This is a genomic window from Amycolatopsis sp. NPDC051071 (assembly GCF_040682875.1).
Classification (GTDB): Bacteria; Actinomycetota; Actinomycetes; order Mycobacteriales; family Pseudonocardiaceae; genus Amycolatopsis.
This window is the reverse complement of the sequence record NZ_JBFBBY010000060.1, coordinates 1-44,293: the sequence shown is the minus strand read 5'-3', so window position 1 is coordinate 44,293 and position 44,293 is coordinate 1. Positions and strand designations below refer to the sequence as shown.

Genomic DNA, 44,293 nt, shown 5'->3' with positions numbered 1-44,293 from the left:
CGCTCGGTACCGGCGCCCCGTTGCTCGCCTGAGGTACAGGAAGGCCCCCTTCCTTGCGCCTAGGTACAGGAAGGGGGCCTTCACGTACCTAGGCAGGGAGACATTCACGAACTTGACCCACGATCAGCCCCGCAGTCAAATCCAGTAGCTACTCAAGACAGTCTTGGCTCTAAGGACCCAAAACACTCACGACCCCGAGTGGCTCAGGCAGGCGGCGGAAGCGGCGAGACGGACGAAATGCAGTACTTGTCGCCGCTTTCCCGCCGGACCTCCATGGTCGCGGTGAACTCGGTTTCGTAGTTCAGCGTTCCGGACATGGTCAGGACGATCAGGTCCGGACCGGCCTGCCTCGGGTCCTTCGCGGTGAGCGACGCGTTCTGATCGCCGAAGGCCTTCGCGGCCGCCCTGACCTTCTCTTTGGAGTCCGCGCAGGCGGACTCGGCGGCCTTGTCGGCCTCATCGCCGAATACCGCGAGCATGAACTTGCCTGCCAGGACCGGGCCCCAGTCGAGGCTGAGCGGCGTCTGGGTGGCACTCGCCGACGACGAGGACTTGCTGTCGCTCACCAGGAATCCGGGCGCCACGAAGGCAAGGATCACGAAGATGACCAGCACCAGCCCGCCGCCACCGGCGATGAGACCGATCATCAGGCCGTTGCCCTTCTTCGGCGGCGGCTGCTGACCCGGGAACTGCGGGCCGCCGTAGCCGGGCGGCGGATAGCCCTGCTGCGGCGGGTACTGCTGCTGGGGATAGCTCTGCTGCGGATACGGCTGCTGCCCCGGATGCGGCTGACCCCACTGCGGACCCTGCGGCCCGTGGGGACCCTGCGGATAAGACATCGGTGTTCCCTTCCCCCGGACAACGGTCGAGCGTGCGGCGAATCTACCGTTTCGCCAGTTCACCGTCCTCATCGGACTCTAGACTCGCGGACATGAAACGGCTGGTCGTCGTGATCTTCGACGGGGCGTCGCTCGGCGCGATGTCCTTCGCGTTCGGCGTCTTCGACATGGCCTCGCAGTTCGGGGAACTCCCCGGCCTCGAGATCCGGGTCGTCGGCGGTGAACCGGACGCCGCCCTGCGTGGCGGCGGCCTGACCGTCCCGGTCCCGGAGGACCTCGACGCGATCAGGGACGCGGACCTCGTGCTGGTCCCGAACTGGCGATCGCCGTCGCAGGATCCGCCGGAAGAGGCGCTGGAGGCACTGCGCACAGCGCACGCCCGGGGTGCCCGCGTGGCCGGGTTGTGCAGTGGTGCTTTCGTGCTGGCCGCGGCGGGGCTGCTCGACGGCCGCCCGGCGACCACGCATTGGGCGATGGCGCCGCTGCTCGCGGCCCGCTTCCCGGCGGTCCGGCTGGACGCGTCGGTCCTCTACATCGACGACGGCGACATCCTGACCGCGGGTGGTGGCGCCTCCGGGATGGACCTCGGCCTGCATCTGATCCGGTCTTGGTGTGGTGCCGAGGTGGCGAACCGGCTGGCCAAGGGCATGGTCGTCCCACCGCACCGGCCTGGTGGGCAAGCGCAGTACATCGAATCGCCGATGCCCGAACCCGACGAAGACGACCCGGTCTCGGAGACGATGACCTGGGCGCTCACCCGGCTGGACACCGCGCTCCCGGTCGACGAACTGGCCAGACGGGCGCTCATGAGCAGACGCAACTACGACCGCCGGTTCCGCGAGATCACCGGCGCCGCTCCCGGCCTCTGGCTCACCCACCAGCGCGTCATCCGCGCGCGGCAACTGCTCGAATCCACCTGCCTCCCGGTCGACGAGATCGCCCGGCACTGCGGGTTCTCCTCCGCCGCCGCCCTCCGGCCGCACTTCCGGCGGCAGGTCGGCGTCACCCCGATGGCTTACCGCGAGACGTTCGGCGTCCTCGAACCCATGCTGTCCTGAAACCGACGCCGGTTGGCGAAATCACCGCTCACGGCCGCCCTCGTGAACGAGCCAGTATCAAGGCATGACCGAAGACAGCCGCTCCTTCCTCAACCGCCGGTCCATGCTCACCCTCGGCGCGGGTGCCGCGGCCGCGCTGGTCGCCTCGGGTGGCGTCGCCGAGGCCGGGCAGCCGTCCGCGCCCGGCGACGCGGAACTCGCCCGATCCCTGCCCGGTGGCTTCCGCAGCGCGTACGCCCAGGTCAACGGCGTCCAGCTGCATTACGTCGCGGGTGGCCGCGGTGAGCCGCTGATTCTGCTGCCCGGCTGGCCCGAGACCTGGTGGCAGTACCGCGCGATCATGCCCACGCTGGCGAAGCGGTACCGCGTGATCGCGGTCGACCTGCGCGGCATGGGTGGCTCCGGCAAGCCGCAGAGCGGGTACGACAAGAAGACGATGGCCCGCGACATCCTCGAACTGGTCCACTCACTGGGCTACCGGCAGGCGCATATCGCCGGGCACGACATCGGCGCGATGGTCGCGTTCAGCTTTGCCGCCAACCACCCGGAGGCGACGAAGACCGTCACGCTGATGGATGTCTCGCACCCCGACGAAAGCCTGTACCAGCTCCCGATGCTGGCCCCGCCCGGACAGCCGTTCAACGTCTGGTGGTTTGCCTTCAACCAGGTCGCCACGCTGCCAGAACAGTTGCTGGCAGGCCGGTCACGACTTCTCGTCGACTGGATGTTCGACCATCTGCTGGCCGACCCGGCCTCGATCGGTGGCCGCGACCGGGCGATCTACGCCGCCGCGTACGACCGTCCGGACGCGATCCGGGCGGGCAACGGCTGGTATCAGGCGTTCGGCAAGGACATCGAGGACCAGAAGGCCTACGGGAAGATCGCCGCGCCGATGCTGGGGCTGGCGTCGGAACTGAACTACGACTACTTCACCGCGGTCCTGCCGTCCAAGGCGGTGGACGTCCGGGTGCGGAAGGTCTCCGGTTCCGGCCACTTTGTCGCCGAAGAACAGCCACGGACGGTCATCGACGAACTTCAGGCCTTCCTCGGGTGAGGCACATACCCCGAATGGGTCAAAGGCGCCCGCCGAACCGCCCAGTTCACTCGGTCAGGTGAAAGACGCCGCCAGCCGTCATTGTCGCGGCGGCATCCCCTCTTCTCTGGTGTGTCGGTACCGGCCGGGTAGCCCCCCGAACGGCCGGTACCGACACGGAACCACCGAAGTACAAGCTCAACCGATCCACCAGCGGGCCTTGTAGATCCACGCGCCGTGCAGCGCCAGCTCGGCGCGTGGAAAGGCCAGCCGGACGGTGTCCGTGCACCACGTGCAGAGATGCCCCTCCTGGATCGAAGCCGTCAGGACCTGCCCGGTCCGGGGATTCGTCGTCACACTCTTCACGTCCGGCTGGTCGATCTGCCGCGCACCCGCGTAGTGCCTGCTGAACCCGCCACTCGTCTTCCCGAACTGGTACACGGCCGATTCCGTGGTCACCCACAGCAGGTCGGGCCGATACGGAACCGGCTGGAGGTCGTGGCCGCCCTTGCTCGGCAGCGGCACGGACCGCCGCTCGGTGACCACCGGTGCGGCGGGTGTCCCGCCGACGCTCAGCGCGACCAGCGCGTGGGTGCCCAGCGCCCACAGCACGTTCCGGCCGGCGTCCCACACCACGCCGTGCGCCCCAACAAGCGGGTACTCGGCGTAGTTCGTAGAGCGCTGCCCCTGCGAAGCGGTGTAGATCCGCACCCAGCCGCCGGTACTGGCCGCGACCGCGACGTTCCCGTCCGGCAGTAGTTCGATACTGTGCGGATTCGCGGGCCCGCCGACGTTCGCCGCCCAATAAGCCTTGTCCCCAGCCGGATACGGCACGACGGCCACGAAGCCGCCGGACGCCGACGTGAGCAAGTACTTCTCGCCGTTCCGCTCGGCGAGCTTCGCGTCACTCGGGTTGCTCCACGAGCCGGCGAGGTCCGCCAGCCCGTTGGCGGAATTCGGTGCCCACGCCCAGCTGATCTTCCGATTCTGCCAGGACGCGCGGTCGGCGGGCAGCACCAGGATTCGTTTCGACGCCTGCTCGGTGATGACGATCGAGCCGCGATCGCGAGCGTCCGCCACCGCGGGCGCGGACGCCGCGAGCGAGAGACCGGCGACGAGCATCGCCACCAAGGATTTCCGCATGATCTTCATACACAGACTGAATCCGTCCCGGATGACCGGCGGATGGCGGTGAGCCGAAACCCTGATGGCCACGAGATGGGGGATTGGCCCGACCTCGCCCGGGGTATCCGGCGGGACGCGCCGATGGGGAGTCTCGATGACCGGAACGGAGCCGACGATGACCGACAACACCGGCAAATGGACCATTGACGTTTCCTTGCAGCACAGCCAATACCGCGTTCGCGCGGAAGCGTTGCTCCGGCTGGAGGACGGAGGCGAGTTCGTCGGTGTCGGAATGGCACACATCGGGCTGAGAGAGAGCGCGATCTCCCAAGTCGGCTCCTATCTCGCGGTGGCGCGGGCGCTTTCGGACCTCACCGCGGAACTGCTGGAGACCGTCGCCTCCGACGTCGACGGGGTGCTCACCGCGCTGGCCACGAACTGACCCGAGATCAACGCAAGGGGGCGGACCACTCGACCCGGGTACCGCCCTCTTCTCTTGCCTCCAAACGGAAAATGCCGCCCGCCGTCGCCGCCCTCTCGCGGAGATTCCGCAGCCCGCCGAAAATCGTGGAAGCTCCGTCGATGCCGGTCCCGTCGTCGGCGACCACGATCCGCAGGACGTTGTCCTTCACCGCGACACTCACCGAAACACTGCTCGCCGCCGCGTGCCGGACGACGTTGCCGACCATCTCCCGCACCACCGCCTCCGCGTGTTCGGCGAACGGCAGCGGGATCGAGTCGAGTGGCCCGGACAGGCTGACCGTCGGATGCGTCGAGGTGTCGTCAGTGAGTTCGGTGATCGAGTCGTAAAGGCGATGCCGTAGCCGCACGCCCCGTTCGGCCGCTTCACCGCCGTGGAGATCGAAGATCGCCGTGCGGATCTCGTGGACGATCTCGTGCATCTGGTCGATGCTCTCGCCGAGCCGCTGTCGCAGTTCCGGCGACTCCGCCTGGCGGTGCGTGCCCTGCAGGGCGAGACCGACCGCGAACAGCCGCTGGATCACGTGATCGTGCAGATCCCTGGCGATCCGGTCGCGGTCGGCCAGCACGTCGAGTTCCCTGGCGGTGCGTTGCCGCGCGGCGAGCTGGAGCGCCAGCGCGGCCTGGTCGGCGAACGACGCCACCACCGGCAGCTGCGCGAGTTCGAACGGGACCGAGCCCGGGTTCCGCACCGCCATCAGAACCCCGGACGTGCGTTCGCGCGCCCGCAGCGGCACCACCAGTGTCGGACCGAGCCGAAACTCCCCTTCGTCGCCCAGCACCAGTTCCGGCACACTGCGTGGCGTCCGGTCGCGATAGACCGCTCCCGGCAGCGACGCGGCGACGCTGATCCGCGCGCCGGTCAGCTCCGCCGATCTGGCGCCGGCACAGACCGCGACGGTCAGTTCGCCGGACTCGTCCCCGCCGTCCGGGCTGACGTCGAGCCTGCCGGAACCGGGTAGGGCGAGCAGTGTGAGGTCGGAGCCGGTCAGTTCCAGTGCCCGGCTGGCGATCAGGTTGAGCGCGTCGACCGGATCGGTGCCACCCAGCAGTTCCGTGGTCACCTCGCTGGTGGCGGCCTGCCACTGCTGGCGGACGCGGGCCTTCTCGTAAAGGTGGGCGTTCTCGATCGCGATCCCGGCCGCCGCGGCGAGCGCCTGCACGACGACCTCGTCGTCGTCGGTGAAACTCTCGCCTTGTTTTTCGGTGAGGTAGAGGTTCCCGAACACCTCGTCGCGCACCCGGATCGGCACTCCGAGGAACGAGCGCATCGGCGGATGACACGGCGGGAACCCGACCGACGCGGGATGCCGGGAGATGTCGGCCAGCCGCACCGGTTTCGCCTCGTCGATGACGAAACCCAGCAGTCCGTGGCCCTTCGGCAGACGCCCGATCCGCTGTTCGGTCTCGCCGTCGATGCCGAGATAGACGAACTCGGCGAGCGAACCGTCGTCCGCGATCACCCCGAGCGCGCCGTAGCCCGCCTCGGCGAGGTCGATCGCGGCCCGCACGATGCGGCGCAGCGTCGCGTCCAGTTCCAGTCCGGACGCGACGGCGAGCACCGCTTCGAGCAGGCCGTCCATCTTGTCGCGGGTGCCGATGAGCCGTTCGATGCGGTCCTGGAGGTCCCGCAGCACTTCGCGAACCCTCACCTGGGACAGCGCGCCGGTGTTCCGGTCGTCACTTCCGCCGAACCGGCCCTGAGCCGACATCGTGCTCCGCCTCCGAAGATCGGGACGACTCGCGGCCGTGGGGACTTTCTCCTCTTCCGGCACCGCACCGCAGGCGGGACCGTCTCACCGAGACACCTACCTGCAACGCCCTTGGCGCGGCGGCGAGGGGAAACCATGACCATACAAGTCACCAAGGTCGGGCGCTTGAACTCCGATCAGGTGAATTGCGTCCTCCGGTCGGCCATGCTGGCCCCGTCGACGCACAACACCCAGCCATGGCTCTTCCGGTGCACCTCCACCGGGATCGAACTCCACGCCGATCCGCGCCGTATGTTACCGGTCACGGATCCGGACGGGCGGGAGCTCGTCATCTCGTGCGGCGCCGCCCTCTTCACTCTCCGGACAGCGATCCACGCGTTGGGGTTCCATCCCGCGACCACCCTGATGCCGAGCCGCGCCGACCCCGACCTGCTGGCCGTCGTCCGCCCGCTCGCCGAACGCACCCCCGATCCGAAGGTCGTCCGGCTCGCGCGGGCCATCCCCCGCCGCCGGACCAATCGAAGACCGTTCCTGCCCACGGCCATCCCGCGGTCCACCCTCACCAAGCTGCGCCACGCCACCGAACTCGAACACGCGTGGCTGCCGAGCCTCGACGCCGTCCAGTGCCGCCATTTGCGTGATCTCTCCGCCAGCGCACGGCTGGACCAGCTCGCCGATCCGGCCTTCGTCGCCGAACTCGGCCGTTGGACGCACCGGGGCGGCGAGGTCCGCGACGGTGTGCCGTCCTACGCGACCGACGGCTCCCCCACGGACGAAGGCTGGCTGCTGGAGGAGTTCGGGACCGACGGCGACGGCTCTCGGCCGGACCCACTGGTGGTGGTGATCGGCTCGTTCTCCGACGGACGCCTCGACCGGTTGCAGGTCGGCCAGGCCTTGCAGCGGGTTCTGCTCACGGCGACCGGCGCGGGGCTGGACACGTCGTTCATCTCGCCGCCGGTACTGGTCCCCTCGGCACGCGCCGAATTTCGCCGTCTCCTCGGCTGCGGGGTGTGGCCACAGGTCCTGCTCCGCGTCGGCCACGGCGCACCCCTGCCGTGGACGCCACGCCGCCCGCTCGAAGACGTCCTGCTCGAAACACTCGTCTCCGCCTGACCGCTTGAGGGCGACCTCAAGGACGCCGGAGCTCCGTGGCCAGTACGGCCGCCTGGGTACGCCGCTGCATCCCGAGTTTCGTCAGCAGCCGCGACACGTAGTTCTTGACCGTCTTCTCGGCCAGGAACATCCGCTCGGCGATCTGCCGGTTGGTCAGTCCCTCGCCGATCAACTCCAGCAAGGTGCGTTCCTGCTCCGAAAGCCCGGCGAGCGGGCCCTTCTTCGCCGCGTCGTCACGGAACTTCGCCATCAGCGTCGCGGCGGCGCGCGCGTCCAGCAACGACCGGCCGGCGCCGACCTCCTTGACCGCGGCCACCAGGTCCATCCCCCGGATGTCCTTGATGACGTAACCGCTCGCGCCTGCCATGATCGCGTCCAGCATCGCCTGCTCGTCGGTGTAGGACGTGAGCATCAGGCATTTCAGTTCGGGCATCTTCGAGCGCAGCTCGCGCGCGAGTTCGACGCCGTTGCCATCCGGGAGCCGCACGTCGAGCACCGCGACGTCCGGCCGCATAGCCGGAATCCGCGCCAGTGCCTGGGAAAACGTCGCCGCCTGGCCGACAACGCACAGACCGGCGTCCTCTTCGAGCATGTCCGCGACCCCACGGCGGACCACCTCGTGGTCGTCGACCAGAAACACCCGGAGCATTCGGACCTCCACGGTTTCCCTCCTCGGCACCGAGGGTACGGTGCACGACCGGTCACTGCGACCGGCCAAAGGGCCCTGTTTGCCGCCCGTTCGAGTGCCCGCCGTCGGGACCAGGTTCATTTGCATCATTCGAGTCAGGACGTTCTCTTCTTCCGGGGATCCACCGTCGCTGCCACGATCGCCCCATGTCCGAGAGCACGCTTTCGCCGGCTTCCTCGTCCGGCGCCCCAGACCCGGCCGACGAGCTTGTCACCCTGCGCGATCGCGTCCGTCTCTACCGGGCCAAGGCCGAACAACTCCAATACGCCTTGGATCATCGGCTCCCCATCGAACAGGCGAAGGGGGTTCTCGCCGAGCGATACCAGATCGACATCGATTCGGCGTTCGAACTACTGCGCTCGTTCTGCCGTAACAACAACATGAAGATCCATGACGTCGCGAGGACACTCGTCGAGCAGACAAGCGAGGGCGCCGGCCGGGTCTCTTGCTGAGTCACGCCATGCTCGGCGGGGGGCCCGCGACCACCACCGGCGCCGCAGACACCGCGGGCACGGACTTGGTCATGAACCGAACGCAGCCCCCCAGACTCCGGGTGCTAGTAGCGGACGACAACCCGGTCATCGGTGACGCCCTGCGCGCCCTACTGGAGACCGAGCCCGACATCGAGGTGGTCGCCATCGCGCTCAACGCGGGCGAAGCGGTCGCGCTCGCGGAGTCGCTGGTACCGGAGGTCGCCGTCCTGGACGTCCGGATCCCCGGCGGAGGCGGCGCCTGGATGGCAAGGGAGATCCGGCGGCGTGTACCCCACACCCGGCTGATGGCGTTCTCCGCGCACAGCGACACCCGGTCCATCGCCCAGATGGCGTCCGCCGGTGTCACCGAGTACCTCGTCAAGGGAAGCCCCAACACCGAGATCATCGCCGCCATCCGCCGTCTGTGCGCGAACAGCGCCAACGGGACGGCGTAGGCCGCTCAATCCGAAAGCCAGCGCTCCATGCAGGCCAGCAGTTCCGCCGTGTTCACGGGTTTCGTGACGTAGTCGCTCGCCCCGGCGGCGAGACTCTTCTCGCGGTCTCCTTCCATCGCCTTCGCCGTCACCGTGATGATCGGCAGCCCGGCGAACTTCGGCATCTCGCGGATCGCCGCCGTCGTCGCGTAGCCGTCCATCTCCGGCATCATCACGTCCATCAGGATGAGGTCGATGCCGTCGTCGGACAGCAGTTCGTCGATCCCTTTGCGCCCGTTGGGGGCGTGCACGACCGACAGCCCGTGCAGTTCGAGCATCCCGGCGATCGCGAACACGTTGCGGGCGTCGTCGTCGACGAGCAGGACCTTGCGCCCTTCCAGCCGCCTCGGTGTGACAGGCCGGTCGGCGACCTCCGCCGTCGCCTCGGGGGTCACCGGAGGCCCTTCGGGTTGGTGCATCAGCGGCAGGATGCCTTCGAGTTCGCTCGCCGAGATGTGCAGCATGATGCGTTCCCGCAGCATGTCCAGTGACGGCAGCAGTTCGACGGGGTGCACCCGCGCGTGCCCCTGCAGCAGCCGGTCCTGCGCCGCGCTGAGCTTGCGGCTCGCGTGCGCCAGCACCGGGACCTCGACCGGATCCGGCCCTTCGACCAGGCGTTTGAGGAACGTCAGCGCGCTCGTGCCGGGAATGCTGGTGTCGAGTACGACGCAGCGGTAGCTGTCGCGTTTCAGTTCCTCGAACGCCTCGGCCGGATTGGCGACGGCACGGACGTGGACCGAACCGTGGCTGTCGGCGACATCGGCGGCGACGCCGCGGGCGAGCAGGGTCAGCAGGCTGTTCTGTTCGCTTTCCACCACCAAAACCCGGCGTTCCGCCCCGTTCGCCCCGACATTGTCCAAAATGGACTCTCCCGCCGCCGCGGCCGCGGTGAACCGGGCCACCGGCAGGTAGAGGGTGAAGGTGCTGCCGGTGCCCAGCACGCTGTCCGCCCGGATCTCACCGCCGAGCAGGTAGGCGACCTCACGGCTGATCGAGAGGCCGAGGCCGGTCCCGCCGTATTTACGGCTGGTGGTGCCGTCGGCCTGCTGGAACGCGCCGAAGATCGACTCCAGGTTCTCCTCCGCGATCCCGATCCCGGTGTCGATCACGCTGAACGCGACCAGGGTCTCGTGGCCGTCCGCCGATGGCGAAACGATCGTGTCGACCAGTTTGACCCGCAGTTCGACGCTGCCGTCTTCGGTGAACTTGACCGCGTTCGACAGCAGGTTCCGCAGTACCTGCCGCAGCCGCTGCTCGTCGGTGAACAGCAGTTCCGGCACGTTCGGCTCCACCGTCACCTGGAAGTCCAGGCCCTTCTCGGCGGTCAGCGGGCGGAACGTCGTGCCGACGTAGTCGAGCAGCTGACGCAGCGGGAACGGCTCGTGGTGGATGTCCATCTTGCCCGCCTCGACCTTCGACAGGTCGAGGATGTCGTTGATCAGCTGCAGCAGATCCGTACCCGCCGACTGGATGACCTTGGCGAACTCGACTTGTTTCGGCGTCAGGTTCTGGGTCGAGTTCTGTGACAGGACACCGGCGAGGATCAGCAGGCTGGTCAGCGGCGTCCGCAGTTCGTGCGACATGTTGGCGAGGAACTCGGACTTGTACTTCGACGCCAGCGCCAGCTGCCGCGCGCGTTCTTCGATCTCCTGCCGCGCCTGCTCGATCTCGAAGTTCTTCACCTCGATGTCGCGGTTCTGCTGTGCCAGCAGTTCGGCCTTCTCCTCCAGTTCGGCGTTGGACACCTGAAGTTTCGCCTGCTGTGCCTGGAGTTCTTCGGAACGGGCCTGCAGTTCCTCGGCCAGCCGCTGGGATTCCTCGAGCAGGGAGTCGGTCCGCGCGTTGGCGATGATGGTGTTGACGTTGACGCCGATGGTCTCCATCAGCTGTTCGAGGAAATCCTTGCGGACGGCGGTGAATTCACCGAACGACGCCAGCTCGATCACGCCGAGCACCTGATCCTCGAAGATGATCGGCAGCACGATCAAGTTCACCGGCGGCGCGGAACCGAGGCTGGAGGAAATCCGCACGAAGCCCGGCGGTGTCCGGTCGACGACGATCGCCTTCTTCGTCTGGGCCGCCTGCCCGATGAGCGACTGACCCATCGCGAACTCCACCGGGATGTCCACGTCCTCGCTGTGCCCGTAGCTCGTGATCAGCCTCAGTTTGGTCCCGTTCTCGCTCGCCTCGGTGAGGAAGAACGTGCCGTGCTGCGCGCCGACCAGCGGGGTCAGGTAGTTCATGATGAGCGAAGCCACCACTCGCAGGTCCCGGTGTCCCTGCATCAGGCCGGAGATCCGCGCGAGGTTGCTGTTGAGCCAGTCCTGTTCCTCGTTCGCCCGCGTCGTCTCACGCAGCGACTGGACCATCGCGTTGATGTTGTCCTTCAGCTCGGCGACCTCGCCCTGCGCCTCGACGGAGATCGACCGGGTGAGGTCGCCGGTCGCGACCGCGCTGGTCACCTCGGCGATCGCCCGCACCTGGCGGGTGAGGTTCCCGGCGAGTTCGTTGACGTTCTCGGTGAGCCGTTTCCAGGTGCCCGAAACGCCTTCGACCTCCGCCTGGCCACCAAGACGTCCTTCGCTGCCGACCTCACGCGCGACGCGGGTGACCTCGGCGGCGAACGCGGACAGCTGATCCACCATCGTGTTGATGGTGGTCTTGAGTTCCAGGATCTCGCCCCGCGCGTCGACGTCGATCTTGCGGGACAGGTCGCCCTGCGCCACGGCGGTGGTCACCTGGGCGATGTTGCGGACCTGGCCGGTGAGGTTGTTCGCCATCGAGTTGACGTTGTCGGTGAGGTCCTTCCAGGTGCCGGCGACGTTCGGCACACGCGCCTGCCCGCCGAGGATGCCTTCGGTGCCGACCTCGCGCGCCACGCGGGTGACCTCGTCCGCGAACGCGGACAGCGTGTCGACCATCGTGTTGATCGTCTGTGCGAGCGCGGCGACCTCGCCCTTGGCCTCGACGGTGATCTTCTGCGACAGATCGCCGCGAGCCACCGCGGTCGCGACCTGGGCGATGGAGCGGACCTGATCGGTGAGGTTGTCGGCCATGACGTTCACCGACTCGGTCAGGCCCTTCCACGTGCCCGACACACCCTTCACATCCGCCTGACCACCCAGCCGCCCTTCCGTGCCGACCTCGCGTGCGACACGCGTGACCTCGTCCGCGAACGACGACAGCTGGCCGACCATCGTGTTGATCGTGTCCTTGAGTTCCAGGATCTCGCCCCGCGCGTCGACGCGGATCTTCTGTGAGAGATCGCCTTTCGCGACCGCTGTGGTGACTTCGGCGATCGAGCGGACCTGATCGGTCAGATTGTCGGCCATGACGTTCACCGACTCCGTCAGGCCCTTCCACGTGCCCGACACACCCTTCACATCCGCCTGACCACCCAGCCGCCCTTCCGTGCCGACCTCGCGTGCGACACGCGTGACCTCGTCCGCGAACGACGACAACTGATCGACCATCGTGTTGATCGTGTTCTTCAGTTCGAGGATCTCACCCCGCGCGTCCACCGTGATCTTCTGCGACAGATCGCCCTTCGCCACCGCCGTCGCCACCTGCGCGATGGAGCGCACCTGCGCGGTGAGGTTGCCCGCCATGAAGTTCACCGACGTCGTCAGATCCCGCCACGTCCCGGCCACCCCGGGAACCTGGGCCTGGCCGCCGAGCGCGCCTTCGGTACCGACCTCGCGCGCCACTCGGGTGACCTCGTCCGCGAACGACGACAGCTGATCGACCATCGTGTTAATCGTGTTTTTCAGTTCGAGGATCTCACCCCGCGCGTCCACCGTGATCTTCTGCGACAAGTCGCCTTTCGCCACCGCGGTGGTCACTTCGGCGATCGAACGAACCTGATCCGTGAGGTTGCCCGCCATGAAGTTCACCGACGTCGTCAGATCCCGCCACGTCCCGGCCACCCCGGGAACCTCCGCCTGCCCGCCAAGACGTCCCTCGCTGCCCACCTCACGCGCGACCCGGGTGACCTCATCGGCGAACGACGACAACTGATCCACCATCGTGTTGATCGTGTTCTTCAGTTCGAGCATCTCGCCTTTGACGTCGACGGTGATCTTCTGCGACAGATCACCTTTCGCCACCGCCGTCGCGACCTCGGCGATGTCGCGGACCTGGCCGGTCAGATTGCCCGCCATCGCGTTCACCGAGTCGGTGAGGTCCTTCCAGGTGCCCGAAACCGAAGGCACCGCGGCCTGGCCGCCGAGCTTGCCGTCCGTCCCGACCTCGCGCGCGACGCGGGTGACTTCGGAGGTGAACAGCGCCAGCTGGTCGACCATCCCGTTGAACACCACCGCCATTTCGCCCATCAGGACGTCGTCCACCTGGGGCAGCCTGGTGCTGAAATCGCCGTCACGGACGGCTTTCAGCCCTTCCAACAGCCTCTGGAGACCCTCGTCGTCGAGTGCCGGCATCGAGGTGTCTCCTTTGTTCGGGGTTCCCCGGGTCCGGGGGAACCGTCAGCGCCGGATGGGTCCGGTTCCGGCGAGCGGGATCCAGAAATCCACCGACGTGCCGGTACCCGGCTTACTGGAAACCCTGAACCAGCCTTGCGCCGCCTCGGCGCGTTCGCGCATCGATGCCATTCCGATGTGCTCACCCGACACCACGTCGTACGTGCTGGGGCCGCTTCCCTTCATTCCTTTCCCGTTGTCGGCCACCTTTCCCAGCAGCCCGCCGTCGGATCCGGTCAGTGAGACCGTGACCGTGGTGGCGTCGGCATGTTTGCGCACGTTCACCAGAGCTTCCTGAATGATCCGGAACGCGGTGAGGACGAGTTCCGGTGGTGGTTTCGCGGTGAAATCGTGGTCCAGCGCGCAGTCCAGTCCCCAGCCCGCGACGACCTCGTCGAGGTAGTCCCGGACGGACTCCACGAGGTCCTCGTCGTTCAACGCCGGCGGCCTCAACTGGGCGACCAGGATCCGTAACCGCCGGATGGCGCCTTGGATCGCTTCGTCGAGTTGCATCATCGCGGAATCGCGCCGTTGCGCGGCGAGCATCTGCATGCGCATGCTCACCGCGATCATCGATTGAATGGAATCGTCGTGAACATCCCACGCGATACGACGGCGTTCGGTTTCCTGTGCCCTGACCAAATGGGCGAAAGCCTGCCGCCGCCCGTTTCTTTCCTGTTCCGTTCTCCGGCGTTCGGTGAGGTCGCGGGTCACCTTGCCGAAACCGACGAGTTCCCCGCGCCGGTCGCGCAGCGCGGTGAGCACGGTGTTGGCCCAGAACCGTTCCCCGCCGCGCCGCACACGCCAGCCCTCGTCTTCGTGGCTGCCCACCTCGGCCGCGATGAGCAGTTCCGCGGCGGGCTTCCCGTCGGCGACGTCGTCCTCGGTGTAGAAGACGGCGAACGGACGGCCGAGGATCTCTTGTTCGGAATACCCCTTGATCCGTTCCGCGCCGGGGTTCCAGCTGATCACGTTGCCGTCGACGTCCAGCATGTAAATGGCGTAGTCGACGACGCTGTGCACGAACAACTCGAAGAGCACAGCATTGCGATGATCAGGCGCCGGGTCCGATGGCAGCTTGGCCATACTGCAGCTTGGCACCCCGTGGCGCCTCGGCGCTACGGCCGTTCGAGGAGGCCATTCCGGCGGGCGTGCGCCACCGCTTCGAGTTTCGAATGGGTGCCGGTCTTCACCAGTATCCGCTGCACGTGATTCCGCACGGTATTGCGCGAGAGCCGTAACTCCTCGGCGATCCGGTCGGTTCCCGCGCCGTCGGCGACCAGGTCGAGGACCTGCCGTTCCCGCAGCGTCAGCACCGGTCCGAGCGCACCGGAACTCCCGGCCAGCATGGCCAGCGCGCCGCTGAGCAACTCCGGGTCGATGACGACGTCACCGGCGGCGACGGTGCGGATCGCGGTGATCAGCTCGTCGAGGAGACCCGATTTCAGCAGCAGCCCGGCTCCACCGACCTCCAGGATCCTGGCGACGATGGCGCTGTTCGCGTCACCGGTCAGCACGAGCACCCGGCTCGACGGCGAAACACCACGCAGCCTGGCGATCGCCTCGATCCCGTCCCCGTCAGGCAGCCGCCGGTCGAGCAGGACGATGTCGGGCCGGTGCGCGGCGGCCGCGATCAACCCGTCCGTGAGGGACTCCACCGAAGCCACCAGGTCGATTTCGGGGAACTCCTCGAAGGCCGCGCCGAGAGCCTCGGCCACCATCTTGTGGTCCTCGACGAGCAGCACCCTGATCGGGGCCGCGGCCGGGGGCATGGGCTGCGGGTTCGGCATGCACCTTCTCCGTCGATCGTGGTCCCGCCACCGGAACCGGCGGCCGTCCGCGGACAGCCTGCGCCCTCGGCGCCACGCGGGCACAGGGCATGAAGTCCTTTTCCCAGAAGGAGAGACGGCCATTATCCCACCGCTTGCCGACGGCCCACCGTTTCGACGCCAACCCGTGACACGCCGTACACATCCGGGTACCGAGTGGGGTCTTTGTGCCCTCGATGCCACTACCTTCGGCGGTGACCGGGCCACCCCGCGATACCGCATCGTCGAAGAAGGCAAGCTCCGGACCGTCGCACGGGAAGGGTGACCGGGACGTGACCACGAGGATCTGCGAGATCGACCGCCGTTCCGGTAGGACCATCCGCCGTCACGGCGCCGCTCTCCGGACACTGCTCGCCGTCGAACTCGAAACGCTGCCACGAGTCGCGGTGAAACCCGAGGCGTCTGCTTCCCGTGGTTCCCTGCTCGACGACGTGCTGTCCGTCCTCCGCCACCGCGACGATGCCGCCACTCCGGCGGACGACGGCGCGCGAGCGAGCCGCCGGTACCGCTTCCCGCGGTGGACCGTGCGGGACAGGCGGATCCAGCGGCTGCGTGGCTGGCTCGGCGGCGCGCCCGGTTAAGCGGGGTCGGACGCCGGTCAGACCGGCCGCCACCGCCCGATGTCGGCCTCCATCGGCACGATCCGGGTCAGCGACGAGCGGATCTTCAGTTCCGTCGCCCGGTCACGGCCGCGGGTCCCGCGTGGCGCGTACGGGTAGAAGGTGCCGCGCTCCCGGCGGAAGACCATCATCAGCGTCGGATGACGCATGTCCCGCACTTCGGCGAAGCTGATCGTCGTATGCATCAGCCAGGACACGAACCCGGCCTGCGCCAGCCGGTCGTTGACGTCGACGAGGTCCTCGAGCAGCCAGCCGAGGTCACCGTTCTCCCGCCAGCAGCGCACGATCGTCCGCCCGAGCGCGTCGTGGATGACCACGTTGCGGCGGACGGAATCCCCGGCGAGTCCCGCGATGATCTCCGCGTCCGTGCCCTCACCTGGACGGCCCTCGGCGACGAAGCACACTGTCCCCACCCCGGTCGGTGCGAGCCCGTACCCCGACCGCAGTGTCAAGGCCGCCGACCTCAACTCCAGCAGCGGAAGCAGACTCGGCCGTACCGAACGGTTCCTCCCCCGCAGACTTCCCAGCAACGCCATGATTTCACGCATCCTCTCTGCGTGAAGCCTTTCCGAAATCGGAGACCCGTCGTAGGGCCGCACGGTCACGCGTTCACCGGGACAAGTCCCGGGTTCCGGTGACCAAGGACCCTACCGGCAACTGCCGCCTGAGGATCGGCAGTTGTCACCGCACCCGGCGGCGAAGGAATTCCTCGGTGTCCAGCGCCCCGTCGACGACCCCGTGTGCCACATCGGCGAGCTTTCGGTTGGTACTGCGGGCGAAGGCCCGCATGCGCTGGAAGGCCGCGCTCACGCTGACACCGGAGCGTTCGGCGAGGACGCCTTTCGCCTGTTCGATGATGATCCGGCTGTCGAGCGCGGTCTGCAACTGCTCCGAAAGCGTCCGGTAGTGCCGCAGTTCCCGTTGCTGGACAAGGCACAGGGACGCGACGTCGGCCAAGGCCTGACCCAGCCGCCGGTCTTCAGTGCTCAAGACCGCGGATCGAGTGCTCAGAAAGGTGATGGCACCGACGATTTCGTCTTCAGCACGCATCGGGAGCGCCGAAACCGCGGCATAGCCCAATCCCGCCATCCGGTCGACATAGCCGGGCCAGCGGGAGACGGCGGACGACAGATCGCCGACGGCGATGTCCCGCCCGGTTTCGAACGACTCCAGCGCGGGGCCTTCCTCCGTCACGGCCGGATACCGCTCCAGCTTCAAGCCGGGAAGGAAGACCTCCATCGAATCGATCGGCAGCAGGCGCACACATTCGCTGGACAGCGTGTCCACGACCCGGTCCGGCCCGAGATCCTCGGTGATACTGGCGGTCAGGCTCGCGAACGCCGCGTACACGGCGGATTCCCGGCCCACTCGGAGTTCTGCGCGTCGTTCTGTGCGCCGGCTGTTCACCAAGGCGATTCTGGTCCGCCCGCGGGCAGCGGGGCAACGACCAGATGGAGGATCCTCTACTTGTGACCTCGCAATACTGCGACCGGGTGATGTCGGCACGATCCCGAAACGTCGGACGTCAGTGCCGTCGCAAGGAAATCGGGGGCACCGTGTTCCCCCTCAGCGTCTCACCGTCCATAGTGGACTGGCCGAAGCCCGCCTTGCCGATCCTTTCCGCGACGAGCGCACCCGGATCGTCGAGAGTTTCGGCCCTGCCACTCAGGAAGGCCCATTCGTGCTCGTCCGAGCCGTAGTAGAGAACGGTTCCGAACGACTCGGTGAACCGGCGCCAGGACGAGATCAACGTCTGGTTGCGCCACAGCGTCGGGCAGCCTGCCTGACAACCGACCACTCCCCCGTCGGTGAGCAGCGCCGCGCACCGGGCCAGGAAATCAGGGCCGTAAAGCCGATTGTGCTGCGCCTGGGGATCCTCGTTCTCGTCCGGCAGGTCGATGACGACGACGTCGTACCGATCGCCGCGCTCCCGCGCTTCGGCGAGGAACTCCCAGCCGTCGCGGTAGTGGACGCGGATCTTCCCGTCCCGGCGCTCGGCGCGGGCCAGTTCGTCGAGTGTGTAGCCGTAGGGAAGGTGCTCGGCGCAGACCCGGACCGCCTCGGCGTCGATGTCGACGTGGTCGACCACCTCTGCCCCCGCCGCCACCGCGAGCTCGGACGCGACGCCTTCACTTGACCCGATGATCAGCACCCGCTCGACACGTTCGGCGAGCAGCAGCGAGGGAATCATCAGCGCCTCGTGGTAGACGAGCTGGCTCAGCTCGGTGCTCTGCCGTTCGTCGTCACAGAACAGGGAGATCCCCTGTTCGGTCCGTCCGATGAGGACGTTCTGGAAGGCGGTGCGGCCTTCGAACAGCACCTCCTCGACGTCCCAGACCCTGGTGAGCCCGGGTCCCATCGGCTCGACGATCCGCCGCTGCGCCATTTCAGCCTTCCCCTCGTTCCACAGTGGACATCCGGACGGTGACGGCGCCCAGCAGCTTCGCCAGCAGCGTGACCGCGCGTTCCGGATCGGCCCGGTCACCGCAGGTGAACACGTCCACGAACACCGAGCCGATCTCCGGATAGGTGTGCACGGACGCGTGCGACTCGGCCAGCAACGCGAGCACCGTGACCCCTTGCGGCGCGAAGGCATGCGAAACGACCTCGCAGACCGTCGCCCCCGCCTCGGTGACGGCGTTCGCGAGGGTCTTCTTCAGGAACACGGGATCGTCGAGCAGTGACGGCTCGATTCCCTCGAACTCCGCGAGCACGTGGCGGCCGGCGAACCGGCCGACGAGCGGTACTTCACCCTGCATCGGCGAACCTCCCCACACAATAGGTGCGCAACGGCTCGATCCCGTTGAAGGCGACGGACGAATAGCTGGCGGTGTAGGCACCGGTGCCCGGGATGTCCAGCCGATCGCCCGCCTTCAGCGACATCGGCAGCGCATACGGCGTCCGCTGGTACAGCACGTCGTCACCATCGCAGGTCGGCCCCGCGAGGACCACCGGTCCTTGCGGACCTTTAACGCCGACGGGTTCGAGCCGATATGCGACAGCTTCGTTCTCGCACTCCGCCATTCCGTTGTACCTGCCGACGTCGAGGTAGACCCAGCGGCGTTCGTCGGCGGCGGCACGCGTGGTCACCAGGACGACCTCCGTCCTGATCAGACCGGCGTCGGCGACGATCACGCGTCCCGGTTCGAGGAGCAGTTCCGGGCGCGGCGCCGGCAGGTGTTCTTCGAGCGCGGCGTGGATCACCGCCGCGTAGCCCGTCAAGGGCGGCACCGGCTCCCGATGCGTGGTGGCGAACCCACCGCCGATGTTGAGCCGCGCCAAGGCGACCCCGGCGTCGGCGGCCACCTTGGCGGCGGTCGCGATCCCGATCTCCCAGGCGGCCGGATCCGGTTGCTGCGAACCGACGTGGAAGGCGATCCCCGGCCGCAACCCGGCTTCCACGGCCTGGCGGAGCAGGGCGGCCGCCACCGACGGCTCACAGCCGAACTTGTGGCCGAACGGCGTGACCGAATCCGGGCCGCCGGGCAGCAACCGGACCGAAACCAGCGAACCGGGCGCGTGTTCGGCGATATTCGCCAAGTCATCGGCGGAGTCCGTGCTGAATTCACGGACTCCGCGCGTGTACGCGAAAGCGATGTCCGCCGGTTTCTTGATCGTGTTGCCGTAGGCCAGTTCCGCGGCTTCCACACCCCGGGACAGGCACAGCTCGATCTCGCCGGTACCCGCGACGTCGAACCCCGCACCCGTCGACAGGACCGCGTCGAGCACCTCGGGGACGGGATTCGCCTTGACCGCGTACCGGATCACCGCACCGGGGAACGCCGCCGAAACCGCGGCCGCCCGCTCCGCGACCAGGTCGGTGTCCACGACCAGGCACGGCGTCGGCGGCTCGCGGCCGTCCAGGAAGGCGCGGATCCGGTTCAGGCTTTCGGTCACGTGCCCCAGGGTGTCAAAGGGCGATCACCGGGGCGGCACCCGGGTCACGCCCTGGCGTCGTCCGAGGCCTGCTCAGGCAGCTCCACGCCGTGTTCGGCGGCCAGCCGCTCCAGGTTGGCCAGATCGGCGCCGACGGCATGGGCCCGATCCTCGTCCGACTCCTGCCTGGCGTTCCGGACGTCTTCCCTCGCCTGCCGTACCCGGTCCCGCAGATTCACCGCGAACTCGCTCATCGTGCACCCCCGATCTCCCGCACCTTGTCTGCCTTCACCCTAGGACCCTCCGAATTCGTCACCCACGTGATCTGCGTCATCACGCACTCGTCCGTGGTCTGCGTTCGTGGCGAAGTGAAGCAGTATGACGGCAAGAGCGGCGTTCCGCAGATCTGCGGAGGCCGACTTTTTCACCGGCGCCCGCGCACCCGCGGTGACGGTACCTGTCGAGACCATTGTGGACAGTGCTCTCCCCGCCTCCGGTTCACCAACTCCTCGCGCCGCTGCTTTGAGAAGGATCAGGAATCGAGAAGCGCGGACGGCCGGGATGCACCTAGCGTGCTCATCGTCGCGAGGGCATCGCACGTTCGAAGGGGACGAGCGGCTCGAAACTGGTTAGATCGAGCCCGGAGTGGCTGACGGACCGTACACGCGGCCCTTATCAGGGATGGAGACATGATGCGCAAGACCACGAGGCCGCAGCCGCCCGAGGAGCACCCCGCCGACAGCCACGACCTGATCCGGGTACTGGGCGCGAACGAGAACAACCTCAAGAACGTCGCCGTCGAGCTGCCGAAGCGACGTTTGACGGTGTTCACCGGCGTCTCCGGATCGGGTAAGAGCTCCCTGGTCTTCGACACGATCGCGGCCGAGTCGCAGCGGCTGATCAACGAGACCTACAGCACCTTCGTGCAGGGCTTCATGCCGACGCTGGCGCGGCCCGAGGTCGACGTCCTCGACGGCCTGACCACCGCGATCATCGTCGACCAGCAGCGGATGGGCGCCGACCCGCGTTCCACGGTCGGCACCGCCACCGACGCCCACGCCATGCTGCGCATCCTGTTCAGCCGGATCGGGAAGCCGCATATCGGCTCGCCGCAGGCGTTTTCGTTCAACGTCGCCTCGATCAGCGGCGCGGGTGCCGTGACCGTCGAAAAGGGCGGGCGGACCACGAAGGAACGCCGCGAATTCAGCGTCACCGGCGGGATGTGCACACGCTGCGAAGGCCGGGGCAAGGTCAACGACATCGACCTCACCGCCCTGTACGACGACACGAAATCCCTCAACGAGGGCGCGCTTTCGGTCCCCGGTTTCTCCATGGAGGGCTGGTTCGGCCGCATCCTCCGCGGCTGCGGGTTCTTCGACCCGGACAAGCCGATCAAGAAGTACACCAAGAAGCAGCTGGACGACCTGCTCTACAAGGAGCCGGTCAAGCTCAAGATCGACGGTATCAACCTGACCTATTCGGGTTTGCTGCCCACGATCCAGAAGTCGTTCCTCTCCAAGGACCGGGAGGCGATGCAGCCGCATATCCGCGCGTTCGTGGACCGGGCGGTCACCTTCACCACCTGTCCCGAATGCGACGGCACCCGGCTCAGCGAGCTCACGCGCTCGTCGAAGATCAAACGGGTCAACATCGCCGACGCGTGCTCGATGCAGATCAGCGACCTCGCCGACTGGGTCCGCGGCCTCAAGGAGCCGTCGGTGGCGCCGCTGCTGGAGAAGCTGCTGCACACCCTCGACTCCTTCGTCGACATCGGGCTCGGCTACCTCTCGCTGGACCGGCCGTCCGGCACGCTTTCGGGTGGGGAGGCGCAGCGCACCAAGATGATCCGGCACCTCGGCTCTTCCCTCACCGACGTCACCTACGTCTTCGACGAGCCCACCATCGGCCTGCACCCGCACGACATCCAGCGGATGAACAACCTGCTCCTGCAGTTGCGCGACAAGGGCAACACGGTGCTGGTCGTGGAGCACAAACCGGAGACCATCGCCATCGCAGACCACGTCGTCGACCTCGGTCCCGGCGCCGGGACCGAAGGCGGCACCATCTGCTTCGAGGGCACCGTCGAGGGCCTGCGCGAAAGCGACACCAGCACCGGCCGTCACCTCGACGACCGGGCGTCACTCAAGGACAGCGTCCGTAAACCGACCGGCAAACTGGAGATCCGCGGCGCGGACCGCCACAACCTCCGGAAGGTCAACGTCGACGTCCCGCTCGGCGTGCTCTGCGTCGTCACCGGCGTCGCGGGCTCCGGCAAGAGCTCGCTGATCCACGGGTCCATCCCCGCCGACGAGGGCGTGGTGTCGGTCGACCAGACGCCGATCCGCGGCTCCCGGCGCAGCAACCCGGCCACCTACACCAGCATGCTCGAACCGATCCGCAAGGCCTTCGCCAAGGCCAACGGCGTGAAACCGGCCCTGTTCAGCGCCAACTCCGAAGGCGCCTGCCCGAACTGCAACGGCGCCGGTGTCCTTTACACCGACCTCGGCATCATGGCCGGTACCGCCACCACGTGCGAGGAGTGCGAAGGCAAGCGGTTCCAGGCGTCGGTGCTGGAGTACACCTTCGGCGGCAAGAACATCAGCGAAGTGCTGGCAATGCCGGTGTCCGAAGCCGAAGAGTTCTTCGCCGAGGGCGAAGGCCGCATCCCGGCCGCGCACGCCATCCTCAGCAGGCTCAAGGACGTCGGGCTCGGCTACCTCAGCCTCGGCCAGCCGCTCACCACGCTTTCGGGTGGCGAGCGGCAGCGGCTGAAGCTCGCCACCCATATGGGCGACAACGGCGGCGTCTACGTCCTCGACGAACCCACCACCGGCCTGCACCTCGCCGACGTCGAGAACCTGCTGGGCCTGCTGGACCGGCTCGTCGACGCCGGCAAGTCCGTCATCGTGATCGAGCACCACCAGGCGGTCATGGCGCACGCCGACTGGATCATCGACCTCGGCCCCGGCGCCGGCCACGACGGCGGCAAGATCGTCTTCGAGGGCACGCCGTCCGACCTCGTCGCGACCGCTTCGACGCTCACCGGCGAGCACCTGAAGGCCTACATCGGCAAGTAGTCCTCTAGTTGCGGTCCCCAGGCCGCGTCTCCGCAAGTAGTCCTCTAGTTGCGGTCCCCAGGCCTGTGTCTCCGCAAGTAGTCCTCTAGTTGCGGGTTTAGCCCTCGGTTTCGAGGCCGTCCCGGTCGGCCCATTCCAGGAGGGTGTCCAGCGAGTAGGCCGTGTCGTCGATGCCCGCGTGCAGGTCGCCGAGGTCGGCGAAGCGCGCGGGCACGGTGGCGATGGTGAACTCGCGTGGTTCGACGTCGTCGATCTCGGCCCAGGTGATCGGGGTCGAGACGACGGCTTCGGGTACGCCGCGGACCGAGTAGGCGCTGGCGATGGTGTGGTCGCGGGAGTTCTGGTTGTAGTCGACGAACAGCTTCGAAGGATCGCGGTCCTTGCGCCACCAGGTGGTGGTGACCTGGTCCGGCATCCGCCGTTCGACCTCGTGTGCGAAGGCGAGCGCCGCCCGGCGTACCTCCTGGAAACCCCAGCGGGGCTCGATCCGGACGTACACGTGCAGCCCATGGCCGCCGGACGTCTTCGGCCATCCGGTGATGCCGAGTTCGCCGAGGATCTCGTGGACGGTGTGCGCGACCTCGCGCACGGTCGAAAAGGGACAGTCGGGCATCGGGTCGAGGTCGATCCGCCATTCGTCGGGCCGTTCGGTGTCGGCGCGGCGGGAGTTCCACGGGTGGAACTCGACCGTCGACATCTGCACCGCCCAGATCACGTCGGCGGGATGCGTGACGCACACTTCGTAGGCGTGCCTGCCCGAGGGGAAGTCGACGCGGACCGTCTGCAGCCAGTCCGGGGCACCGTTCGGGACACGCTTCTGGTGGACCTTCTCCCCCGCGACGCCGGACGGGAACCGGTGCAGCATGCACGGCCGTTCCCGCAGCGCGCGCACGATCCCGTCGCCGACCGCCAGGTAGTACTCCACCAGATCGAGTTTGGTCTCGCCCCGTGCCGGGAAATAGACGCGATCCGGGTTCGAGACGCGGACCGTCCGGTCCCCTACCTCGATCTCCACCGCCGAGCTTTTCGCCATGCAGCGAAAATAGCCCGAAAGCCGTCCGCGCGCGCCGGGGCGATCAGTTCTTCCGGCGCCTGGCCTTGTGGATCGCCGCGACCATGATGGCGAAGACCGCACCCAGGACGGTCACGTCCACCGCGGGCACCCAGCGCACGTCGCCGCCCTTGAGGACGTACGCGCCGACAGGCCGCGCGGCCAGCATGAAGCCGCCGCCCTCACCCTCCTTGCCCTGCTCGGTGCCGTGTCCGCCGCCTCCGCCGCCGATGACGCTCGCGGCGGGGATCACCACGACGCCGTCCCGTTCGACCGGTTCGCCGTAGACGCGCCGCACGGTCAGGTTGTCGCGCATCGTGCCGGCGACCTTCTCGAGTCCCATTCCCAGTCCCCCTAGCCGTCCAGTTCCAGGGCGATCGCGCCACGCAGGAGGTCTCGCGCCCTGTCCAGGCCCATCGAACCAGAAAGCCACCGCTCACTGAGTCCTTCGACGAGGCTGGTGAGCCGTTCGGCGGCGGCGTCGGCCTTGGAATCGACGCGCCGGATCACGTCGGCGACCTCGGCCACGGTCCTCCGCTCGCGGACCGTCCGCCGTCGCCGCGGCCTCTTGGGTGTACGTCGCGGCGTGATCGTTGACGCACGACCAGCCGGGTCAGCCTTCCTGAGGCAGCGCCGACATCACCTCGGACACCGGGCGCAAATGCTGCTCCAGCAACCGCGACGCCTCTTTCGCGTCGTGCTTGTCCAGAGCGGCGACCAGCTCCCGGTGTTCGTCGTTGATCACCGTCAGCCGCTCCGGCCGCGCCTCCAGCGCACGTACGGTGACGCGCTGCTGGCGTGAGCGCAGCGTGTCGTACAACTCGGTCAGGACGGAGTTGCCCGCGGCGTTCACGATGGCGCGGTGGAAGCGGCGGTCGAAGCCCGAGACACCGAACCAGTCACGTTCGGCACCGGCACGCACCATTCCGTCAATCAGTTCCGGCAGTTCAGTGGGGGCGCCCGCGTGGTTCGCGCAGAGCATCGCGATGGCGTGCCCTTCGATCAGCCGCCTGCTCTGGTAGACCTCTTCCAGTTCCCTGGCGGTGACGGTGCGCACCTGGGCACCCTTGCGCGGCAGCAGGCTGATGAACCGCTCGGCCGCCAGGCGGTGGAAGGCCTCGCGCACCGGTGTCCGTGACACGCCGACGACGCCGGAAACCCACATCTCGTCGAGGAAACGGCCGCCCTCCAGCTCACCTGAGATGATTCCGTCGCGCAGCCACGTGTAGACCCGCTCGCGCGCCGGGCCGCCCCCTTCGGCGGTCACACTCATCCCGATCCCCCTCTATGCCGTTACTTTCCGCGATCGAGCCTACACCTGGACCATTCAAGTATCCATCATGTATACAAGAGCTCCACGTATCGGAAGGGGTCCCATGGTGCACGTCGCGGTGGCGCAGTTCGCGCCAGGCAACGACAAACAGGCCAACCTCGCACGCGTCGCCTCCCTCGTCGGTGAAGCGGCCGACCGCGGTGCGCGGGTGGTCGTACTGCCCGAATACTCGCTGTTCACCGTACCGACGATGAGCCGGGAATTCGTGACCACGGCGGAAGAACTCGACGGCCCGTTCGTCACCGAACTACGCGGGCTCGCGAAGGACCGTCAGATCACCGTCGTCGCCGGCATCAACGAAGCACTCCCCGGTGGCGAACGGATCTCGAACACGCTCGTCGCGGCCGGTCCCGACGGCGCGATCGCCGCGTTGTACCGCAAGCTGCACCTCTACGACGCCTTCGGTTTCCGTGAATCGGAGCTGGTCCGCCCCGGCGACATCGAGGCACCGGAGACGTTCGAGGCCGACGGGATCGTCTTCGGCCTGCAGACCTGTTACGACCTCAGGTTCCCGGAGGTCACCCGCCGCCTGGTCGACGCGGGCGCGGACGCGGTGCTGCTGCCCGCCGAATGGATGCCCGGTCCGCTCAAGGAAGACCACTGGACGACCCTGGTCCGGGCGCGGGCGATCGAGAACACGATCTACCTGGTCGCCGCGGGACAGGCGGCGCCGGCGGGTTCGGGGCACAGCATGATCGTCGACCCGATGGGCGTCGTGCTCGCCTCACTCGGCGAGCGCACGGGAACCGCCACCGGCGAGCTTTCCGCCGAGCGGATCGCCGAGGTCCGCGCCAAGAACCCGGCGCTGGAACTGCGCCGGTTCGCCGTCACTCCGAAGTCCTGAGTATCTTCAGTGCCGGAGGTCCGTTCGTGAAGACACGCCCTCGGGCGTGGTGACGCGGCTTCCGTTCGCCTGGGTGCCGGGTGGCCGCCCGGCACCCAGGCTCATTTCACGGAACCAGCAGTCCCCAGTGGACGGCCCACGGGACGAACAGGGCCACTCCGGCGAGCATCAGCCCGACGCGTACTCCCCCACTCGTCTCGTTCCGCCGCCGCCACCACGAAACCGCGGTGAGCACACCGGCCACGACGACGCCGGCCGCGATGATCTGCAACGCCAGCCACGGCAACGTCCGTCCGAGAAGGACTGGACCCGGCGCCTGCGCCGCCCCCGCCGTCAAGGCGACGTAGTAGGCGAGGAAGCCCACGGTGGCGAGCAGACCGGTCGACGCCAGCCAGCGCGCGGGCCGGGCGAGTGGCACCACCGTCGGCTTCCCACGGCGGAACAACGCCGTCACCGGATAGGCCGCGAAAGCCAGCAACGCCAGCGCCCACCCACCGATCTGCAGCCAAGGTGCCTCATACCAAGCCAATGGCGCCAACGCGACGCTCGCACTCGCCTGCCGCGGTGGCGGATCGGCGGACGCCTGTACCTGCCCGTCCTTCAGACCGGTGACCCAGGTCCCGACCAGATCGAGATAGCCGGGCGCGAAACCGTCGAGTTTGTCGAAGCCGTCCGTCGTCTTCCGGAGCCCGTGCTGGGCCTGCGGGAACACTTTGAGCGTGTACTGCCGGTTTCCCGTTCGCTCCAGCGTTTCCCGGAAGATCCGGACGGCCTCGCCGGGTGGGGTGAGCCGGTCCAGTTCACCCCACAACCCGAGCACCGGTTGCCGCACCTTCTCCAGCACCGGCACCGGGTCGTACCCGGCCTCGGGGAACGCGCCGGCACCGGCGAGGGTCCGCATGTTCGTCGACGCGACCATGTCCACCATCGAGCCGGTGACCCCGCCTCGCCTGAGATAGGTCTCGAACGCCCATGCCTGCTGACGATCGGGTGAGACCCCGTTGGCACCGACGGTGACCACGAAAGCGACGTCCTTCGACTTCGACGCCGCCAACGGCGCCACCCAGCCCCCTTCGCTCAGCCCCCACACCCCGACTCGGGTGGGATCCACGCCAGGCTGGGCGCGCAGGGCCTGGACGGCGGCGACCGCGTCGTCGGCCAGGACCGAGTAGTCCCGCTCGAACAGCGAATAGCCTTCGGTCCGCTTGTCGTAGATCAGTGTCGCGATCCCAGCCTTGGCGAAGGCCTCGGCTTCCGCGCGGTAGTCGCTCCTCGGGTGCTCGCCCGAGCCGTGCACCATGACGATCCCGGGGGCGGGCCCGCCGCCTTCGGGGGCAACCACCGTCCCGTGCAAAGTCACGCCGTGACTGGCGAACGACACGTCACCCGCCGGAGCGGCCGAGGGTGCGGGCGACGAGACCGCCACGACGGCCGCGAGCAGCGCCGCGATCATCGCCTGCTCACCCGGATCACTTCGAGCGACGGCGACGCGAGGATGTCCTTCTCGCAATACCGTTCGGTGACCCATTGCTTGCGCGAGTACAGCTCCGTCTGGTCACTGTAGTGTGCGGACTTCGGGTTCCCGGACTGCGAGTAGGTCAGCAACGTCGTCGTGTCTGGGCAGCCGGTTCCGTTGAACGCCACGACGTGCAGGTACGTCCCGCCGTGCACGACCTCGGTGTAGCCCTTCGCCGGATCCCAAGGCCCACCGAGGGAATCGTAGACACCGCGACCGGCGGTTCCCCCACCGAGCAGGATCTTCTTGCCGTTGCGCACGACGTAGTGGTTGTCGCCGAAGGGCGCGTCGAACGGGATCTTCGCCGCCGTCAACTCCGCGACGGCGTCGGTGAACGCCTTCCGGATCGCCGCGTTGCCGGTGTCGAGAGTGTTCGGCGTATGGACGGGATCGTTGACGTCGAAGGGAACCTTCCACACGCCGGAGCCCTTCCGATCCACTCTGGCCCAGAAACGGTCGAACAGCAGGGCACCCCGGCTTTCGGCGTCCGAACGACCGTCCCAGCCCGCCAGCGCGGCGCACGCGGCGTCCATTCCCGGCATGGTGCGGCACATCCCGACGACGTCGGGCAAGACGAGTTCGGCCGCGTGGTCGCGGTGCGAGAACATCAGGTCCCGCATCGCTTGCCCGGTGAAACCACCCTTCGCCAGCTGGTCCGCGATCTCGAGGAAACCGCCGCGTGTCCGCAGGTTCTGCTCTTTACGAACGGGACCGACGATCCGGGGGAAGCCGGTCTGCGGCTTGGCCGGATTGAAGAGCCAGTAGCTGTCGTTCGAGTTCGCGAGGTAGTCGTCGCGGCTCAGGCTCGGCAGGCTGGACGGGCCGAAGACCCCCGGCCGCAGCGCGTCACGGTCACGCCCCCAGGCACACGACGTCTTCGAGCCGTCGAGTACCGCGACCCCGTTGGCGTCGAACAGTTCCTTGCCCAGCGGGGTGTTGCAGCGTGCCGCCTTCTCGTCGGTGACGTGCGGGACGCCGTGGATCTGACTGTACGCCGTCCGGCCAAGGTCGTCGGTGGCGAGGATGTTCATCCACGGCAGACCCTGGGTCCGGCGGACCGAGTCGATCATCTCCCCCGCCGTCCGGCCGCGGGCGATCTCGAACATGGAGTTCGTCATCCCGAGGTTCCCGGCGTTGGCGTCCGCGATCGCGAACGCGCTCGACGCCGTCCACGGCAGTTCCCGTTGCCCGAGCCGGGTCGTCACCGGACCGTACCTTGTCGTCCACTGTGGACGTACGACGCGCTCCAGCGTGCCGTCGGCCTTACGCGACAGGACACTCACGTCGTTGCGTCGCATCTGCTCGGGCTTCCCGTCGACGAGATAGGTCGTCGGCGAGCCGGGTACGAGCTTCAGTTCGAACAGCGTGTACGTCCGGGTCGCGTCGGTGGCCGTACCGCTCCAGGCGGCGGTGCCGTTATGCCCCAGCCACATCAGCGGAATACCGGGGATACCGGCGCCACTGACGTCGAGCTTGCCCGGCAGGCTCAGCTGCGACTGCCAGAGCCTCGTGCCACCCGAGAGCCACGGCAGGTGCGGGTTGGCCAGCGAGACACCGCGGCCGTTCGCCGAGGCCGCCGAGCCGATCGCGATGGCGTTGCTGCCGATCCCTGTCTCCCCGAGCAGCTGCTCCCGGCCGCTGCCCGCCGGCTGGGCTCCCGGCAGCGAGGCGGTGATCGAGTCCACGAGCCCGCCCTGCCCGAAGACCATTCCGACGGCGTGAGTGTGCCGGTAGACGTCGAGTTCGGTGATCGGTTTCAGCCAGCCGGCGCCGCGGCAGGCCGGGTCGGTGGTCTCGCCGGAGCGCAGGTACTTGTCGACCCCCTCGACGTAGCCGCGGATCAGTTCCCTGACCTCGCGATACGGCCCACGCGGCGCGGGCTCGGCCAGCATCCGTTCGACGGCGCCGCTTTCGTTGAGACCTTGGAAGTAGAGGTCACTGGCCAGGTTCGTACTCGCCTGGCTCACCCCGCTCGTCGGCGGCGCGTCCGGGCCGAGCCAGCGGGAACGCTCTGCTCGGGTGGTCATCGCGACGTCGGCGATGGCACAGAGGTTGTCCTTGGCCGCCGCGTACCCCTGGCCGAAGCCCAGGTCCACGTAGTCGTTCGCGACGATATGCGGGATGCCGTACTCGGTGTAGCGGATGGTGGCTCCCGCCCGGGATACTCCATCCGGCGGTTGCGCTGCCGTCGCGGTTCCCGCCGCGAGCAGGCTCATCGCGGTACCGATGGCCGCGACGCGTTTCCAGAGCAGCATGCTGCTCCCCCTTGTCTGTGGAGTCGTTCGTGAAGACACGCCGTCCGGCGTGGTGACGCGATCCGGTGGTCGAGTGGCCGCTCTCCCACCGGGTTTTCCGTTCAGTTCCCCCTTTCGCCCTCCCCATCCGGATCCGGGAACGCCGTCCAGCGCACGAAGACCTTCCGCGCGTCCGGGCCGGGTTCCGGCCGCCAATAGCGGCGCAGCAGGTCCAGGTACTCCTCCCAGAACTGCTTCAGCTCCGCCATGTTCACGTGCACCGCGCCACGCGAGAACACCAGCGCGTCACCCCATTCCCCCAGTTCACCGCGACGTTCGACGAAGCGCGCCATCTGTTCGAGGTCCTCGGTGAAAGCGGCGCGCTGCGCTTCGTCGAACACCGCGCGCATCTCGTCGCTCTGCTCGCTGTGCCGGGGCCACCGGATGTCCCGTGCCCTGGCACGCCACCAGCGCTCCTTGCCGTGCGCGAGTTCCGGCGCCTCCTCGACGAAGGAGTACTTCGCCAGTTCACGCAGGTGGTAGCTGGTCGCGCCCGAACTCTCCCCCAGTTCCTTGGCCAGCTTCGTCGCCGTGGCGGGCCCTCGGCCCAGTGCTTCCATGATCCGCCTGCGCAACGGATGCATCACCGCCTTCAACACGGCGGGATCGGCGATCTCTTCGGGTGGCGGCGGACCGGTCATGGCACCAAGATAGCCGTGCAAAGGAGATTGTGCAAAGACTTCTTTGCACGCAGTACAGGCCACGTCCTCGGCAGCGGCGGACGATTCTGCTGGCGCTTCGGTGAACTCAGTGTGAAATTGACAAGTTCACTACGAAGGTCTTGTGCCGGGTGGACGAAATCCCGGCGGCTTCGCAGGTTTTTCGTTGCGCCTTCCCCGAAATTCCGTTGTATCGGATAGTTTTGCCCGGAGTCGACCTAGCGGGAGAGAACATGCCGAAGCACCGCCCTCGACAGACGGACAGGCTGTCCGCCCGGCACCGGACGGCCTTCGCGCTCGCCGGTGGCGCGCTCGCCGTCCTGCCCGCGGTCACCGCGTCGGCGGGTCCCGACACCCCGATCGCCGCGGCGAAGGACACCACCGCGCCGCAGAACCAGGCCGCGCAGTGGCAGCCTCCCGCGGGCACGGTCCCGGAGATCGCCGTCGACGGCAGCCTCCCCGAACCGCCCAACCCGGACCCGCTGACCGTCCCCGGCGGCAACGTCGGCGGCTCGTTCGCGCCGTCGGGCGCGCTCGGCATCCCCGCCAGCATGATGAAGGCGTACCGCAACGCGGCCGACATCCTCGCGAAGGAACTACCGGGCTGCCACATCGACTGGGCACTGATCGCGAGCATCGGGCGGATCGAGTCGAACCACGCGCGTGGTGGTTACGTCGACGCCAAGGGCAACACGTTGGAGCCGATCCTCGGCCCGGTGCTCAACGGCGCCGGGCCATTCGCCGCGATCTCCGACACCGACGGCGGCAAATTCGACGGTGACACGGTATGGGATCGCGCCGTCGGGCCGACGCAGTTCATCCCGTCGACGTGGAAGGGCTACGCCTCCGACGGCAACGGCGACGGCGAGTCGAACCCCAACAACATCTACGACGCGACTCTGGGCTCGGGACGTTATCTGTGCTCCGGCGGCGTCGACCTCGGCTCCGAGCAGACCCAGCGCGTGGCCGTCTACCGCTACAACCACTCGCTGTCCTATGTGGACACCGTGATCCGGTGGGCGGTCTCCTACCGCGGCGGTGTCGCGACACTGCCCGACAGCCAGGTCCCGGTCGGCGCCCCCGACTCCCCGGACGTCGCCGCCGGCGCACCCGGCGGCAAGGTCCCGGTGCCGACCCTGCCCGACGGCACTCCCCCTCCGGTGACGACCACACCGCCGACCCCGTTGCCCGGCACGTCGTTCCCGTCGCCGAGCAGCATCGTCCCGCCTTCGTCGACGAAGCCGAGCAGCACGCCGCCTTCCTCGACGCCGCCGTCGTCGACACCGCCTTCGAGCACTCCGCCCTCCTCGACGCCGCCCCCTTCGAGCACCACGACTACTCCGCCGCCTTCGTCCACCCCGGCGGGGAACAGCGGCGAGGCGACTCCGACCAGCTCGACTTCGCCCACTCCGTAACCACCGCAACTATTGAGGGGTAAGTCAAAGGCGGCGTGACGCCCGGGCTCACTGTGACCGACCTGTTCGCGGGGTCGGCGGCCAGAGCGAAGGCGTAACTCGCGTGCTTGAACACGCAACTCGCGTGCTTGAGCGCGTAACTCGCGTGCTTGAACACGTAACTCGCGTGCTTGAACACGTAACTCGCGTGCTTAAAGACGGATCTCACGTGCTGGACGCCGAACTCAGGTGTGCGGGGTCTGAGCACGCGAGTTACGTCTTTAAGCACGCGAGTTCCCGCTTCAAGCACGCGAGTTACGGCTTCAAGCACGCGAGTGCCGTGCCGCCATGGTTGACTTCCCCTCAGTAGTCCTCTACTTGCGTCCGGCCCTAGTTCCGGGGCCGAGGTGTGCCGGGTGTTGCCTGCATACGACAGCCTGCCCGGAATGTCCTGAACACTCTCCGCGTTACCGCTTCTCGTAGTTCATTCAGCCGAGAGAAGCGAGGCACGGATGTCGTCTTTCGTCATGACCGCCGAGGAACGGGAAGCCTTCCTGAGCGAGGTCCACATCGGGGTCCTGGCCGTGGAGCGGGAAGGACGGGCCCCGCTGGCCGTACCGGTCTGGTACGACTACGAGCCCGGTGGCGAGCTCCTGATCTGGATGGACCGCGGTTCGGTCAAGGACAAGGCGATCAAGAAGGCCGGCAGGCTGAGCCTGGCCGCGCAGACGGAGACCATCCCGTACAAGTACGTGACGGCCGAGGGTCCGGTCGTCGCCAACGACAAGCCGCCGACGCGGGAGCAGGCGCTGAAGATCGCGCACCGCTATCTGCCGGAGGAGAAGGGCACGCAGTACGTCGACGGTTCCCTGAGCGACAACTCCGTGCTGGTGCGGGTGCGGCCGGAGAAGTGGCTCAGCAACGACCAGTCCAAGGCCTGATCGCATGACGACGGTGTCCCGGCAGCCGCAGGGGGGCCACCGGGACACCGTCGTTCAGCCCGCGACGGGCTCGAACTCGACGACGCTGTCGAGCGCCTTGCCCATCGCGGCGTTCGCCTCCCGTTCGATCATGATCTCCACGAGCACCGGCCGTGAGGTGCGCTCGGCCTCCTTGCGCGCCCATTCGAGCGACGTCCGGATCTCACCGGGCTCGGTCACGCGGGTGCCGGAGCAGCCGTAGGCCTCCATGACCTTGACGTTGTCCGTGCCGTTCTTGTCGTAGTGGATGTCGACCTCGAAGTTCATCTCGTAGCCGGTCTCGGCCTGGCGGATGAGCCCGAGGTACTCGTTGTTGAGCATGATGAGCACGAATCCGACGTCGTACTGCGCGGCCACCGCCAGTTCCTCCACCAGGAACTGGAAGGAGTAGTCCCCGACGACGCCGACGACTTCGGCCTCCGGTTTGGCCTTCTTGACGCCGATCGCGGCCGGGATCTCCCAGCCGAGCGGGCCTGCCTGGCCGCACACCTGGTAATGACGTGGCTTGTGTGCGCGCTGGAACTGCCCGGACCAGATCTGGTACAGCCCGATCGCGGTGACGAAGTAGGCGTCCTCGCCGTAGAACTCGTTGATCTCCTTGAACACCCGCGGTGCCTTGATCGGTGTGTCCTCGAAGTCCTCCCGCCGCGGCAGGCTCTCCTTCAGCTCGCCGATGCGGCGCGACCACCCGGGATCCGGCGTCACCGAACGCTTTGACGCCGCTTCGATCAGCGCGTCCAGGAAAGCACCCGTGTCGGACACGATGCCGAGATCCGGCCCGAACACCTTGCCCAGCTGCGTCGGTTCGATGTCGACGTGGATGAACTTCCGGCTGCCGCGGTAGACGTCCAGGTCACCGGTGTGCCGGTCGCCGAACCGCGCACCGAGCGCGAGCACCAGATCCGCTTCGAGGAAGGCCGCGTTCGCCCACCGCTGCGAGGTCTGGATCCCGGCCATCCCGGCGAACAGTTCGTGGTCTTCGGGGAAGGTCCCCTTGCCCATCAACGTCACGCCGACCGGGACGCCGAGCAGTTCGGCCGCTGTCCGCAGCCGGTCGCTCGCGCCGCCGAGCACGACGCCGCCGCCCGCGAGGATAAGCGGGCGTTCGGCGGCCAGCAGCAGGTCGAGCGCCCGCTCGACCCGCGCCGTCGACGGCGTCACCGTGGTGACCGGCAGCGGAGAGTCGATACTGGAGTCCCACTCGATGTCCTGCCGCTGGACGTCGATCGGCAGGTCGATCAGCACCGGACCGGGACGGCCGGACCGCGCGATGCGGAACGCCTCCCGGAACACCCATGGCAGCTGCGCGGCTTCCTTGACCTGCACCGCCCATTTCGTCACCGGCTTGGCGATCTCGACGATGTCGACGGCCTGGAACGCCTCGGTGTGCAGCTTCCGCGAGTCGGCCTGCCCGGTGATGCAGATGATCGGGATCGAATCGGCCTGCGCGGTGTAGAGCCCGGTGATCATATTCGTCCCGGCGGGCCCGGACGTGCCGATCGCGACACCGACGTTGCCGGTCGTCCTCGCCCAGCCGTCGGCCATATGGGTCGCGCCCTCTTCGTGGCGCACGATCAGATGCTCGATGCCGCTGCCCTGCATCGCGTGGTACAGCGGGAGGATCGCAGCGCCGGGACAGCCGAACGCGGTGTCGACGCCCTCACTGACCAGGACGTCGACGACGGCCCGCATGGCGGGGATTCTGGGCATTCCTCACTCCTTGCTTTCCGCGCCGGACAGCGCTTCGACGACTTTCAGCAGGGCGGAGTGATCGAGCGAGCCGTGTCCCATCGCCCGTCCGGCGGCGATGAGCTGGGCGACCAGCCCGGTGATCGGCAGCGCGACTTCGGCCTGCCTGGCGGCGGCGAGCGCGATGCCCATATCCTTGTGGTGCAGGTCGATCCGGAAGCCGGGTGCGAATTCCCGTGCCACCATGGACTTCCGCTTGAGTTCGAGGATCCGGCTGCCGGCGAGCCCGCCCGCGAGCACGTCCAGCCCGACCCCGGCGTCCACTCCGGACGCTTCCAGCAGCACGATGGCTTCGGCGATCAGCCCGTAGGTCCCGCCGACGACCAGCTGGTTCGCCGCCTTGACGACCTGGCCGGCACCGTGCGGTCCCACGTGGACGATCGTCTTGCCGACGGCTTCCAGGATCGGGAGCGCGGCGGCGAAATCCGCGTCCTCCCCACCGACCATAATGGACAGTGAGCCTTGTTGCGCGCCTGCCTGCCCGCCGGAGACGGGTGCGTCCAGCACCCGGATTCCCCGGTCGCCTGCCCGTTCGGCCACCTCGATGGACGTCTCCGGCCGGATCGTGCTCATGTCGATGAGCAAGGTTCCCGGCTTCGCCGATTCCAGCACCCCGCCCGGCGCCAGCACGACGGCCTCGACCTGCGGATGGTTCGGCAGCATGGTGATGACGACTGCCGCGCCGTCGACGGCGTCCGTCACCCCGGAGGCCGCCCGGCCACCCGCCGCTTCCAGCCGCTCGAGAGCGTCGGCGTTCGTGTCGAAGCCACTCACCTCGTGCCCCGCGGCGACGAGATGTCCCGCCATCGGCCCGCCCATGATCCCCAGGCCGACGAATCCCAGCTTTATCATGCCAGTCCCCTTCGTTCGAAAGGCAGCCACGACAGCGATTCCGCGCTCGGCCCGTCGGGTTTGTACTCCACCCCGATCTGCCCGCGGTAACCCGCCGTCTGCAGCTTTTCCAGATATCCCTCGATGTCCAGCGTTCCGGTCCCCGGCTGGTGCCGCCCTGGGGCGTCGGCGATCTGCACATGGCCGATCCGTCCGGTGTGGACAGTCGTGACCGTGTCGAGGTCGTCACCGTTGACCGCCAGGTGGTACAGGTCGGCCAGCAGCTTCACGTTGTCGCGCCCGAGTTCGTCAAGCACCTTGAGCACGTCGGCCGCGGTCTTGAGCGGGTACTTCTCCGCTCCGGACAACGGTTCCAAGACGATCTCCGCGCCGATTTGTGCCGCGGCGTCCGAGGCGAGCGCCAGATTCTCCAGCCCGAGCTTGTCCTGCCCGGCCGGGTCCACGCCGTCGATCCGGTTGCCGTAAAGCGCGTTGAACCGGCGGCAGCCGAGCCGCTCGCCGAGCTCGATCGCGGAGGCGATACCCGCGGCGAACTCGTGCTCGCGCCCTGGCCAGGTGACCAGGCCGCGATCGCCGGCCGCCATGTCGCCGGGGAAGAAGTTGAGGCCGGTCACCGCGACACCCGCCTTCTCGACCGACGCCACGAACGCGTCGACGTCGGCGGCGTCCGGTACCGCCGTCTCGAACGGCCACCAGTACTCGGCCGCGGTGAAACCTGCCGCCCGCGCCGCACTCGCGCGTTCGAGCAGCGGCGACTCGGCGAAGACCATCGACAGGTTCAGCACATACGGCAGCGCATGACGCGAACCGGGAAGATCAACCATCGAAACCTCAGCAATTTCGCTATGCGGAAATTTTCTTTCGTATATCGAGAATAGCCCGCTGACCTGCCATCGGTCAACGGGCGGTATACCAGCGAGGGGTCAGCGGTTTTGGACGTGCGGGGTCAGGTTGCAACCGACCCCGCGGAAAGTGCCGACGGTGGTCGTGGCCACCTGCCGGGATCTTCCCGCGCGAGAGCCCGCGCCCGTCCCGCCGCGGGGCCGAGCGCAGGTTCAGCGACATCCGCCACTGGAACGAACTGGACCGGGGCGGCCACTTCGCGGCCTTCGAACAGCCCGCGGTGTTCACCGATGAGGTGAGGTCGTTCTTCCGGCTCGTGCGCTGACCGTTTGACTGTGACACCGTGTCAGGCTGTCTGGTGGGAGGCGTCATGTTCAGCATCGGAGAATTCGCCAAACACGGCCGGGTGTCGATCCGGATGCTGCGTCACTACGACGCCATCGGGTTGCTGCGGCCCGCGCACGTCGACCCGCACAGCGGCTACCGGTCCTACACCGGCGACCAGCTGGCCCGGCTCAACCGGGTGATCGCACTCAAGGATCTCGGCTTCACGCTCACCAAGGTGCAGGAGATCCTGGACGCGGAGATCGGCGCGGACGAGTTGCGCGGGATGCTGCGACTGCGGCGGGCCGAGCTCGAAGCGGCCATCGCGGCCGATGAGACGCGGCTCAAGGCCATCGAGGCGAGGCTCCGCTCCATCGAAAGCGAGGGAAGCATGCCTTCCGAAGACGTCGTCGTCAAAAGCCTGCCCGCGGTACGCGTCGCCGAACTGACCGGAACAGCGAGCGGATACATCAACGAGGAGATCGGCCCGATCGTGCAGCGGCTGTACCAGGAGCTCTTCGGAGCACTCGGCTCGATCACACCGTCGGGGCCGATGATCGCGTACTACGAAGACACCGAAGACGGCGAAAGAGTGTCCATCCACGCCTCCGTCCCGATCGCCGCCGAGACGGACGGCATCGAAGGGTTCTCGACGGTCAGCCTCGCCGAAGTGCCGGCCGCGGCGACGATCCTGCACCACGGCTCGATGGAGACCGTGCTCTCCAGCTACCAGGCACTGGCGAAGTGGGTCGACGCGCACGGATACCGCGCGAGCGGCCCGGCGCGGGAGTTCTACCTCGACTGCGCGGCCGAGCCCGACACGTGGGTCACCGAACTACAGCAGCCGATCACCCAGGCCTGAGGAAGTCGAGCAAAGCCACGCGGAACTCGTCCGGCGCCTCCAGCCACGGCAGATGGGCGGCGCCGGGCAGCCGCACCCGGGTCACCACGGGAAGCGCCGCCTCCAGCGAATCGACCGCCCAGCGTGGCCGGTTGTCCGCCATCCCGTCCACGATCAACGTCGGGACCCGCAGCGCCCGGCAGGCCTCGACGAGCTCGGACTCCGGCACCGCCCGCATTTCCTCGCCGAGCGCGGCGTTCGCCTCGTAGCTGATCGGGAACCAGGGCGTCGCCATCGCCTCGGCATGGCGCTCGCCGTCCGCCACGAAGTCCGCGGTTCACTGCAGCACCGCGAGTTCACGATCGTCATCACGGTCCAGCTCGCGAAGTTCGGCCCACCGGGCGTGCCGGTCCCCCAGCGCCCGCTCAAAGTTCCGCTTGAACTCCGCGTGCCAGTCGTGTCCGAGCCCGACTCCCGAAACATAGACCAGCGCGCTCACCCGCTCCGGATACGCGAGGGCGTACAACAGCGCGAGATGCGCGCCCCACGAATGCCCGAGCACCGGGACGCGGTCGAGCCCGTGGTGCGCGCGGACGGCGTCGACGTCGGCCACCATCCGCTCCAGTGTGTACGGGCCACGCGGTTCCGACCGGCCGGCGCCCCGCTGGTCCCAGCGGATCAGCCGGAACCGCGGGCCGGGGTCGAGCGTGCCGAACATGTCCCACAGACCTGGACCGCCGTGACAGCACAGGATCGGGTCGCCTTCGCCGGTCGCCGAGGTCCACAGTTCGCAGCCGTCTTCGGTGATCATCACGCGATTATCCGGTATCCCCCGCCGCCGCCGTTGGCTATCTTCCGCGGTATGACGACGCCTATGCCGCCGCAACGGACGGCTACTCTCGCCGACGCGCCCGCGATCGCGGCGCTGATGCGGGCTTCGGTGCTGGAGTTGTTCCCCCGGTTCTACGACGAGCGGCAGACCGCCAGCGCGGCGGTGCACGTCGCGCGGATCGATCTCCAGCTGATCGAGGACGGCACCTACTTCGTGCACGAGGCGGACGGCGAGATCGTCGCGTGCGGGGGCTGGAGCAGGCGCAACAAGATGCACGCCGGCGGCAGCGAGGCGGCGGACGACGCACGTCCGCTCGACCCGGCCACCGAGCCCGCGCGGGTCCGCGCCATGTTCGTCCGCGGTGACTGGACGCGGCGCGGGCTTGGCCGCGCGATCCTGGAATCAAGCCGTCTCGCCGCGAAAGCCGAGGGATTCACGTCGCTGACGCTGACCGCGACCATGGCCGGTGTCCCGCTGTACCGGTCGTTCGGCTTCACTGAAGTCGGACGGGTGATGGTGACGACGCCCGACGGCGTCGACATCCTGAACGCCGTCATGGCCCGCGGGATCGACTAGGCATAGCATCGGCGGATGATTTCCGGTGCCACCGCACTTTCGTTCGTTCTGGTCTGCCTGCTCGGCGCGATCTCGCCCGGCCCCGATTTCCTGGTGGTGACCCGCAGCGCCATGCTCGGCGGGCGCAAAGCCGGGATCGCCGCCGGACTGGGCATCGCGCTGGGTGTCTTCGTCTGGGTGGTCGCGATCGCGCTCGGCGTCGCGGCGATCCTCACCGCGTCGGCCATCGCGTTCACCGTGGTGAAACTGATCGGTGCCGCGTACCTGATCTTCCTTGGTGTCAAGGCGTGGCTGGCGGTGCGCCGCGGTGACTACAGCGAACTCAAGGAGAAGGTGGCACCGGAGGTGGTGCCCTTGGCGGCGTTCCGGCACGGGCTGCTCACCAACCTGCTGAACCCGAAGGTCGCGGTGTTCTTCCTCGCGCTGCTTCCCCAGTTCCTTCCGCATTCGGCGTCGACGGCGCAGACCTTGCAACTGGCGGTGCTCGCCACCGCGGTGACCGTCGTGTGGTTCTTCGTCCTCGCGACGCTGGTCGGTTCGCTGCGGCGGTTCTTCAGCTCCGGCCGGGTGCGGCGCGTGATGGACGCGGTGATGGGCAGCCTGCTGGTCGGCCTGGGCATCCGCGTCGCCGTCCAGAGCTGAAGAAAGGGCCCTTCACCGCGTGACATGCGGCGAAGGGCTCCTCCTGCTACAGCAGCGAGTCGGCGGCGAGGCGTGTGCCCTCGACGCGGGCGGCGATCTTGGCGAACGCGGTGTCCCGAGACGTCGAGGTGTCGTCGGCGAACGGCGAGAACCCGCAGTCGTCACAGGTTCCCAGCCGGTCGGGCGAGATGTACCCCGCCGCCTGCAGTACCCGGTCCCGGACCTCCTCGGCCGTTTCGACGCGCGGGTCGATCGGGTCGGTCACCCCGACGAAGATCCGCTGCTCCGGCCGCGAATGCTCGGCGATCACCTTCAGCGCCCGCTCGGGATCCGGCTCGCTGGCCAGCTGGACGTAGACGTTGCCCACCTTCAGCTGGAACAGCGTCGGCAACAGTTCGGCGTAGTCCACGTCGAGGCTGTGCACCGAGTCCTGGTCACCACCGGGGCAGGTGTGCACCCCGATCTTCACGCGCTCCTCCTCGGAGAACCGGTCGAGCACCGCGTTGTTCAGGTCCACAAAGGACTGAAGCAGCCCGCCGGACGGGTCGAGCTTCAGCGACAACCTGCCTTCGGTGAAGTCGATTTGAACGCTGTCCGCACCCGCGTCGAGACTGCGGCGGATATCAGCTTCCGCCTCGTTGATCAAGTCGGCGATGAACCGTTCTTTCGAATAGCCCGGCAATTCTTCACCGGGATACACGAGCCCGATCGCCGATGCCGCGATCACCGCCTGCTTCACCGGTTTGGCCGTGTGCTTCTTGGCCTCGCGAAGATAGGAGTCGGCGTAGGTCTGATATTTGAAGGGTCCGGCGGTGAGCCTGGGAAGCTGCCGGGTGTGCCCGTCGGCGAACGGGATGACGACGCCGTCCGGCGCGAGCGAGGTGAGTCCCGCCAACGGGTAGGTGGCGAAGCTCGGCTTGCCCTGCTCGCCGTCGGTGATAACCGGTGATCCGGTCTCCTCCAGGCGTTTGATCGTATCCACGAGTGCTTTTTCCTGGAGCTCGCCGAGCCCGTCGGCGTCGAGCCGCCCGGCCGCGTGCTCGCCGAGCCCTTCGACGAGGTACGCCGGCCGGGGAATGCTGCCGATCGGTTCGGTGGGTATGGTCATCTTCCGAGTCCTCCCAGGTGGAGCAGCCTGCGGCCACCACGGCCGTGATCGCAGAAACTACCGACATTCCTCCTCTTTGACGATCTTTCGGCGTGCCGAATGCCCCAATGGTGCAATCAGGCGATCCATAAAGGACGCTCCACTAGCCGGGACGTATAGGTCGTTATACGAAATTTGGTGCGAGATTCGATGCTTATCCGCCCTCCTTCCTGGGTATTCCCCGGATGTCGACGGGCGGTGCGCACCGAAGGAGACCCCGATGCTGAGCCATCACGATCGGCAGGAGCTGGAGAAGATCGAGCGCTGGTTCGAGCTGACCGAACCCGAACTGGCCGCGCGGCTTCGCTCTGGCAAGCCCGCGAAACCGTCACTCCTCCGGCTGGCCGTCCTGCTGGGCCTCGACCTCATGGCAGGCCTGCTGATGCTGCTCGGCATGGTGACGAACAGTCCGGCCTTGCTGCTGATCGGTTTGATCACCGTGACCGCGGCCGTGATCGCACACCTGTCCCGGTTCGGGCGCGACTGACCTCCGGAGAACGAGCAGCGGAACTGCGACGGTCCTAAACTTTCCGGATGGCCGTCCGGGAGTGGGTGCTCCACGTCGACCTCGACCAGTTCATCGCGGCGGTCGAGGTCGCCAGGCACCCTGAGCTGCGCGGTAAACCCGTGGTCGTCGGCGGGACCGGCGATCCGGCCGAACGGGCCGTCGTGGCGACGGCGTCGTACGAGGCGCGGGAGTTCGGCATCCACTCCGGGATGCCGCTGCGGACCGCCGCGAAACGCTGTCCCGACGCGATCTTCCTGGCCACGGACGCACCCGCGTACCAAGAAGTCTCCGATCGGGTGATGGCGACGCTGCGGGAGTTCCCGGTGATCGTCGAAGTGCTCGGCTGGGACGAAGCGTTCCTCGGCGCCACCACGGGCGATCCCGAGGCGCTCGCCGCCGACGTCCGGCGAGCGGTGGCCGAAGAGACCGGCCTTTCGTGTTCGGTCGGCATCGGGGACAACAAGCTGCGTGCCAAACTCGCCACCGGATTCGCCAAACCGGCCGGGATCTTCCGGCTCGTGAAGGAGAACTGGTGGAACGTCATGGCCGAGAAGCCGACGGACGCGCTCTGGGGTATCGGTTCCAAGACCACGAAGAAACTCGCCGAGGCGGGCTATCCCACCGTGCTGGACCTGGCAGGCGCGGATCCGGCCGACCTCGCCGGGCGGTTCGGCCCGAAGCTCGGCCCGTGGTACCGGATCCTCGCCGGGGGAATCGGGGACGCCGAGGTCACCGCGACGCCGTACGTCGCGCGCTCACGCAGCCGCGAGACGACGTTCCAGCAGAACCTGACCGACCTCGAAGCCATGACCGCCGAAGTCGTCACACTGGCGAAACGCGTATCGCAGGACGTCGCCGAAGAAGGCAGGCCCGCCGCGCGGGTCGCGGTCAAGGTCCGGTTCGCGCCGTTCCTGACCCACACCCACAGCGTGACCCTGCCCGCACCGACCGCGGAACCGGCCGAGATCGAGAAGGCGGCGCTGGCCGTGCTGGCCATGTTCGACCTCGGCAGACCGGTCCGCCTGCTCGGTGTCCGCGCGGAATTCTCTTCGACGGCGGCGGAATCCGCGTCGCCTTGACAGCGCTCGCGGCGCTTTGCCATTCTGGTTTCCGGGCCGAGAGGCGCTGCGACGGAATTTTCCGCCACGCTCGGCCCGCCATGACAGACGTAAGGGCGCCTCCCACTGTGGAGGTGCCTTTTTTGCGTTACAACACTTTTCCGGCCTTCGTCTTCGAGGCCGCGCGCTGAACCCCCGCGCCGACCAAGTTCTTCCCGCCGCCGGTGAGAAGGACCGCTTCACCCTGTCTTCCTCGATGAATGGAGAACAAGTGAGCCCCACCCTGTCCAAGGTCAACGGGATCGAATTCGCCGTCGCCGACCTCTCCCTCGCCGAAGCGGGCCGCAAGCAGTTGCGCCTCGCCGAGGTCGAGATGCCCGGTTTGATGGCGCTGCGCCGCGAGTACGCCGATTCGCAGCCGCTGAAGGGCGCGCGGGTCGCCGGGTCACTGCATATGACCGTCCAGACCGCCGTGCTGATCGAGACGCTCGTCGCGCTCGGCGCCGAGGTGCGCTGGGTGTCCTGCAACATCTTCTCCACCCAGGACGAGGCGGCCGCGGCCGTCGTCGTCGGCCGGGACGGCACCGTCGACGCGCCCTCGGGTTCCGCGGTGTTCGCGTGGAAGGGCGAGACGCTCGCCGAGTACTGGTGGTGCACCGACCAGCTCTTCGACTTCGGCGACGGCCTGCTCCCGAACATGATCCTCGACGACGGTGGCGACGCCACCATGCTGATCCACAAGGGTGTCGAGTTCGAGGCCGCCGGCGCCGTCCCGCAGGCGACAGAAGAGGACCCCGAGGAGTACACCATCGTGCTCCGCACGCTGACCGACAGCATCGCGCGCGACGCCGGCCGGTTCACCCGTATCGCCAAGGAGATCCGCGGGGTCACCGAGGAGACCACCAACGGCGTCAAGCGGCTCTACAAGCTCGCCAAGGACGGCGAGCTGCTGTTCTCGGCGATGAACGTGAACGACTCGGTGACGAAGTCGAAGTTCGACAACAAGTACGGCATCCGTCACTCGCTCATCGACGGTCTCAACCGCGGCACCGACGTGATGATCGCGGGCAAGGTCGCGGTCATCTGTGGCTACGGCGACGTCGGCAAGGGCGCGGTGGAATCGCTGCGGGGCCAGGGTGCCCGCGTGGTCGTCACCGAGATCGACCCGATCTGCGCACTGCAGGCGGCGATGGAGGGCCTCGACGTCGTGGAGCTCGACGACGTCGTCGAGCGCGGCGACATCTTCATCACCACGACCGGCAACTTCGACATCATCATGGCCGACCAGATGGCCAAGATGAAGCACAACGCCATCGTCGCGAACGTCGGCCACTTCGACAACGAGATCGACATGGCCGGGCTCGCGAAGATCCCGGGCATCGAGAAGATCGAGATCAAGCCGCAGGTACACGAGTGGGTCTTCCCCGCGACGGCCGACCGCGAGCCGCACTCGATCCTCGTGCTGTCCGAGGGCAGGCTGATGAACCTCGGGAACGCCACCGGCCACCCGAGCTTCGTGATGTCGAACTCCTTCACCAACCAGACGATCGCGCAGATCGAACTGTTCACGAAGCAGGGCGAGTACTCGACCGACGTCCACGTGTTGCCGAAGCACCTCGACGAGAAGGTGGCGCGCCTGCACCTCGACGCGCTGGGCGTGCGGCTGACGAAGCTGACCAAGCGCCAGGCCGAGTACATCGGCGTGGACGTCGAAGGGCCGTACAAGCTGGACCACTACCGGTACTGACGGCACAGGGTCATCGTGAGTGATTTGGGTCGTTAGAGCCAAGAGTGTCTTAGGCGCCTACTGGATTTGGCTGCGGCTGATCGCCGCTGTGGTCTCAAGTGCACCAGCAGGCACAGCGGCGGTCGCGCGTGAAGGGCGATCTCCGCCCCGTCGATCACGAGGACCGCTTCGCCGGAGTAGCCGTCTTCGTCGTGCTCGCTCATTGTGCCTC

General features: G+C 67.7%; 43 protein-coding genes and 1 pseudogene. 18 read left to right on the top strand and 26 right to left on the bottom strand.

Annotation, left to right across the window (positions count from 1 at the left end):
* Positions 1-203: 203 nt before the first annotated feature.
* Entirely contained in the window at positions 204-839 is a 636-nt protein-coding gene (locus AB0M65_RS20555; protein WP_364029512.1) for a hypothetical protein, read from the bottom strand.
* Between the two features lie 92 nt (positions 840-931).
* Between AB0M65_RS20555 and AB0M65_RS20550 the strand changes: the two genes are divergently transcribed.
* Both AB0M65_RS20550 and AB0M65_RS20545 read left to right on the top strand, forming a co-directional pair.
* On the top strand, positions 932-1,897 hold the full coding sequence (locus AB0M65_RS20550; protein WP_364029510.1) for a helix-turn-helix domain-containing protein: 966 nt from the start codon (positions 932-934) through the stop codon (positions 1,895-1,897).
* 64 nt (positions 1,898-1,961) lie between these two features.
* The gene (locus tag AB0M65_RS20545; protein ID WP_364029508.1) at positions 1,962-2,951 is read left to right on the top strand and encodes an alpha/beta hydrolase; all 990 of its coding nucleotides are present in this window, start codon (positions 1,962-1,964) and stop codon (positions 2,949-2,951) included.
* Between the two features lie 177 nt (positions 2,952-3,128).
* On the opposite strand, the gene AB0M65_RS20540 is transcribed toward AB0M65_RS20545, so the two are convergent.
* Positions 3,129-4,082 carry a DUF6528 family protein gene (locus AB0M65_RS20540; protein WP_364029506.1) on the bottom strand — a complete coding sequence of 318 codons (954 nt, stop codon included), beginning with the start codon at positions 4,080-4,082 and terminating at the stop codon, positions 3,129-3,131.
* A gap of 127 nt (positions 4,083-4,209) precedes the next feature.
* On the opposite strand from AB0M65_RS20540, the gene AB0M65_RS20535 reads away from it, so the two are divergent.
* Entirely contained in the window at positions 4,210-4,497 is a 288-nt protein-coding gene (locus AB0M65_RS20535; protein ID WP_364029504.1) for a dsRBD fold-containing protein, read from the top strand.
* A gap of 7 nt (positions 4,498-4,504) precedes the next feature.
* Here AB0M65_RS20535 and AB0M65_RS20530 read toward each other — a convergent pair whose 3' ends face one another.
* Positions 4,505-6,247 (bottom strand): GAF domain-containing protein, encoded by a 1,743-nt coding sequence (locus AB0M65_RS20530; protein WP_364029502.1) that lies wholly within the window; start codon positions 6,245-6,247, stop codon positions 4,505-4,507.
* 135 nt (positions 6,248-6,382) lie between these two features.
* On the opposite strand from AB0M65_RS20530, the gene AB0M65_RS20525 reads away from it, so the two are divergent.
* The gene (locus tag AB0M65_RS20525) at positions 6,383-7,360 is read left to right on the top strand and encodes a hypothetical protein (RefSeq protein ID WP_364029500.1); all 978 of its coding nucleotides are present in this window, start codon (positions 6,383-6,385) and stop codon (positions 7,358-7,360) included.
* A gap of 16 nt (positions 7,361-7,376) precedes the next feature.
* On the opposite strand, the gene AB0M65_RS20520 is transcribed toward AB0M65_RS20525, so the two are convergent.
* Positions 7,377-8,009: a response regulator transcription factor gene (locus AB0M65_RS20520; protein ID WP_364029498.1), complete on the bottom strand. Its 633-nt coding sequence runs from the start codon at positions 8,007-8,009 to the stop codon at positions 7,377-7,379.
* 185 nt (positions 8,010-8,194) lie between these two features.
* Between AB0M65_RS20520 and AB0M65_RS20515 the strand changes: the two genes are divergently transcribed.
* On the top strand, positions 8,195-8,500 hold the full coding sequence (locus tag AB0M65_RS20515) for an ANTAR domain-containing protein (RefSeq protein ID WP_364029496.1): 306 nt from the start codon (positions 8,195-8,197) through the stop codon (positions 8,498-8,500).
* A gap of 101 nt (positions 8,501-8,601) precedes the next feature.
* Positions 8,602-8,976 carry a response regulator transcription factor gene (locus tag AB0M65_RS20510; RefSeq protein WP_364029516.1) on the top strand — a complete coding sequence of 125 codons (375 nt, stop codon included), beginning with the start codon at positions 8,602-8,604 and terminating at the stop codon, positions 8,974-8,976.
* 5 nt (positions 8,977-8,981) lie between these two features.
* On the opposite strand, the gene AB0M65_RS20505 is transcribed toward AB0M65_RS20510, so the two are convergent.
* From AB0M65_RS20505 to AB0M65_RS20495, 3 genes are read right to left on the bottom strand one after another with little or no spacing between them, the layout of a single operon-like run.
* Entirely contained in the window at positions 8,982-13,451 is a 4,470-nt protein-coding gene (locus AB0M65_RS20505) for a HAMP domain-containing protein (protein ID WP_364029494.1), read from the bottom strand.
* A gap of 45 nt (positions 13,452-13,496) precedes the next feature.
* Entirely contained in the window at positions 13,497-14,576 is a 1,080-nt protein-coding gene (locus AB0M65_RS20500; RefSeq protein WP_364029492.1) for a PAS domain-containing sensor histidine kinase, read from the bottom strand.
* 32 nt (positions 14,577-14,608) lie between these two features.
* Positions 14,609-15,280, bottom strand: a complete 672-nt coding sequence (locus tag AB0M65_RS20495; protein WP_364029490.1) for a response regulator transcription factor — start codon at positions 15,278-15,280, stop codon at positions 14,609-14,611.
* Positions 15,281-15,591: 311 nt separating this feature from the next.
* Here AB0M65_RS20495 and AB0M65_RS20490 point away from each other — a divergent pair, with 311 nt between their 5' ends.
* The gene (locus tag AB0M65_RS20490; RefSeq protein ID WP_364029488.1) at positions 15,592-15,900 is read left to right on the top strand and encodes a hypothetical protein; all 309 of its coding nucleotides are present in this window, start codon (positions 15,592-15,594) and stop codon (positions 15,898-15,900) included.
* Positions 15,901-15,917: 17 nt separating this feature from the next.
* Here the strand turns inward: AB0M65_RS20490 and AB0M65_RS20485 are convergent, their stop codons facing one another.
* The 6 genes from AB0M65_RS20485 to AB0M65_RS20460 all read right to left on the bottom strand — a co-directional run bounded on the left by AB0M65_RS20485 (position 15,918) and on the right by AB0M65_RS20460 (position 20,069).
* Positions 15,918-16,487, bottom strand: coding sequence for a hypothetical protein (locus tag AB0M65_RS20485; RefSeq protein WP_364029486.1), 570 nt, complete (start codon positions 16,485-16,487; stop codon positions 15,918-15,920).
* Between the two features lie 133 nt (positions 16,488-16,620).
* Positions 16,621-17,307 (bottom strand): GAF and ANTAR domain-containing protein, encoded by a 687-nt coding sequence (locus AB0M65_RS20480; RefSeq protein ID WP_364029484.1) that lies wholly within the window; start codon positions 17,305-17,307, stop codon positions 16,621-16,623.
* A 157-nt stretch (positions 17,308-17,464) separates the two neighbouring features.
* Complete coding sequence (locus AB0M65_RS20475) at positions 17,465-18,325, bottom strand: spermidine synthase (RefSeq protein ID WP_364029482.1); 861 nt, start codon at positions 18,323-18,325, stop codon at positions 17,465-17,467.
* A gap of 1 nt (position 18,326) precedes the next feature.
* A complete protein-coding gene (gene speD / locus AB0M65_RS20470; RefSeq protein WP_364029480.1) occupies positions 18,327-18,698 on the bottom strand; it encodes an adenosylmethionine decarboxylase in 372 nt (123 codons plus the stop codon).
* Positions 18,688-19,836 carry a type III PLP-dependent enzyme gene (locus AB0M65_RS20465; RefSeq protein WP_364029478.1) on the bottom strand — a complete coding sequence of 383 codons (1,149 nt, stop codon included), beginning with the start codon at positions 19,834-19,836 and terminating at the stop codon, positions 18,688-18,690. Before AB0M65_RS20465 ends, speD begins: the two co-directional genes overlap by 11 nt.
* Before the next feature lie 44 nt (positions 19,837-19,880).
* On the bottom strand, positions 19,881-20,069 hold the full coding sequence (locus tag AB0M65_RS20460; RefSeq protein WP_364029476.1) for a hypothetical protein: 189 nt from the start codon (positions 20,067-20,069) through the stop codon (positions 19,881-19,883).
* Positions 20,070-20,507: 438 nt separating this feature from the next.
* Here AB0M65_RS20460 and AB0M65_RS20455 point away from each other — a divergent pair, with 438 nt between their 5' ends.
* Positions 20,508-22,892: an excinuclease ABC subunit UvrA gene (locus AB0M65_RS20455; protein WP_364029514.1), complete on the top strand. Its 2,385-nt coding sequence runs from the start codon at positions 20,508-20,510 to the stop codon at positions 22,890-22,892.
* A 97-nt stretch (positions 22,893-22,989) separates the two neighbouring features.
* Here AB0M65_RS20455 and ligD read toward each other — a convergent pair whose 3' ends face one another.
* From ligD to AB0M65_RS20435, 4 genes are all read right to left on the bottom strand, one after another.
* Positions 22,990-23,925, bottom strand: a complete 936-nt coding sequence (gene ligD, locus AB0M65_RS20450; protein ID WP_364029474.1) for a non-homologous end-joining DNA ligase — start codon at positions 23,923-23,925, stop codon at positions 22,990-22,992.
* Between the two features lie 43 nt (positions 23,926-23,968).
* Entirely contained in the window at positions 23,969-24,286 is a 318-nt protein-coding gene (locus AB0M65_RS20445; RefSeq protein ID WP_364029472.1) for a sporulation protein, read from the bottom strand.
* An 11-nt stretch (positions 24,287-24,297) separates the two neighbouring features.
* Entirely contained in the window at positions 24,298-24,471 is a 174-nt protein-coding gene (locus AB0M65_RS20440) for a hypothetical protein (protein ID WP_364029470.1), read from the bottom strand.
* Between the two features lie 85 nt (positions 24,472-24,556).
* Positions 24,557-25,216: a GntR family transcriptional regulator gene (locus tag AB0M65_RS20435; protein ID WP_364029468.1), complete on the bottom strand. Its 660-nt coding sequence runs from the start codon at positions 25,214-25,216 to the stop codon at positions 24,557-24,559.
* A gap of 103 nt (positions 25,217-25,319) precedes the next feature.
* Between AB0M65_RS20435 and AB0M65_RS20430 the strand changes: the two genes are divergently transcribed.
* On the top strand, positions 25,320-26,120 hold the full coding sequence (locus tag AB0M65_RS20430) for a carbon-nitrogen hydrolase family protein (protein ID WP_364029466.1): 801 nt from the start codon (positions 25,320-25,322) through the stop codon (positions 26,118-26,120).
* Between the two features lie 106 nt (positions 26,121-26,226).
* Here the strand turns inward: AB0M65_RS20430 and AB0M65_RS20425 are convergent, their stop codons facing one another.
* The 3 genes from AB0M65_RS20425 to AB0M65_RS20415 form a co-directional block, all read right to left on the bottom strand.
* Entirely contained in the window at positions 26,227-27,573 is a 1,347-nt protein-coding gene (locus tag AB0M65_RS20425; RefSeq protein ID WP_364029464.1) for a prolyl oligopeptidase family serine peptidase, read from the bottom strand.
* Entirely contained in the window at positions 27,570-29,891 is a 2,322-nt protein-coding gene (locus AB0M65_RS20420) for a penicillin acylase family protein (RefSeq protein WP_364029462.1), read from the bottom strand. The genes AB0M65_RS20425 and AB0M65_RS20420 overlap by 4 nt, the downstream gene beginning before the upstream one ends.
* 101 nt (positions 29,892-29,992) lie before the next feature.
* A complete protein-coding gene (locus tag AB0M65_RS20415; protein WP_364029460.1) occupies positions 29,993-30,571 on the bottom strand; it encodes a helix-turn-helix domain-containing protein in 579 nt (192 codons plus the stop codon).
* Positions 30,572-30,822: 251 nt separating this feature from the next.
* Here AB0M65_RS20415 and AB0M65_RS20410 point away from each other — a divergent pair, with 251 nt between their 5' ends.
* Positions 30,823-32,004, top strand: a complete 1,182-nt coding sequence (locus tag AB0M65_RS20410) for a lytic murein transglycosylase (RefSeq protein WP_364029458.1) — start codon at positions 30,823-30,825, stop codon at positions 32,002-32,004.
* A gap of 491 nt (positions 32,005-32,495) precedes the next feature.
* The gene (locus tag AB0M65_RS20405) at positions 32,496-32,924 is read left to right on the top strand and encodes a pyridoxamine 5'-phosphate oxidase family protein (protein ID WP_364029456.1); all 429 of its coding nucleotides are present in this window, start codon (positions 32,496-32,498) and stop codon (positions 32,922-32,924) included.
* Between the two features lie 54 nt (positions 32,925-32,978).
* On the opposite strand, the gene gcl is transcribed toward AB0M65_RS20405, so the two are convergent.
* From gcl to AB0M65_RS20390, 3 genes are read right to left on the bottom strand one after another with little or no spacing between them, the layout of a single operon-like run.
* Entirely contained in the window at positions 32,979-34,673 is a 1,695-nt protein-coding gene (gene gcl, locus AB0M65_RS20400; RefSeq protein WP_364029454.1) for a glyoxylate carboligase, read from the bottom strand.
* A 3-nt stretch (positions 34,674-34,676) separates the two neighbouring features.
* Positions 34,677-35,564 carry a 2-hydroxy-3-oxopropionate reductase gene (locus AB0M65_RS20395; protein ID WP_364029452.1) on the bottom strand — a complete coding sequence of 296 codons (888 nt, stop codon included), beginning with the start codon at positions 35,562-35,564 and terminating at the stop codon, positions 34,677-34,679.
* On the bottom strand, positions 35,561-36,388 hold the full coding sequence (locus AB0M65_RS20390) for a TIM barrel protein (RefSeq protein ID WP_364029450.1): 828 nt from the start codon (positions 36,386-36,388) through the stop codon (positions 35,561-35,563). The genes AB0M65_RS20395 and AB0M65_RS20390 overlap by 4 nt, the downstream gene beginning before the upstream one ends.
* Before the next feature lie 179 nt (positions 36,389-36,567).
* On the opposite strand from AB0M65_RS20390, the pseudogene AB0M65_RS20385 reads away from it, so the two are divergent.
* Positions 36,568-36,732 (top strand): annotated as a pseudogene (locus tag AB0M65_RS20385) (epoxide hydrolase); the annotation flags it as partial.
* A 45-nt stretch (positions 36,733-36,777) separates the two neighbouring features.
* On the top strand, positions 36,778-37,593 hold the full coding sequence (locus AB0M65_RS20380; protein WP_364029448.1) for a MerR family transcriptional regulator: 816 nt from the start codon (positions 36,778-36,780) through the stop codon (positions 37,591-37,593).
* Here the strand turns inward: AB0M65_RS20380 and AB0M65_RS20375 are convergent.
* Positions 37,580-37,897 (bottom strand): alpha/beta hydrolase, encoded by a 318-nt coding sequence (locus tag AB0M65_RS20375; RefSeq protein ID WP_364029446.1) that lies wholly within the window; start codon positions 37,895-37,897, stop codon positions 37,580-37,582. The genes AB0M65_RS20380 and AB0M65_RS20375 overlap by 14 nt on opposite strands.
* Before the next feature lie 12 nt (positions 37,898-37,909).
* Complete coding sequence (locus tag AB0M65_RS20370) at positions 37,910-38,383, bottom strand: alpha/beta fold hydrolase (protein WP_364029444.1); 474 nt, start codon at positions 38,381-38,383, stop codon at positions 37,910-37,912.
* Between the two features lie 51 nt (positions 38,384-38,434).
* Between AB0M65_RS20370 and AB0M65_RS20365 the strand changes: the two genes are divergently transcribed.
* On the top strand, positions 38,435-38,980 hold the full coding sequence (locus AB0M65_RS20365) for a GNAT family N-acetyltransferase (RefSeq protein ID WP_364029442.1): 546 nt from the start codon (positions 38,435-38,437) through the stop codon (positions 38,978-38,980).
* Positions 38,981-38,995: 15 nt separating this feature from the next.
* Positions 38,996-39,622, top strand: coding sequence for a LysE family translocator (locus tag AB0M65_RS20360; RefSeq protein ID WP_364029440.1), 627 nt, complete (start codon positions 38,996-38,998; stop codon positions 39,620-39,622).
* Between the two features lie 46 nt (positions 39,623-39,668).
* Here the strand turns inward: AB0M65_RS20360 and AB0M65_RS20355 are convergent, their stop codons facing one another.
* Complete coding sequence (locus AB0M65_RS20355; RefSeq protein WP_364029438.1) at positions 39,669-40,730, bottom strand: cobalamin-independent methionine synthase II family protein; 1,062 nt, start codon at positions 40,728-40,730, stop codon at positions 39,669-39,671.
* 259 nt (positions 40,731-40,989) lie between these two features.
* On the opposite strand from AB0M65_RS20355, the gene AB0M65_RS20350 reads away from it, so the two are divergent.
* From AB0M65_RS20350 to ahcY, 3 genes are all read left to right on the top strand, one after another.
* Positions 40,990-41,256, top strand: coding sequence for a DUF3040 domain-containing protein (locus AB0M65_RS20350; RefSeq protein WP_364029436.1), 267 nt, complete (start codon positions 40,990-40,992; stop codon positions 41,254-41,256).
* A gap of 47 nt (positions 41,257-41,303) precedes the next feature.
* Positions 41,304-42,356, top strand: coding sequence for a DNA polymerase IV (locus AB0M65_RS20345; protein WP_364029434.1), 1,053 nt, complete (start codon positions 41,304-41,306; stop codon positions 42,354-42,356).
* A 250-nt stretch (positions 42,357-42,606) separates the two neighbouring features.
* Positions 42,607-44,082, top strand: coding sequence for an adenosylhomocysteinase (gene ahcY / locus AB0M65_RS20340; protein ID WP_364029432.1), 1,476 nt, complete (start codon positions 42,607-42,609; stop codon positions 44,080-44,082).
* Positions 44,083-44,293 lie beyond the last annotated feature (211 nt).

Coding starts and splice junctions, on each gene's coding strand:
- AB0M65_RS20475 (WP_364029482.1), bottom strand. CDS start 18,325: ATGGCGCAGCGGCGGATCGTCGAGCCGATGGGACCCGGGCTCACCAGG.
- AB0M65_RS20425 (WP_364029464.1), bottom strand. CDS start 27,573: ATGATCGCGGCGCTGCTCGCGGCCGTCGTGGCGGTCTCGTCGCCCGCA.
- AB0M65_RS20355 (WP_364029438.1), bottom strand. CDS start 40,730: ATGACCATACCCACCGAACCGATCGGCAGCATTCCCCGGCCGGCGTAC.
- AB0M65_RS20520 (WP_364029498.1), bottom strand. CDS start 8,009: ATGCTCCGGGTGTTTCTGGTCGACGACCACGAGGTGGTCCGCCGTGGG.
- AB0M65_RS20515 (WP_364029496.1), top strand. CDS start 8,195: ATGTCCGAGAGCACGCTTTCGCCGGCTTCCTCGTCCGGCGCCCCAGAC.
- AB0M65_RS20505 (WP_364029494.1), bottom strand. CDS start 13,451: ATGCCGGCACTCGACGACGAGGGTCTCCAGAGGCTGTTGGAAGGGCTG.
- AB0M65_RS20415 (WP_364029460.1), bottom strand. CDS start 30,571: ATGACCGGTCCGCCGCCACCCGAAGAGATCGCCGATCCCGCCGTGTTG.
- AB0M65_RS20555 (WP_364029512.1), bottom strand. CDS start 839: ATGTCTTATCCGCAGGGTCCCCACGGGCCGCAGGGTCCGCAGTGGGGT.
- AB0M65_RS20545 (WP_364029508.1), top strand. CDS start 1,962: ATGACCGAAGACAGCCGCTCCTTCCTCAACCGCCGGTCCATGCTCACC.
- AB0M65_RS20530 (WP_364029502.1), bottom strand. CDS start 6,247: ATGTCGGCTCAGGGCCGGTTCGGCGGAAGTGACGACCGGAACACCGGC.
- AB0M65_RS20445 (WP_364029472.1), bottom strand. CDS start 24,286: ATGGGACTCGAGAAGGTCGCCGGCACGATGCGCGACAACCTGACCGTG.
- AB0M65_RS20485 (WP_364029486.1), bottom strand. CDS start 16,487: ATGCGTGAAATCATGGCGTTGCTGGGAAGTCTGCGGGGGAGGAACCGT.
- AB0M65_RS20380 (WP_364029448.1), top strand. CDS start 36,778: ATGTTCAGCATCGGAGAATTCGCCAAACACGGCCGGGTGTCGATCCGG.
- AB0M65_RS20390 (WP_364029450.1), bottom strand. CDS start 36,388: ATGGTTGATCTTCCCGGTTCGCGTCATGCGCTGCCGTATGTGCTGAAC.
- AB0M65_RS20525 (WP_364029500.1), top strand. CDS start 6,383: ATGACCATACAAGTCACCAAGGTCGGGCGCTTGAACTCCGATCAGGTG.
- AB0M65_RS20435 (WP_364029468.1), bottom strand. CDS start 25,216: ATGAGTGTGACCGCCGAAGGGGGCGGCCCGGCGCGCGAGCGGGTCTAC.
- AB0M65_RS20550 (WP_364029510.1), top strand. CDS start 932: ATGAAACGGCTGGTCGTCGTGATCTTCGACGGGGCGTCGCTCGGCGCG.
- AB0M65_RS20540 (WP_364029506.1), bottom strand. CDS start 4,082: ATGAAGATCATGCGGAAATCCTTGGTGGCGATGCTCGTCGCCGGTCTC.
- AB0M65_RS20410 (WP_364029458.1), top strand. CDS start 30,823: ATGCCGAAGCACCGCCCTCGACAGACGGACAGGCTGTCCGCCCGGCAC.
- AB0M65_RS20360 (WP_364029440.1), top strand. CDS start 38,996: ATGATTTCCGGTGCCACCGCACTTTCGTTCGTTCTGGTCTGCCTGCTC.
- AB0M65_RS20535 (WP_364029504.1), top strand. CDS start 4,210: ATGACCGGAACGGAGCCGACGATGACCGACAACACCGGCAAATGGACC.
- AB0M65_RS20455 (WP_364029514.1), top strand. CDS start 20,508: ATGCGCAAGACCACGAGGCCGCAGCCGCCCGAGGAGCACCCCGCCGAC.
- AB0M65_RS20500 (WP_364029492.1), bottom strand. CDS start 14,576: ATGGCCAAGCTGCCATCGGACCCGGCGCCTGATCATCGCAATGCTGTG.
- AB0M65_RS20370 (WP_364029444.1), bottom strand. CDS start 38,383: ATGATCACCGAAGACGGCTGCGAACTGTGGACCTCGGCGACCGGCGAA.
- AB0M65_RS20420 (WP_364029462.1), bottom strand. CDS start 29,891: ATGCTGCTCTGGAAACGCGTCGCGGCCATCGGTACCGCGATGAGCCTG.
- AB0M65_RS20405 (WP_364029456.1), top strand. CDS start 32,496: ATGTCGTCTTTCGTCATGACCGCCGAGGAACGGGAAGCCTTCCTGAGC.
- AB0M65_RS20395 (WP_364029452.1), bottom strand. CDS start 35,564: ATGATAAAGCTGGGATTCGTCGGCCTGGGGATCATGGGCGGGCCGATG.
- AB0M65_RS20495 (WP_364029490.1), bottom strand. CDS start 15,280: ATGCCGAACCCGCAGCCCATGCCCCCGGCCGCGGCCCCGATCAGGGTG.
- AB0M65_RS20460 (WP_364029476.1), bottom strand. CDS start 20,069: ATGAGCGAGTTCGCGGTGAATCTGCGGGACCGGGTACGGCAGGCGAGG.
- AB0M65_RS20350 (WP_364029436.1), top strand. CDS start 40,990: ATGCTGAGCCATCACGATCGGCAGGAGCTGGAGAAGATCGAGCGCTGG.
- AB0M65_RS20365 (WP_364029442.1), top strand. CDS start 38,435: ATGACGACGCCTATGCCGCCGCAACGGACGGCTACTCTCGCCGACGCG.
- ligD (WP_364029474.1), bottom strand. CDS start 23,925: ATGGCGAAAAGCTCGGCGGTGGAGATCGAGGTAGGGGACCGGACGGTC.
- speD (WP_364029480.1), bottom strand. CDS start 18,698: ATGCAGGGTGAAGTACCGCTCGTCGGCCGGTTCGCCGGCCGCCACGTG.
- AB0M65_RS20430 (WP_364029466.1), top strand. CDS start 25,320: ATGGTGCACGTCGCGGTGGCGCAGTTCGCGCCAGGCAACGACAAACAG.
- gcl (WP_364029454.1), bottom strand. CDS start 34,673: ATGCCCAGAATCCCCGCCATGCGGGCCGTCGTCGACGTCCTGGTCAGT.
- AB0M65_RS20345 (WP_364029434.1), top strand. CDS start 41,304: ATGGCCGTCCGGGAGTGGGTGCTCCACGTCGACCTCGACCAGTTCATC.